This window comes from Metasolibacillus meyeri (assembly GCF_003049505.1).
GTDB lineage: Bacteria > Bacillota > Bacilli > Bacillales_A > Planococcaceae > Metasolibacillus > Metasolibacillus meyeri.
The window spans coordinates 1-57,058 of sequence record NZ_PYWN01000098.1; the positions used below are offsets into that span (position 1 = coordinate 1).

The 57,058-nt window shown below is 37.5% G+C and carries 64 protein-coding genes and 1 pseudogene (1 of these 65 cut by a window edge); 38 read left to right on the forward strand and 27 right to left on the reverse strand.

Annotated features, from left to right (window positions below; all coding sequences use genetic code 11):
- Positions 1-51 precede the first annotated feature (51 nt).
- The 3 genes from C9J34_RS14305 to C9J34_RS14315 are packed head-to-tail and all read right to left on the reverse strand — an operon-like array spanning position 52 to position 2,773.
- Positions 52-1,236 carry an amidohydrolase gene (locus C9J34_RS14305; RefSeq protein WP_107840855.1) on the reverse strand — a complete coding sequence of 395 codons (1,185 nt, stop codon included), beginning with the start codon at positions 1,234-1,236 and terminating at the stop codon, positions 52-54.
- Positions 1,237-1,257: 21 nt separating this feature from the next.
- Positions 1,258-1,734, reverse strand: coding sequence for a DinB family protein (locus C9J34_RS14310; RefSeq protein WP_107840856.1), 477 nt, complete (start codon positions 1,732-1,734; stop codon positions 1,258-1,260).
- Between the two features lie 52 nt (positions 1,735-1,786).
- Complete coding sequence (locus tag C9J34_RS14315) at positions 1,787-2,773, reverse strand: ABC transporter substrate-binding protein (protein WP_107840857.1); 987 nt, start codon at positions 2,771-2,773, stop codon at positions 1,787-1,789.
- A 144-nt stretch (positions 2,774-2,917) separates the two neighbouring features.
- Here C9J34_RS14315 and C9J34_RS14320 point away from each other — a divergent pair, with 144 nt between their 5' ends.
- The 3 genes and pseudogenes from C9J34_RS14320 to C9J34_RS14330 all read left to right on the forward strand — a co-directional run bounded on the left by C9J34_RS14320 (position 2,918) and on the right by C9J34_RS14330 (position 4,518).
- Positions 2,918-3,826: a LysR family transcriptional regulator gene (locus C9J34_RS14320; protein WP_193769019.1), complete on the forward strand. Its 909-nt coding sequence runs from the start codon at positions 2,918-2,920 to the stop codon at positions 3,824-3,826.
- A gap of 15 nt (positions 3,827-3,841) precedes the next feature.
- Positions 3,842-3,979, forward strand: a pseudogene (locus C9J34_RS14325) (class I SAM-dependent methyltransferase); the annotation flags it as partial.
- Between the two features lie 83 nt (positions 3,980-4,062).
- Positions 4,063-4,518 carry a zinc ribbon domain-containing protein gene (locus tag C9J34_RS14330; protein ID WP_107840859.1) on the forward strand — a complete coding sequence of 152 codons (456 nt, stop codon included), beginning with the start codon at positions 4,063-4,065 and terminating at the stop codon, positions 4,516-4,518.
- Positions 4,519-4,629: 111 nt separating this feature from the next.
- Here C9J34_RS14330 and C9J34_RS14335 read toward each other — a convergent pair whose 3' ends face one another.
- The 3 genes from C9J34_RS14335 to C9J34_RS14345 form a co-directional block, all read right to left on the reverse strand.
- The gene (locus tag C9J34_RS14335; RefSeq protein ID WP_107840860.1) at positions 4,630-5,397 is read right to left on the reverse strand and encodes a putative periplasmic lipoprotein; all 768 of its coding nucleotides are present in this window, start codon (positions 5,395-5,397) and stop codon (positions 4,630-4,632) included.
- Between the two features lie 16 nt (positions 5,398-5,413).
- A complete protein-coding gene (locus tag C9J34_RS14340; protein WP_107840861.1) occupies positions 5,414-6,193 on the reverse strand; it encodes a putative periplasmic lipoprotein in 780 nt (259 codons plus the stop codon).
- Between the two features lie 418 nt (positions 6,194-6,611).
- Positions 6,612-7,721, reverse strand: coding sequence for a mandelate racemase/muconate lactonizing enzyme family protein (locus C9J34_RS14345; RefSeq protein ID WP_107840862.1), 1,110 nt, complete (start codon positions 7,719-7,721; stop codon positions 6,612-6,614).
- A 37-nt stretch (positions 7,722-7,758) separates the two neighbouring features.
- On the opposite strand from C9J34_RS14345, the gene C9J34_RS14350 reads away from it, so the two are divergent.
- From C9J34_RS14350 to C9J34_RS14390, 9 genes are all read left to right on the forward strand, one after another.
- Positions 7,759-8,985, forward strand: coding sequence for an HTH domain-containing protein (locus C9J34_RS14350; protein ID WP_193769020.1), 1,227 nt, complete (start codon positions 7,759-7,761; stop codon positions 8,983-8,985).
- Positions 8,986-9,135: 150 nt separating this feature from the next.
- Complete coding sequence (locus C9J34_RS14355) at positions 9,136-10,233, forward strand: amidohydrolase (RefSeq protein ID WP_107840864.1); 1,098 nt, start codon at positions 9,136-9,138, stop codon at positions 10,231-10,233.
- Between the two features lie 198 nt (positions 10,234-10,431).
- Positions 10,432-11,289, forward strand: coding sequence for a DUF72 domain-containing protein (locus C9J34_RS14360; RefSeq protein WP_107840865.1), 858 nt, complete (start codon positions 10,432-10,434; stop codon positions 11,287-11,289).
- Positions 11,289-12,110: a sulfite exporter TauE/SafE family protein gene (locus tag C9J34_RS14365; RefSeq protein ID WP_107840866.1), complete on the forward strand. Its 822-nt coding sequence runs from the start codon at positions 11,289-11,291 to the stop codon at positions 12,108-12,110. Before C9J34_RS14360 ends, C9J34_RS14365 begins: the two co-directional genes overlap by 1 nt.
- A 165-nt stretch (positions 12,111-12,275) precedes the next feature.
- Positions 12,276-13,637 carry a bifunctional metallophosphatase/5'-nucleotidase gene (locus C9J34_RS14370; protein ID WP_107840867.1) on the forward strand — a complete coding sequence of 454 codons (1,362 nt, stop codon included), beginning with the start codon at positions 12,276-12,278 and terminating at the stop codon, positions 13,635-13,637.
- A 127-nt stretch (positions 13,638-13,764) separates the two neighbouring features.
- Positions 13,765-14,865: an HD-GYP domain-containing protein gene (locus C9J34_RS14375; RefSeq protein WP_107840868.1), complete on the forward strand. Its 1,101-nt coding sequence runs from the start codon at positions 13,765-13,767 to the stop codon at positions 14,863-14,865.
- Positions 14,866-14,928: 63 nt separating this feature from the next.
- Entirely contained in the window at positions 14,929-15,675 is a 747-nt protein-coding gene (yunB, locus tag C9J34_RS14380; RefSeq protein ID WP_107840869.1) for a sporulation protein YunB, read from the forward strand.
- Between the two features lie 262 nt (positions 15,676-15,937).
- The gene (gene lipA, locus C9J34_RS14385; RefSeq protein ID WP_107840870.1) at positions 15,938-16,861 is read left to right on the forward strand and encodes a lipoyl synthase; all 924 of its coding nucleotides are present in this window, start codon (positions 15,938-15,940) and stop codon (positions 16,859-16,861) included.
- A 30-nt stretch (positions 16,862-16,891) separates the two neighbouring features.
- On the forward strand, positions 16,892-17,209 hold the full coding sequence (locus tag C9J34_RS14390; protein WP_107840871.1) for a YutD family protein: 318 nt from the start codon (positions 16,892-16,894) through the stop codon (positions 17,207-17,209).
- A gap of 144 nt (positions 17,210-17,353) precedes the next feature.
- On the opposite strand, the gene C9J34_RS14395 is transcribed toward C9J34_RS14390, so the two are convergent.
- Entirely contained in the window at positions 17,354-17,620 is a 267-nt protein-coding gene (locus C9J34_RS14395; RefSeq protein WP_107840872.1) for a DUF3055 domain-containing protein, read from the reverse strand.
- Between the two features lie 89 nt (positions 17,621-17,709).
- On the opposite strand from C9J34_RS14395, the gene C9J34_RS14400 reads away from it, so the two are divergent.
- From C9J34_RS14400 to C9J34_RS14435, 8 genes are all read left to right on the forward strand, one after another.
- Positions 17,710-18,159, forward strand: a complete 450-nt coding sequence (locus C9J34_RS14400; RefSeq protein ID WP_107840873.1) for a DUF86 domain-containing protein — start codon at positions 17,710-17,712, stop codon at positions 18,157-18,159.
- Positions 18,159-18,923, forward strand: coding sequence for a TIGR01457 family HAD-type hydrolase (locus tag C9J34_RS14405; protein ID WP_107840874.1), 765 nt, complete (start codon positions 18,159-18,161; stop codon positions 18,921-18,923). Before C9J34_RS14400 ends, C9J34_RS14405 begins: the two co-directional genes overlap by 1 nt.
- A 473-nt stretch (positions 18,924-19,396) precedes the next feature.
- The gene (locus C9J34_RS14410) at positions 19,397-19,627 is read left to right on the forward strand and encodes a glutaredoxin family protein (RefSeq protein ID WP_107840875.1); all 231 of its coding nucleotides are present in this window, start codon (positions 19,397-19,399) and stop codon (positions 19,625-19,627) included.
- Positions 19,624-19,995: a class Ib ribonucleoside-diphosphate reductase assembly flavoprotein NrdI gene (gene nrdI, locus C9J34_RS14415; RefSeq protein WP_107840876.1), complete on the forward strand. Its 372-nt coding sequence runs from the start codon at positions 19,624-19,626 to the stop codon at positions 19,993-19,995. The genes C9J34_RS14410 and nrdI overlap by 4 nt, the downstream gene beginning before the upstream one ends.
- Positions 19,992-22,085 carry a class 1b ribonucleoside-diphosphate reductase subunit alpha gene (gene nrdE / locus C9J34_RS14420; protein ID WP_107840877.1) on the forward strand — a complete coding sequence of 698 codons (2,094 nt, stop codon included), beginning with the start codon at positions 19,992-19,994 and terminating at the stop codon, positions 22,083-22,085. The genes nrdI and nrdE overlap by 4 nt, the downstream gene beginning before the upstream one ends.
- Positions 22,073-23,053 (forward strand): class 1b ribonucleoside-diphosphate reductase subunit beta, encoded by a 981-nt coding sequence (gene nrdF / locus C9J34_RS14425; RefSeq protein ID WP_107840878.1) that lies wholly within the window; start codon positions 22,073-22,075, stop codon positions 23,051-23,053. The genes nrdE and nrdF overlap by 13 nt, the downstream gene beginning before the upstream one ends.
- A gap of 414 nt (positions 23,054-23,467) precedes the next feature.
- Entirely contained in the window at positions 23,468-24,592 is a 1,125-nt protein-coding gene (locus tag C9J34_RS14430) for a GGDEF domain-containing protein (RefSeq protein ID WP_107840879.1), read from the forward strand.
- Positions 24,593-24,677: 85 nt separating this feature from the next.
- A complete protein-coding gene (locus C9J34_RS14435; protein ID WP_107840880.1) occupies positions 24,678-25,193 on the forward strand; it encodes a pyrophosphohydrolase domain-containing protein in 516 nt (171 codons plus the stop codon).
- Positions 25,194-25,386: 193 nt separating this feature from the next.
- Here the strand turns inward: C9J34_RS14435 and C9J34_RS14440 are convergent, their stop codons facing one another.
- The gene (locus C9J34_RS14440) at positions 25,387-25,623 is read right to left on the reverse strand and encodes a YuzB family protein (RefSeq protein WP_107840881.1); all 237 of its coding nucleotides are present in this window, start codon (positions 25,621-25,623) and stop codon (positions 25,387-25,389) included.
- A 169-nt stretch (positions 25,624-25,792) separates the two neighbouring features.
- On the opposite strand from C9J34_RS14440, the gene C9J34_RS14445 reads away from it, so the two are divergent.
- Complete coding sequence (locus C9J34_RS14445) at positions 25,793-26,860, forward strand: NAD(P)/FAD-dependent oxidoreductase (protein WP_107840882.1); 1,068 nt, start codon at positions 25,793-25,795, stop codon at positions 26,858-26,860.
- A gap of 278 nt (positions 26,861-27,138) precedes the next feature.
- Here C9J34_RS14445 and C9J34_RS14450 read toward each other — a convergent pair whose 3' ends face one another.
- Positions 27,139-27,474: a YuzD family protein gene (locus C9J34_RS14450; protein ID WP_107840883.1), complete on the reverse strand. Its 336-nt coding sequence runs from the start codon at positions 27,472-27,474 to the stop codon at positions 27,139-27,141.
- Positions 27,475-27,558: 84 nt separating this feature from the next.
- On the opposite strand from C9J34_RS14450, the gene C9J34_RS14455 reads away from it, so the two are divergent.
- Positions 27,559-27,795, forward strand: a complete 237-nt coding sequence (locus tag C9J34_RS14455) for a NifU family protein (protein WP_042476084.1) — start codon at positions 27,559-27,561, stop codon at positions 27,793-27,795.
- Between the two features lie 191 nt (positions 27,796-27,986).
- On the forward strand, positions 27,987-29,339 hold the full coding sequence (locus tag C9J34_RS14460; protein WP_107840884.1) for a sodium-dependent transporter: 1,353 nt from the start codon (positions 27,987-27,989) through the stop codon (positions 29,337-29,339).
- 44 nt (positions 29,340-29,383) lie between these two features.
- Here C9J34_RS14460 and C9J34_RS14465 read toward each other — a convergent pair whose 3' ends face one another.
- Positions 29,384-30,067, reverse strand: coding sequence for a DUF2225 domain-containing protein (locus C9J34_RS14465; RefSeq protein ID WP_107840885.1), 684 nt, complete (start codon positions 30,065-30,067; stop codon positions 29,384-29,386).
- A gap of 149 nt (positions 30,068-30,216) precedes the next feature.
- Here C9J34_RS14465 and C9J34_RS14470 point away from each other — a divergent pair, with 149 nt between their 5' ends.
- On the forward strand, positions 30,217-30,588 hold the full coding sequence (locus C9J34_RS14470) for a HesB/IscA family protein (protein ID WP_238600667.1): 372 nt from the start codon (positions 30,217-30,219) through the stop codon (positions 30,586-30,588).
- A gap of 158 nt (positions 30,589-30,746) precedes the next feature.
- Here the strand turns inward: C9J34_RS14470 and C9J34_RS14475 are convergent, their stop codons facing one another.
- The 4 genes from C9J34_RS14475 to C9J34_RS14490 all read right to left on the reverse strand — a co-directional run bounded on the left by C9J34_RS14475 (position 30,747) and on the right by C9J34_RS14490 (position 32,773).
- Complete coding sequence (locus tag C9J34_RS14475) at positions 30,747-31,190, reverse strand: GNAT family N-acetyltransferase (RefSeq protein WP_107840887.1); 444 nt, start codon at positions 31,188-31,190, stop codon at positions 30,747-30,749.
- 10 nt (positions 31,191-31,200) lie between these two features.
- Positions 31,201-31,743 carry a histidine phosphatase family protein gene (locus tag C9J34_RS14480; RefSeq protein ID WP_107840888.1) on the reverse strand — a complete coding sequence of 181 codons (543 nt, stop codon included), beginning with the start codon at positions 31,741-31,743 and terminating at the stop codon, positions 31,201-31,203.
- A 29-nt stretch (positions 31,744-31,772) separates the two neighbouring features.
- Positions 31,773-32,192, reverse strand: coding sequence for an NUDIX domain-containing protein (locus tag C9J34_RS14485; RefSeq protein ID WP_107840889.1), 420 nt, complete (start codon positions 32,190-32,192; stop codon positions 31,773-31,775).
- A 77-nt stretch (positions 32,193-32,269) separates the two neighbouring features.
- Positions 32,270-32,773: a P-loop NTPase family protein gene (locus tag C9J34_RS14490; protein WP_107840890.1), complete on the reverse strand. Its 504-nt coding sequence runs from the start codon at positions 32,771-32,773 to the stop codon at positions 32,270-32,272.
- Positions 32,774-32,942: 169 nt separating this feature from the next.
- Here C9J34_RS14490 and C9J34_RS14495 point away from each other — a divergent pair, with 169 nt between their 5' ends.
- The 4 genes from C9J34_RS14495 to C9J34_RS14510 are packed head-to-tail and all read left to right on the forward strand — an operon-like array spanning position 32,943 to position 36,260.
- Complete coding sequence (locus C9J34_RS14495) at positions 32,943-33,965, forward strand: ABC transporter substrate-binding protein (protein WP_153062636.1); 1,023 nt, start codon at positions 32,943-32,945, stop codon at positions 33,963-33,965.
- A 22-nt stretch (positions 33,966-33,987) separates the two neighbouring features.
- On the forward strand, positions 33,988-34,977 hold the full coding sequence (locus tag C9J34_RS14500; RefSeq protein WP_107840892.1) for a FecCD family ABC transporter permease: 990 nt from the start codon (positions 33,988-33,990) through the stop codon (positions 34,975-34,977).
- Entirely contained in the window at positions 34,977-35,756 is a 780-nt protein-coding gene (locus C9J34_RS14505) for an ABC transporter ATP-binding protein (protein ID WP_107840893.1), read from the forward strand. The genes C9J34_RS14500 and C9J34_RS14505 overlap by 1 nt, the downstream gene beginning before the upstream one ends.
- Positions 35,757-35,768: 12 nt before the next feature.
- Positions 35,769-36,260: a HugZ family pyridoxamine 5'-phosphate oxidase gene (locus C9J34_RS14510; protein ID WP_107840894.1), complete on the forward strand. Its 492-nt coding sequence runs from the start codon at positions 35,769-35,771 to the stop codon at positions 36,258-36,260.
- A 66-nt stretch (positions 36,261-36,326) separates the two neighbouring features.
- Here C9J34_RS14510 and C9J34_RS22410 read toward each other — a convergent pair whose 3' ends face one another.
- Complete coding sequence (locus tag C9J34_RS22410; RefSeq protein WP_238600669.1) at positions 36,327-36,485, reverse strand: GNAT family N-acetyltransferase; 159 nt, start codon at positions 36,483-36,485, stop codon at positions 36,327-36,329.
- Positions 36,416-36,796 carry a GNAT family N-acetyltransferase gene (locus C9J34_RS14515; protein ID WP_238600668.1) on the reverse strand — a complete coding sequence of 127 codons (381 nt, stop codon included), beginning with the start codon at positions 36,794-36,796 and terminating at the stop codon, positions 36,416-36,418. The genes C9J34_RS22410 and C9J34_RS14515 overlap by 70 nt, the downstream gene beginning before the upstream one ends.
- Before the next feature lie 494 nt (positions 36,797-37,290).
- Between C9J34_RS14515 and C9J34_RS14520 the strand changes: the two genes are divergently transcribed.
- Entirely contained in the window at positions 37,291-38,487 is a 1,197-nt protein-coding gene (locus tag C9J34_RS14520) for an EAL-associated domain-containing protein (protein WP_107840895.1), read from the forward strand.
- 196 nt (positions 38,488-38,683) lie between these two features.
- Positions 38,684-39,895: an NAD(P)/FAD-dependent oxidoreductase gene (locus C9J34_RS14525; protein WP_107840896.1), complete on the forward strand. Its 1,212-nt coding sequence runs from the start codon at positions 38,684-38,686 to the stop codon at positions 39,893-39,895.
- A gap of 95 nt (positions 39,896-39,990) precedes the next feature.
- On the opposite strand, the gene C9J34_RS14530 is transcribed toward C9J34_RS14525, so the two are convergent.
- Positions 39,991-40,767 carry an alpha/beta fold hydrolase gene (locus tag C9J34_RS14530; protein WP_107840897.1) on the reverse strand — a complete coding sequence of 259 codons (777 nt, stop codon included), beginning with the start codon at positions 40,765-40,767 and terminating at the stop codon, positions 39,991-39,993.
- Between the two features lie 38 nt (positions 40,768-40,805).
- Entirely contained in the window at positions 40,806-41,243 is a 438-nt protein-coding gene (locus C9J34_RS14535) for a MarR family winged helix-turn-helix transcriptional regulator (protein ID WP_107840898.1), read from the reverse strand.
- A 196-nt stretch (positions 41,244-41,439) separates the two neighbouring features.
- On the opposite strand from C9J34_RS14535, the gene C9J34_RS14540 reads away from it, so the two are divergent.
- From C9J34_RS14540 to C9J34_RS14560, 5 genes are all read left to right on the forward strand, one after another.
- Positions 41,440-41,946 (forward strand): NUDIX domain-containing protein, encoded by a 507-nt coding sequence (locus C9J34_RS14540; protein ID WP_107840899.1) that lies wholly within the window; start codon positions 41,440-41,442, stop codon positions 41,944-41,946.
- Positions 41,943-43,679: a sensor histidine kinase gene (locus tag C9J34_RS14545; RefSeq protein WP_193769021.1), complete on the forward strand. Its 1,737-nt coding sequence runs from the start codon at positions 41,943-41,945 to the stop codon at positions 43,677-43,679. Before C9J34_RS14540 ends, C9J34_RS14545 begins: the two co-directional genes overlap by 4 nt.
- Before the next feature lie 9 nt (positions 43,680-43,688).
- A complete protein-coding gene (locus C9J34_RS14550) occupies positions 43,689-44,420 on the forward strand; it encodes a LytR/AlgR family response regulator transcription factor (RefSeq protein ID WP_107840900.1) in 732 nt (243 codons plus the stop codon).
- 125 nt (positions 44,421-44,545) lie between these two features.
- On the forward strand, positions 44,546-46,348 hold the full coding sequence (locus C9J34_RS14555) for a carbon starvation CstA family protein (RefSeq protein WP_107840901.1): 1,803 nt from the start codon (positions 44,546-44,548) through the stop codon (positions 46,346-46,348).
- Between the two features lie 114 nt (positions 46,349-46,462).
- Positions 46,463-46,786, forward strand: coding sequence for a YuiB family protein (locus C9J34_RS14560; RefSeq protein WP_107840902.1), 324 nt, complete (start codon positions 46,463-46,465; stop codon positions 46,784-46,786).
- Between the two features lie 44 nt (positions 46,787-46,830).
- Here C9J34_RS14560 and C9J34_RS14565 read toward each other — a convergent pair whose 3' ends face one another.
- A complete protein-coding gene (locus C9J34_RS14565; protein ID WP_107840903.1) occupies positions 46,831-47,304 on the reverse strand; it encodes a divergent PAP2 family protein in 474 nt (157 codons plus the stop codon).
- A 293-nt stretch (positions 47,305-47,597) separates the two neighbouring features.
- On the opposite strand from C9J34_RS14565, the gene C9J34_RS14570 reads away from it, so the two are divergent.
- Positions 47,598-49,097 carry a leucyl aminopeptidase gene (locus C9J34_RS14570; RefSeq protein ID WP_107840904.1) on the forward strand — a complete coding sequence of 500 codons (1,500 nt, stop codon included), beginning with the start codon at positions 47,598-47,600 and terminating at the stop codon, positions 49,095-49,097.
- 349 nt (positions 49,098-49,446) lie between these two features.
- Positions 49,447-49,608 (forward strand): hypothetical protein, encoded by a 162-nt coding sequence (locus C9J34_RS22010; RefSeq protein ID WP_193769022.1) that lies wholly within the window; start codon positions 49,447-49,449, stop codon positions 49,606-49,608.
- Between the two features lie 110 nt (positions 49,609-49,718).
- Here C9J34_RS22010 and mnhG read toward each other — a convergent pair whose 3' ends face one another.
- Genes mnhG through C9J34_RS14605 form a run of 7 tightly spaced genes read right to left on the reverse strand, consistent with a single transcriptional unit; the run spans position 49,719 to position 55,514 of the window.
- Positions 49,719-50,090: a monovalent cation/H(+) antiporter subunit G gene (gene mnhG, locus C9J34_RS14575; RefSeq protein WP_107840905.1), complete on the reverse strand. Its 372-nt coding sequence runs from the start codon at positions 50,088-50,090 to the stop codon at positions 49,719-49,721.
- Positions 50,074-50,355, reverse strand: coding sequence for a Na(+)/H(+) antiporter subunit F1 (locus tag C9J34_RS14580; protein ID WP_107840906.1), 282 nt, complete (start codon positions 50,353-50,355; stop codon positions 50,074-50,076). The genes mnhG and C9J34_RS14580 overlap by 17 nt, the downstream gene beginning before the upstream one ends.
- Positions 50,352-50,831 carry a Na+/H+ antiporter subunit E gene (locus C9J34_RS14585; RefSeq protein ID WP_107840907.1) on the reverse strand — a complete coding sequence of 160 codons (480 nt, stop codon included), beginning with the start codon at positions 50,829-50,831 and terminating at the stop codon, positions 50,352-50,354. Before C9J34_RS14585 ends, C9J34_RS14580 begins: the two co-directional genes overlap by 4 nt.
- On the reverse strand, positions 50,831-52,321 hold the full coding sequence (locus tag C9J34_RS14590) for a Na+/H+ antiporter subunit D (RefSeq protein WP_107840908.1): 1,491 nt from the start codon (positions 52,319-52,321) through the stop codon (positions 50,831-50,833). Before C9J34_RS14590 ends, C9J34_RS14585 begins: the two co-directional genes overlap by 1 nt.
- Positions 52,314-52,655 carry a Na(+)/H(+) antiporter subunit C gene (locus C9J34_RS14595; protein ID WP_107840909.1) on the reverse strand — a complete coding sequence of 114 codons (342 nt, stop codon included), beginning with the start codon at positions 52,653-52,655 and terminating at the stop codon, positions 52,314-52,316. The genes C9J34_RS14590 and C9J34_RS14595 overlap by 8 nt, the downstream gene beginning before the upstream one ends.
- On the reverse strand, positions 52,655-53,077 hold the full coding sequence (locus C9J34_RS14600) for a Na(+)/H(+) antiporter subunit B (RefSeq protein ID WP_107840928.1): 423 nt from the start codon (positions 53,075-53,077) through the stop codon (positions 52,655-52,657). The genes C9J34_RS14595 and C9J34_RS14600 overlap by 1 nt, the downstream gene beginning before the upstream one ends.
- Before the next feature lies 1 nt (position 53,078).
- Positions 53,079-55,514 (reverse strand): Na+/H+ antiporter subunit A, encoded by a 2,436-nt coding sequence (locus tag C9J34_RS14605; RefSeq protein WP_107840910.1) that lies wholly within the window; start codon positions 55,512-55,514, stop codon positions 53,079-53,081.
- 171 nt (positions 55,515-55,685) lie between these two features.
- On the opposite strand from C9J34_RS14605, the gene C9J34_RS14610 reads away from it, so the two are divergent.
- Complete coding sequence (locus tag C9J34_RS14610; protein ID WP_107840911.1) at positions 55,686-56,249, forward strand: DUF5366 family protein; 564 nt, start codon at positions 55,686-55,688, stop codon at positions 56,247-56,249.
- Between the two features lie 42 nt (positions 56,250-56,291).
- Here the strand turns inward: C9J34_RS14610 and C9J34_RS14615 are convergent, their stop codons facing one another.
- On the reverse strand, positions 56,292-57,058 hold the 3' end of the coding sequence (locus C9J34_RS14615) for a transglycosylase domain-containing protein (protein ID WP_107840912.1). It continues 1,087 nt past the right edge of the window; the window shows 767 of its 1,854 coding nt (coding positions 1,088-1,854); its start codon lies beyond the right edge, outside the window; it ends in the stop codon at positions 56,292-56,294.

Consider the following 57,058-nt stretch of genomic DNA (forward strand, 5'->3'; position numbering starts at 1 on the left):
CTTTCAAAGATTTTTTCATTTCTTACTTGACTTTATATAGTTAGTCTTTCATTAGTTTGTAGGGTGTAAAAATTTCACTGTAGCGGCAAGGAATACATTCATGCCGATAAGCAATGCCCCTTCATCAATTGTAAATTTTGAGTGGTGATGAGGATAAACAATGCCCTTTGCCTTATTGCCAGCCCCAATATTGAAATAAGTGCCTGGTGCGTACTGTAAGAAAGCAGAAAAATCATCTGCTGCCATATTCGGCTGAATTGTGTAGAGGGCGTCCTCCCCATATAATTCTGTAATCGCTTCTGCTACAAGAGCTGTTATTGCTGCATCATTAACGAGTGGATCATAGCCATAATGATAAGAGAAATCATATGTTGCCCCATGTGCCTCTGTAATACCTTTGACAATTTGCTCCATTTGTTTACGTATATCCTCACGCAATGCAGGCTGTATACAGCGAACCGTCCCTCCAAGTGTCGCATTTTCAGGAATTACATTATGTGTATAACCAGCATTAAACTGTGTTACAGAAAGCACAAGTGGCTCTGTTGGTTTGACATAGCGTGATACTAAATGCTGTAAATTTGTAACGATTTGTGAGCCAATCGCGATACTATCGATAAATGTGTGTGGTTCCGCAGCATGTCCACCTTTACCATGGATTGTAATATTGAAAATATCTGGTGAAGCGAGCATTGGGCCAACGATAACTCCGACTTTACCAACTTCAATAGGGGATTGCAAATGCGCTCCAATAATGGCATCGACATTATCCATCACACCGGCAGCAATCATTTCCTTTGCGCCACCTGGCGGCAATTCCTCAGCATGCTGGAAAATAAAGCGAACTTCTCCCGCCAGCTCTGCCTGATGCGCTGATAACACTTTGGCAACACCAAGGACAGTCGCTGTATGTCCATCATGCCCACAAGCATGCATGGCACCTGCTGTTTGAGAGGTAAATTGTAGATTGGTTTCCTCGTCAATCGGCAATGCGTCAATATCAGCTCGAATTGCTAACGTTTGCCCATGCTTTGCCCCAATTAGACGCGCCATCACACTTGTGGGCGTTGGTCGACTAATTTGTAAATGGTGGAAGGTTTGTAGCACCTTTTCAATATAGTCTGCTGTTTGATGTTCATGAAAAGAAAGCTCAGGGTGTTGATGTAAATACTGGCGCCATGCAATGACTTCCGGTTCAATTACTGAGGCTTCATGAAGTAATTTTGTGACTAACATATATAAAACAGCCCCCTTCAATTATTTGGCATTAAACTGTGAGCGATTACGTTCGATTTGTGTTAAATGCTTTTCTACATGCTTACAAATAAAATTATCAATAATATGTGCGACTGAAATAGGCTCATCTTGCTTTAAGCCATATTTTTGCCATTGCTCCTCCGATAATTTTGCAAGTAACGTAGCGTTATAATTTGTCAGCGTATCATACGTGGCTAACAGATCAGCTATCTCGCTATTGGAAAATTGTTGCACAGTAACCCAATCTTCGTGGGCGAATGTGACAAGCTGTGTGACAGGCTCTGCAATAATTTTGCGAAGGCGATAAGAATTAATAATATTCGAATCAAGCAAATGACCGATAATTTCTTGGATACTCCACGCTTGCTCAGTCGGTTTCCATGTTAATAGTTCTTCTGATACAGATTCTGCAACTTGGCGAATGTTTATTGCTGTTTGCTTATAATTTTCAATTGATTGTTGTCGATTATTACTCATTTTCAACTACTCCTATTTAGAAAAAGAGGGAGTGGATATCCCTCTTTAATCATTATTTTAGTACCTTGTTGATATATGTGTTGTCGTATACTTTACTAATATCTACTTCATCTTTAATTGTGGCTGTATCCAGTAAAATATCGGCAGTTGCCTGCATTGATTTCTCAACTTCATTTGTTACAGGTGTATTGATGTATTGTGTGTAGTCCACTAATGTTTGAACTAAATCGCCATCCATTTGCTTTAACTCTGCTAATAGCGTAGCGGTTTCTTCTTTATTTGCATTTACCCAATCCACTGTTTTTTGATAAACACGTAAGTAAGCCTCTGTTAACTCTGGATGCTCTTGAATAAATTGATCGCGACCAATCATCACTGCTGGTGCAACGATCCCCATTGTTTCTACACTTTCTAAAATGCGTGCACGATCTGCTTGAATTTCTGTTGTGACATAAGGGTCCCAAATGCCCCAAGCATCTACTTTGTCTGTTGTAAAGGCAGAGTAGCCTTCATCTGGCTGAAGCTCTACAAGCTTGACGTCTGCTAGTGTTAAATTATTTGCTTCTAATGCTTTAATTAAGAAAATATGTGCTGATGAGCCTTTTGCAATGGCGATTGTTTTTCCTTTTAAGTCAGCGATTGATTGAATTGGGCTATCTTTTTTGACGATAACACTGTTTTGATTTCCTTGTAAGCCAATTGTTGAAATCACTGTAAAAGGCATATTCGCTGCTTTACCTGTTACCACCGTGCCATCTCCAATAAATGAAAAATCTACGCGATTTGAAACAAGACCTTCTAGCAACGGTACACTGCTTTGGAAATCGTGCCACTCTACCTTCGCATTTAATTTTTCGAATTCTTCCTCAAACCAGCCTTTTTCTTTAGCAACAGCTAATAAAGTCAGCCCTCCATTTAAGGCGATATTCACGGTTACTTCCTCTTCTTTGTTGGCATCCTTGCCACATGCGGCTAATAGCAATGCAACAGTTACAAGTAATAAAAAGCTAGATTTAAATTTTTTGATTACTTTGTTCATAGTAAATCTCCATCCCCTTTAATAATGTTGTTTTGTGTAAAATATATGTGAAGCTATATTGGTAGTTTATTATTTCATAGTAAATTAGTAAAGATACTATGTTTTATGTTAATATAACTATAGGTTATGGTTGGAGGGTTTTATATGAATATTGAACAGTTTGAATATATTAATGCTATTGCCAAAACAGGCTCTATTTCAGCTGCTGCTGAGCAGTTACATGTTAGCCAAGCAGCAATTAGTAAATCTGTAGCGCGCCTTGAAGAGGAACTTGGGTTCAAGCTCTTTAAGCGCTCACGTACAGGAACAGCAGTAACACCAAGGGGTGCGATTGTCATTGAAAAGGCTTATCGTATTTTAATGACTATTGAAGAAATTAAAGAAGAGGCACAAATTGAAAAGCAAATGCTTGATGGGGAGGTACGTTTTTCCATTGGACCGAATTTTATGGCTGTTTTGACGAAATCGATTATTACTTTTAAGCAGGCACATCCAAATGTCGAGTTGACGATTATGAGTAAAAGTACAGAGGACGTGCTAGAGGATTTAAATGAGGATCGTGCTGATTTAGGACTTATTTATTTATATGAGCAAAATGAGGAACTAATGAAGGAGCTAGTCATCCATAAAATTATGGATTCAAGAATGGTTGTATGCACGGGAAAGGGGACACCTTTAGCTTCTAAAAAAAGTGTGACACCACAGGAGCTATTATCCTATCCATTTGTCAATATTGATGGAAAGTTTTCTAATTGGTATTTAGAGGATTTTAACAATAAATACGGTCCAGTTCAGCTAATTTTCAAATCAAATAATATCGAGCTGTTAAAGCGAACGATTGCGCAGGATATGGCGATTGGTATTTTTATTGAATATAGCATGTTGAATGACCCATTTGTACAAAATGGTGATATTGCGATTGTGCCATTAATCGATCATGAACCGAAGCATATTACGTTAGGTTGGGCCATCTCAGTGCACAAGCATTTCTCCATCGCTCAAAAGGAGTTTATTAAACATTTATTGCATGAATACCATAATTTAAATGTTTGAGTGCTATGCTGTTTGGATGAAGAAGGTATGTTTCATGAAACAGAATGGGATGGAAACAAAGGTGTTATTTTCCGTTCGAAAAAATATGACCCCCGTAATCAAGGAGGGCAACTTGTTTTTCCATCACTTATAGTGGATGCGGTGAAATATTAGATTAGAGATTTATTCATTAGCAACAAACGGTTGCTTTCTGTGTCGAAACGTTTCAGATAAAATAGAGGTGAGGTGAGGATAATATGGAGACGGCAGAAATTATTAAAGAAATAAGGAATAAAAATCAGTTATCACAAGGGGATTTTTCAGAAATTCTTTGTGTAACACGTCAAGCAGTTTCCAGATGGGAAACAGGAAAAACGACACCGAATTATGAAACATTAAAGACGATTTCCGAGAAATTTAACGTTACAATCAATACTTTGCTTGGTTCACCGAAAAGCTTGATATGTCAATGCTGTGGTATGTATCTTCAGAGCGATGATGTTGTAAGTAAGGAATTGGATAAGCATTTTAATGAAGATTATTGTAAGTGGTGTTATGTGGATGGTGAGCATCAATATAAAACGCTGGAAGAGATGTTAGACTTTCTAGTTCCTCTTTTAGTAGAAGAGCGTCAACAAGCGCCAGAAGTGGTTCGTCAGCAGTTAGAGAGTTTTCTGCCCACGCTTAAGCAATGGAAAAATAAAGAAGCATAAGAAAAGCCCTTGTCATCCAAATGTGATTGATGATAAGGGCTTTGTATTTTATCCCGTTTTCACAGGATGTGCTGAGCTGGTGTTCCTTTATTACCAAATTGAAGGTTCACTTTATTTTTTCTCACTAAATGTATGAAGCCAGTTTAAAGTATCTTCATTAAAATCATTTAATGTAAAGACGATTTCCTGTTGTGCCCACTTCACAAATGTTCTTGTTTCATCATCTGCATAAAAATGCATTTGTCCTATGATTTGTGGGCGAGGGTAGTAGCCACTTCCCGTACCATTTGTGATTTCACTAACTAAATCTTTTTCTTTAATCCAATCGACAAGCTCTTGCTCAGATTTTTCCATAGAATAAGCAAAAACGTACCATCCATGGCTGTCTGCCCAGTTGACGACACTTTCATCACCAGCAATGAATGGATAAATTAATTCAGGACCTGCATCTGCTACATAATCATCATGTAATGTAAGCTGCACCTTGATGTCATCATCTGCTTTGAATTCATCCTCATAGCGCGTAACGGTTAATTGACCGATATAGTAGCCATCTGTTATGTTCTGTGCATCGAGCATTACTTCTTCATCAAATTCATAAAACTCGAAAGTCATTTCACTTTCTTTAGCTGTTGTTTTAGCCGTTAAAAACTTACCTTCTGTTACAGGTAGATTTGTCGGTAGCTGTACTTGCCAATCAGTTGGGATAGCAGATTGAAAATCAGCATATTGATTTTTTTCTTCATCAACTTGATGATTTGTTTCGTTCCTATGGTTGTTTGTTTTATCAACGGGTTCTTTATTTGGCTCCCCATTCGAGTTATTGCTACAAGCTGCAAGTAATAAGGCACATGTCAAAATTAGTACAAGCTTTTTCATCATGATTTCCTCCTATTTATTTAGGGCTTGGAATGTTCACAGGCTCTCCCCATTGTATAAATGTATTGCTCGTCGTATCAGATATGCCACTAATTGTTGCTGTTGCAATGTAATAGGCACCTAAATAATTATTTGTAACCCAAAGTTGCACATCTGTGAGTACAGCACCACCAAGGTGAATTGGCCCTTCTGGTGCAAGATGCCATGCTGTATCGACGAAGGCGTCTGCATCGGGCACAGGGCCTTGCTCGATAACATGCCATGTAGGGGATTGTGCAAAGTTTTCAGCAATGACTAAGGGATGACCTAAAATGCGTGTTAATTTTACGACATTTGATGCAATGACTTCTTCCCCGTCACTTGGCTCATCTGTTTCCTCAATCCATCCTCTGTCAGGGATATTCATCCATCCTGTATCGCCATCAATGATGACTGAGCTATCTTCACTTTCAACGTACATTGAAAAATCAGGATTCCACTCGAAATCTACCTTTGAAGTACCAGTTGATGAGATGACTTTGTGTGAGCCACTACCTGCTGCGAGCATGGCATCTCCCATACAGGCTGCTAGCTTTTTCCCTTCAATCACTGCTTCTTTTGCAAATAATAGACCTTCACAAGAAGCAGGAAAAGTCGGCGTAGCAATGGTTTCCTCTTCCTCGATATCCTCTTCATAAGTGGCTGTTTCTTGTTCATTTTCTGTTTCGGTAGGGTTTGGCGCACTTTCTTCCTGTGGTGCACTACCGCAGGCTGCTAGTAACATCATGCAAAAGAGTAGTCCGAAAAGTCTTTTCACTGTAAAATGCCCTCCTATATTGAAAATTTTGAAAACTAATCCGTACAAAATAATAGTAATCCATTGTATAATGCGTTACAAGAACGACAAAATAAGGCTTATCATAATTCAGCAATGATTTTGTACCGAAAGTGTAGCGTCAGGCACAGAAAACTCCTACCTTCACAGATGAATGCTTCATTTGCCTTTTATTCAGAGGGTGTCTAAACGCCCGCTGAATCATGATAAAGCCTCCGGCGGATGTCACAGATTTTGAAGGGGAAATTTTCGAGCAAGCTCGAAAAAATCTGGACGCAATTACGCCGAGGCGTAATTGATTTAAGCATAAAATGGGATTTTATAGCGAAATCTACCTATATAAAGTATAATGCAAAAAGCCATCGGAAAAGCCTTGTACAAGCACTTTTCCAATGACTTCTTAGCATATAATACTTTGTTTCACAGTTAGCTTAGTAAGCGTGTTTTCATCAACATCAACGCCTAATCCTGCTTGACCATTTAAGCGAATAAATGGAATCTCAAATTGCAAATTACCAATGTCCTCGCTATATTTTAATGGGCCTGTTAGCTCCACACTCGTCATCGACTTTTTAGAAAAGGCAACATGATAGCCTGCTGCGGAGCCGACAGATGATTCCACCATCGAGCCAACTTGACATTCGATATTTGCCATTTCTGCCATAATTGCCAGTTTATTAGCTTTGTAAATGCCGCCACACTTCATAAGCTTAATATTTACTTTATGTGCCGCTTGCTTTTGAATAATTGTACGCATTTCTGCAATGCCAACAAGCCCTTCATCAATCATGACAGGCGTTGTTGTTTTTTGTTTAATTTCAACCATACCGTCAATATCATGTGCTACAATTGGTTGCTCAATCCAATCGAGGTGACAATTTTCAAGAAGTGCAAGCGCCTGCAATGCAGTGGCGCTATTTTTCCAGCCTTGGTTGACATCGACACGAATCGCGATTTCAGGACCGACAGCTTCTCTTACTGCTTGAATGCGTTTGACATCTTCCAGCATTTTTGCGCCAACTTTTAGTTTGAATGAACGATAGCCTTCTTCTACTTTATTGAGAGCCTCTTGTGCCATGACAGCAGGCTCTTGAATGCTTAACACATGCGTAATTGGAAATTCTTCATGGAAACGTCCACCGAGCAAATCATAAACAGGCATATTTAAGGATTTGGCAGCAGCATCATAGCAAGCGATATCGAGCGCTGCTTTGGCAGTTGGTGCAGCTAGAATAGCACGATCCATAACGTCATGAATTGCTTCCATATGAAGTGGGTTCATACCGATTAAACGTGGTGCTAAAATTTTCTCGATAATTTCAAATGCGCCATACATGCTTTCACCAGTCACATGCTCATCTGCTATACCTTCACCGTAGCCGATAACACCATTATCTAAAGTCAATTTGACGATTAAGGAAGGCATCGTATAATAAGTAGCATAGCTAATAATAAATGGCTCCTTTAGTGGAAGCTCAATAGCAAATAGTTCAATTTTTTCAATTTTCATGTCATACATCCTTTCTTTAATAGGGGGTTTTCTTTTTATGATAACAATTGCTTTAATCGGTTCAACAAGCTTTTGCCAGAAGGTGCAAGCGCTTGCTGCATTAGATTCTTCATATCATCTTGAGTGCTACGAATACAAAGATCCAGCTGAAGCACCTCAGCTAGTAAAAATGATTGAGCGCTGTGATGTATTAATGTTTTCAGGCTCGCTACCGTATGATTTTTCGAAGCAGCAACTAGAACAACTACAAATACCTGTTGTTTATTTACGTCAAGATGTACAAGCGTTAGCCATTACATTGTTAAAGGCTGTCCAATTAGGTTATTCTTTAATGCGCGTTTCACTTGATTACCGTCATGAAGAAGAGTGGCAAAGTTTATGTAATGACTTGCACCACCCACCTACTATGCAGACATTCTGCTTGCAAAGTGCGCAGCCATCGCAACCTGTATTGGCCTTTCATCGCAAGGCGTTAGATAGCGGTCAAATAGATTTAGCGATTACAAGTATTCATGCCGTATACGACCAACTTTGTGAGGAAGGCTATCCAGTTATCCGTATTATCGATACAGATAACGATATACTACATACGTTAGCTAAAGCAAAAGAGCAGGCATTATTAGTAAAAGCTGAGGCAGCTCAAATTGCTGTCGGCCTTATACGAGGCCAGCATTGCTCACAAGAGGAGTTAGCTGAATTTGCACAATTAATGGGTGCGGCATTGACTAAAAGAGAGCATGGCATTGCCGTATATTCGACAGTTGGCAAAGTAAAATCTGTCATTGCACATCCTTTATTTAAAAAATGGCATAATGCCTTACATGAGGATGTGCGAATCGCCTTTGGCAGCGGGCGTTCAATGGAAACAGCATACAATAATGCGCTTGTCGCAAGCTCCTTTCCACAAACAAAGAAATTTTACTTTATGGATGCTAAGCAAACATTGCATGGACCATATCCGATTGTAGAACAGCAATTAACACATTCTATAGAGCATCCGCAATTAGTGACAATCGCACAACGCGTCCATTTAAGTACGCAAAACATGTCACGTATTTTTGCCTATGCAGCATTGCAGCATAACGAGCCTTTTACAGCCGCACAGTTAGCGCAGTTTTTACAAGTAACGAGAAGGACGGCAGAGCGCATGCTAAAAAAATTGCATGATGCTAACTACATAACGATTATTGGCGAACAATCGGCTCATCGAAAAGGTCGCCCATCTGCACTTTATCGTTTTAAGCTTCCTGCTTTAACGAAATAGAAAATTACTTGCATATGTTATGCGTCTTTTTTTACAATAAAGAGAATGTCGCTAGATAGTCGCTAATTGTATCCTACAAAGCACAAGCGATGAAGTCAAGAACAAACGAAAGAATTAATAATATTGTGATTATGTGAGGGGGTTCTGCAAATGAAAGAGAAGATAATAAAAGTTTTTGAGCATTTACATGCAAATGGTGAGGTGAGCTGGAAAGAGATTGAAACAACGAACTACCTTGTTGCACTATTTGAGGAAGCGGGTTTTCAACCAAAGCGTTTCAAACATATTCCGGGCTTTTCGGTGGAAATTGGCGCTGGCTCACCGAAAATAGGATTGCGCGCAGATATGGACGCATTATGGCAGGAAGTCAATGGGGAAATGAAGGCGAATCATTCATGTGGACATGATGCGCATATGACAATCGTAACAGGTGTTATGCAGCAGCTAAAGGAAATGGGCGATATCGGTGGTACGGTGCGCGCTATTTTTCAACCAGCAGAGGAGCTTGGAAACGGCTCATTAAGCGTCATTAAAGAGGGTGTTGTGGATGATTTAGATTATTTTTACGGTGTTCATTTACGCCCGTTTGATGAAATCAGTTTTCCGAATTGTACGCAAGGGATTCAACATGGCTCATGTGTTTTTGTAAAAGGTGAGATTGGTGGATTAGATCATCATGGAGCAAGGCCGCATAAAGGAGTAAATGCGATTGAAGTGGCAGCTTCAATTGTGCACCATTTAGGGTTAACGTATACAGATCCGCATATTGCGGCAACAGTGAAAATGACAAATTTACATGCAGGTACAGAGAACTTTAATATCATTCCTGGTAAAGCAACGTTTGGTTTAGATTTACGTGCCCAAACGAATGCCGTAATGGATGAATTGCAGCACAAAGTAAAAACGATTTGTGCGCAATTAAGTGCGATGCATGATGTGCCAATTCAACTTGAGTTTTTTGACTATGTTCCTGCTGCGGCAGTGAATGAAGAAGCAGCTACACTCATGGCGCAATCTATTGAGCATGTGCTAGGAGTACCTGCCTTGTCAACGATTGTGACACCTGGAGCGGATGATTTCCATTTTTATACGATTGAGCGACCATATTTAAAGGCAACGATGCTTGGCTTAGGGGCAGATGTGACACCTGGTCTACATGATCCGTATATGGAATTTAATCATGAAGCGATTTTCAATGCTATTGAGATTTTAACAGATGTCTGTTTACGTACATTACAACAGAAATAGAGAAGGGAGCGGCTGTCTAAAATTTAGACAGCCATTTCAGGTTCAATGAGCGAATTCAGGCGTTGGTTGGGTGAAAACCTATGTTCAATGGGCGAAAATCCAGCTTCATTGGGCGAATCGGGACTTTTGAATGAATATATTCAACATGTCAAAATGTGTTATGATAAAGGACATGATAATAGTAAGGGGGGAGCGGAAATGATTTCGATTGGGCTAACTGGCTGGGGAGATCATCCTGCCCTATATTCGACGGTGACCACTGCTCGCGATAAATTATTTGACTATAGTGGACACTTTCCGATAGTTGAAGTGGATACATCTTTTTATGCCATTCCAAATAATCAAAATGTTGAGAAGTGGTGTCAGGATACACCTGATAATTTTCAGTTTATATTAAAGGCCTATCAAGGCATTACGGGGCATTTGCGTGAGGATTTACCATATGAGACGCGCAACGATATGTTTCAAGCTTTTTTAGAATGTGCGAATATGTTTCAGCGTTTTGGAAAACTGGCGATGGTACTCGTCCAGTTTCCACCATGGTTTGATTGTACAGCTAAAAATGTCAATTATATTCGCTATGTCAAACAGCAGTTACCTCATTTGCCACTCGCAGTTGAGTTCCGCAATCAAACTTGGTATGCGGCAGAGGTGCGTGAGAAAACATTGCAATTTTTACAGGAGCATGGTTTCATTCATACAGTTTGTGATGAACCACAGGCTGGTATTGGTTCTGTTCCATTAGTGCCGATTGCTACAGCAAATAAAGCGCTTCTTCGTATTCATGGGCGCAATATACATGGCTGGCGTAATAGTGGTAATGCGCATAATTGGCGGAAAGTTCGCTTTTTATATGATTATAATGAGGACGAGTTGCAATCGTTAGCTGCTCATATTCGGCAGTTGCAAGAGCAAACGAAGGATGTATATGTGCTATTTAATAATAATTCAGATTACCATGCAGCACCGAATGCACAGCGTTTAAAGGAAATCTTAGGCTTACATTTTGACAATTTATCACCGAAACAATTAAATATTTTTGAAGGAGAATTGTAATGGAATTCGTTTTGCTATTTATTATTGCGGTAGCTTCAGGTATTGTAGGGGCACTCGTAGGATTAGGTGGAGGCGTTATTTTAGTGCCTGCAACACTGTTTATAGGCATTAATTTAGGCCTTATATCAGATATTACACCGCAAACAGTAGTTGGTTTATCTGTTGTGATGATGATTTTTACAGGGCTCGCTTCAACGTTATCACAAATGAAATCAAATACGGTTGACTATAAAACAGGTCTTATTTTCTTTATAGGTAGTGTCCCAGGTACGATGTTAGGCGCATGGATTAATAAAGGGCTAGATTTACCATCATTTAATTTATATTTTGGTATTTTATTAATTGTTTTATCAATTATTTTATTAGTGCGTGATAAATTAAAGCCTGTTCGTTGGTTTGTAGAGCATGGAACGAAGCATACATATATAGATAGTGAAGGCAAAGAATATGTGTATGGCTATCCTATTTGGTTTGCCTTTTTATTAACATTTGTTATTGGCATCATGTCAGGTCTTTTTGGTATCGGTGGTGGATCGATGATTGTGCCTGCAATGTTAATTTTATTTTTATTCCCACCGCATGTGGCAATTGCAACATCGATGTTTTTAGTATTTTTAACGTCAATTGTAAACTCTGCTTCGCATATTTATTTAGGGCATGTGCCTTGGCTATATACTTTGCCAGTCATTCCAGGCGCCTATATCGGTGCGAAATTTGGTGCACAATTAAATAAAAAGTTAAAATCTGAAACATTAGTGCTGGTACTACGAATTATTTTATTGTTGCTAGGTATTCGTTCTATTATCGATGGATTATTTTAATGTAGCAATGTTTCTCTATATCGAAAGTAGAGCGTCAGTAATAACAAGATGTTTCCGCTATTAGATGGAGAGATGACTGTTTAGTTAGCGATGAATGGTTAACTTCCATTCGCTCGAAAAAATCTGGGTGTAATTAATTTTATTAAAAAAGGGTAGGTGTGCATTGTGCGAGAGAAAATTCATTTTTTTCATACGAACGATTTACATAGTCATTTTGAATTTTGGATGCGTACGCAAAATTATATTCATGCACAGCGTACGCTATTAGCTGCGCAAGGTGAGCCTAGCTTTTTAATAGATATTGGCGATCATATTGACCGTTCCCATATTTATACAGAGGCAATGAAGGGCAAGGGCAATGTGCGCATGCTGAATGAAGCCAAATATGATGTTGTGACAATCGGTAATAATGAAGGAATTACTTTTGCACATGAAGATTTAATGGCGCTTTATGAGCACGCCACATTTGAAGTTGTTGTTGCGAATTTGCAATCGATGGAGGGGCAGCAACCCGCATGGTTAAAACCCTATACGATTTTAACGACGAAATATGGTACGAAAATTGGTGTTGTCGGTGCTACTGCACAGTTTGAAGTATTTTATCGCTCATTAAAATGGCAGGTGACAGAGCCGAGAATTGCCATTATCCAGATTGTAGAGCAGTTAAAGGAGCAAGTTGATATCATTATTTGCTTATCGCATTTAGGCAAGACAGAGGATGAATTACTTGCTGAAGAGTGTACGGATATTGATGTGATTTTTGGCTCACATACACATCATTTATTTGAGACGGGAAAATATATTGGTGATGTGTTACTAACGGGTTGCGGGAAGTTTGGTCAATATGTAGGGCATTTAACAATGGACTTTGACCATCAAACGAAAAAGTTGGTAAAACAGGAAAAAGTCGTTGAATGTGCATTGCTACCTAGCCCAAAAGAGGAGCCTAATTTTTTGCAAGACTTGATGAATGAGGCACAACAAAAGTTAGATCAGCCTGCTTTTACAGCACCGAAAACGTACAATAAAGAGTGGTTCCATTATTCGCAGCTTTCCGATTTATTTGCAGAGGCAATTCTGCAGTATACAGGTGCAGACTGTGCCATGTTTAATGCGGGTATTTTTTTAGAGAATTTGGAGAAGGGCTATGTATCCGCATATGACTTGCACAGAATTTTACCGCATCCAATTAATTTATGTACGATAGAGCTTACTGGCACAGAGCTTAAGGAAATATATGTGCAATCAATGAACGAAGAATGGCCACAGTTACAATTTAAAGGACTGGGCTTTAGAGGGATTGTATTCGGCAAGCTGTTAACCTATCATTTCGAGTTGAATGCACAGCGTGAGCTTGTAATTAATGGAGAGGTTGCAGACTTACAGCACACGTATAAATTAGTGACACTTGATTTATTTACATTCGGCTATTTTTTCCCAAGTTTTAAATATGCTAAAAAGCATTATTATCTCCCTCTATTTTTGCGAGATATTCTAAAGTTGCATGGGCAAAATAAATTTAATTAAATAGAAGACCACATGTTATTTATCAAGTGAACAACAAGTATTTTTTTACTATACATCTATCTTATTTCGCTTATTACTTATATAATACAAGTAATGTATATAGTAGAATTGGGGTTAAATGATAAGTATGCGACTAATATCATTAAATGTTGTGAAGGAAGGCATGGTCGTTGGCAAGACGATATGGAATGAAGCAGGTCATCCACTCTTACACCAAGGCGTTGTTATAAATCAACGAATAATTGAAAGATTGCGACAATTGAATATTCGATATATTTATATAGATGATCTAATATCTGATGGCATTCAAATTGAGGAAACAGTCGACCCAATTGTTCGCCATCGAGTAGTAAAAGAAATGACTAAAACATTTGAGGTTGTTAGAAACCTTAAAGGTGCACAAGCATCGTATATTATTGAACAACAATCAAAGGCGATAAGCGGTATTGTTGAAGGGCTTTTAGATACGATTTTAAATAGCCATGAATTTTTGACTATTTTATCAGATGCCTATTTATATGATGAATATTTATACCATCACTCTTTCCAAGTAACATTATATTCAATTGCTATTGCGAAGGAATTAGGGCATTCCTACGAGGAGTTACGTTTAATTGGCATTGGTGCAATCTTGCATGATATCGGCAAATTATTAATACCAGCCGATATTTTAAAGAAACCAGGTGCTTTGACAGAAGAAGAATATAATGTAATGAAATTACATACTCGCTATGGCTTCGATTTACTGCGTAATCTACATTCGATTTCACTCTTGGTAGCACACTGTGCATTCCAACATCACGAACGCTTAGATGGCAGTGGCTACCCTAGAGGATTAGTGGAGTTTGAAATTCATCCATTTGCTAAAATTATTGGTGTAGCTGATGTATTTGATGCGGTTACATCAAATCGTATTTATCGAGAAAAATCGTTACCTACAGAAGGTATGGCAATTCTTGAAAAGGATGCAGGAAAATTGTATGATGTGAAGGTTGTTGAAGCGTTGAAAAAATGCATTGTTCATTATCCTAATGGAACGGTAATTACTTTATCTGGTAATCGCCGTGGCATCGTTTCACGACAAAATGAGTTATATCCGGCAAGGCCATACGTAAGGATTTTTGAAGAGAACGGTGAGATGCTCGTCGCTACATATGAAATTAATTTAGCAACTGCACCAAATGAAACAATTGAAAAAATCGACACAGAATTTATTCCTTCTGAATAGTTATCCCTTCTTGCTCATACGAATAGAGCAAGGGGGATTTTTCTGTTTCTACAACGAAGGAAAATGCGATTTAAAAAGTATAAAAAAAGAGGAAATACGGCTGTTTTTGTCATTTTGACACTGATACTTGTTATTATTTTATTTTTATATTGGATAAATGCTCGTTTAATGCCGACCTATTTGCAATATGCCGAGGTACAAACGAATAAAATAGCCTCTTTTGTTGTCAATAAAGCAATTAATGCGCGTACTTCTGGTGTAATGGATGTAAATGATATTATTGAAAATTTGCCATCAGGCTCAAGCGACATGATTACGACCAAATTTAATACAGAAATTATTAATCGCGTTCGGGCCGAGACACAATCGCTTGTAAAGGAATATTTACAGCAAGCAGAAAATGGCGATTTAACTCATTTACCTAATTTGGAAAATGTCGAATATGATGTCGGGAAAATGGATACAGGTGATGGTATTGTTTTTTTTGTACCACTTGGGCAAGCTGCTAATCTGCCTTTGTTAGGGAATTTAGGACCAAAAATACCGATTCGCTTTCACATTATTGGAAATGTGCATAGCGATGTGGAATCAACAATTCGAGAATTTGGGATTAACAATGCCTATGTCGAAATTAGTATTCATTTGGAAGTAAATGTTCAAATTATTGTACCATTTGCTAGCAAATCATCAACGGTAGAGCAATATATTCCAGTAGCTATTGGCCTAGTGCAAGGCTCCGTTCCACATATTTATACAAAGGGAGGAGAAGGCGTACAGCCATCTTTGGAAGTACCAGTACCTTATGACTAGTGAATCCATTATCTTTGTCCAGTTATGAGTAAGTGGAAGTTCACCTGAAATCGTTACGATATGAGACAATGGCTTAAACTATGTTATGAAGGCTTCTTTTTAACCGCTGTAGGCTACACAGTTATTGCGCTCTGAGATGTTCAGCAAGCCATACTTATAAAGATGTGAATATTGTGCTGAATTAAGATAAAAAGTTGTTGTAGCGCATGGAATATGGTACATTGACTAAAAGTACTATAGTTTTTGATAGGGGCGAAACTGAATGACATCTTGTAAACCTACAGCAAAAGAAGAACATTTACGTAAACCAGAATGGTTAAAAATAAAATTAAATACAAACGATCAATACAAAGGCTTAAAAAAATTAATGCGCGAAAATAACTTGCATACAGTTTGTGAGGAAGCGCGTTGTCCAAATATTCATGAATGTTGGGGAGAGCGTCGTACAGCAACGATGATGATTTTAGGTTCAGTATGTACGCGTGCATGTCGTTTTTGCGCGGTGAAAACAGGCTTGCCAACAGAGCTAGATTTAGCAGAGCCAGAGCGCGTAGCAGATTCTGTAAAAATTATGGATTTAAAGCATGTCGTTATTACGATGGTGGCACGTGATGATTTGAAAGATGGTGGCGCAGAAGTATTAGCAGAAACAATTCGTGCGATTCGTCGTAAAAGCCCAGCAACATCTGTTGAAGTATTGCCATCTGATTTAGGTGGTACCGAGGAAAATTTACAAATGGTGATGGATGCAAAACCCGATATTTTAAATCATAATATCGAAACTGTACGCCGTTTAACACCAAGAGTGCGTGCACGTGCCAAATACGATCGCTCCTTGGAATTTTTACGTCGTTCAAAGGAAATGCAGCCAGAAATCCCAACGAAATCCTCTTTAATGATAGGTCTTGGCGAAACTTGGGATGAAATTTTAGAGGTAATGGATGATTTACGCGCAAATAATGTTGATATTATGACAATTGGTCAATATTTACAGCCGACAAAAAAACATTTATCTGTTAAAAAATATTACTCACCGCTTGAATTTGGAAAGCTTCGTAAAATTGCGATGGAAAAAGGCTTTAGCCATTGTGAAGCAGGTCCATTAGTGCGCAGTAGCTACCATGCGGATGAGCAAGTAAATGCAGCAACAAAAGAACGTCAAGAACAGGCAAACGTAAACGCCTAAGGAATGTGTGAATAGATAGGTGGGTTTTCAATGATTGTTGCGGAAGGTTATATGTATGAAGTGATTGAAGATGTGCGAGAAGGTTTTAATGAAGAAGCCTTTTTAGAGCGCTTTTCCGACATTTTGACAAAATACGATTATATCGTAGGCGATTGGGGCTACGGTCAACTTCGTCTAAAAGGATTTTTTGATGATAAAAATCATAAATCAACATTTGACACAAAAATTAGCACATTTGAAGATTATTTATTTGAGTATTGTAACTTTGGCTGTGCCTATTTTATTGTCCAAAAATCAGGGCGTGCACCACAGCAGGAAGTTGCGGAAGAGATTGTAGAAGAACTATAAAAAAGAGGTTGTAGGACTTTTCCTACAGCCTCTTTTCATATGTGTAGCATCACGTGCGAGAGTGTTAAACTAATGTGCGAATTTATACTGCTTGCGTGCGAAACGTCTCTGTTAACGTGCGAATCATTACTTTCGAACTAAAGCTTAGCTCAACAATTCCGTTAAATAAGCGCGTAAATCAGTCGTTTCCTCTTCGCTGCGATTGTAAACATGCTCTAAGTATCCTGGTTCCTCTACATCATCAGGGCCAATAATAGCAAAGCGCCCAAATTGAATATCTAAAACGAGCACTTTCCCAAAAAACCGACCGCTTTGTAATATAGCTAAATCATAGCGCTGCGTTTTACCTGCAAAGCTAACGAAGCGTGTTTTTGTATCTTCGACATCATCATATAAGAAAAATCTTTCCATTTATATTTCTATCTCCTTCCGTATCTCTAGAATATGTTACTATAGATAAGAAAACACTATCAACTTTTTAGGTACTAGGAGGCGTTTGAATGTATTTTGTAGATCGAAATAAGGTTGCATTAAACTTACAACATTTAGATACATTGCTAGCCATTTTTGAAGGACAGGACAATTGGCTAGAAAATGATGTGACAAAGCTAGCGCTTGAGCGTATAGGTCATAACGTAATGGAGTCGATGATGGATGTCGGCAATTTAATGATTGATGGCTTTATTATGCGCGACCCAGGTAGCTATGAGGACATTATTGATATATTAGTAGATGAGAAAGTCATTTCAGCAGATATGGAAGCCTCTTTAAAAGCTGTTGTCGGCTTACGTAAAATGCTTGTACGCGAATTTATTCAAGTAGATGATGAAGAAGTCGTAAAAGTGCTAACAGGCTCTCTAGACGCTTTAAAACAGTTTTCAAGTAAAGTGCAAAATTATTTAACAAATGAGCTTGGTCCTGTATCCGCATTTTTACCAGAGGATAAATAATGAGACACTATAAAGCTTATTGTTTTGATTTAGATGGGACCGTTTACCGTGGTGATCAAGGAATTGAAAGTGCTGTTGCCTTTATTCAAAAATTACAGAGAGAAGGTATTGAGCCTTTTTATGTAACGAATAATGCGGCGAAAACACCACAACAAATACAGCAAAAATTAGCGACTTTAGGTATTGAAGCGCCTTTACACCACATTTATTCGAGTGCGCTTGTGACAGCTACATATATCGAACAGCATTTTCCACAAGTGAAAGTACAGGTGATTGGTTCAGACGGTATTCGTGTTGCTTTAAAGGAAAAAGGAATACATATAACGAATGATGTAGATGTAAGTGTTGTCATTATGGGGCTGGATCAGCAAGTAGATTATACGAAGCTGGCTACTGCTTGCATAGCCATTCAAAATGGAGCAAAGTTAATCGGCACAAATGGGGATATTAAATTTCCAACAGAGCAAGGCTTCGTTCCTGCAAATGGCTCCTTCGTCCAGCTTGTGGCAAACGTTGCAGATGTGGAGCCTATATTTATAGGGAAGCCGTCCCCAATTATGCTGGAAGCTATCGCGACAGAGCATCATTATTGTAAAAATGATATGGTCATGATTGGCGATAATTATCAAACGGATATTTTATGCGGTATTCGTTTTGGTTGCGATACGGTTCATGTGAATACAGGTGTTACTTCTACAGCACAAGTGCAATTGCAAGAAAAACAACCAACTTATTGCTTGAATTCATTAAGTGATTGGGAATAGAATGATGTTATAAAAACTATATCAAAATTATTTTGATATAGTTTTTTGCTGGCTGTTAAAATTTGAGGACAAACAAATTAAATACAATAGGTATTTATGATGATTTTCAAAATGGAATATATGTTTTCATGAAAATTAAAAAATTGCAAGAGTTGTTTTTTTAAAATCGAGTATGTTACAATAAATGCAGTTCAAAATAAACACTATATATAGTGTAGTGTTATGAAAGAATGCACTACATATAGAAAATATAATGAGAATAGCCATATAAAGGCTTTTCCTCGTGTTTTAGCAAGTATCCATGTCTAGTTTTTGTTCAGATTATAAGCATATATAGCGATGAGATTAATGAAAAAATGAAATTTAGTTTTCAAAATATAAGAATTGTTCGCAATAATTATGTTAATAAATGAAGAATGATGCATTTCATAGGTACATGCTTTGCAAAAAATCAATAGGAAGAGGTTGTCGTAATGATCTTGTACACAAAAACAGTTTGTCCAAAATGTATGTTTGTTAAATCGGAGTTAAATGAAGCTGGTTTAGAGGGGCGCTATGAAACGGTTAATATCGACTTAGATACTGAAGCAAAAGAAAAAATCGTCAATGCAGGTTTTTTAACAGTGCCTATTTTAGAAATCGATGGTCAGCTAATCCATGATTTTTCACAAATTAACGAAGAGATTAGCAAGCTAGTTGGATGATTGTCTTTGCAAGCAGGACAGGGAATGTGCGCTTTATTATCAATCAGCTCCAATTACCTAACATCGAAATGACAAAGGGGCTCAAACTTACTGAGCCCTATTTATTATTTACTTATACGGATGGACTTGGTACTGTGCCACAAATAGTAGAGGAATTTTTACAAGACAATGCCGAATATTGCAAAGGCGTTATTGCAAGTGGTAACTCCAATTTTGGACATCATGTTTTTTGTGGCTCTGCTGACAAAATAAACGCTGCTTATCAAATACCCATTGTTCGCAAAATAGAGCTTCGAGGCTTTACACACGATTATGAAGCGATTCGGGAATATTATCAAACAGTAATTAAAGGTGGGAAAACGACTTGAAAGAGTATTTAAAGCTCAATAATGATTTACTGAATAGTTATAGCTCTACAGGCATTTTAGATTTAGACAAAGATAAAGAGGCAACACGTAAATATTTTTTAGAAAATGTAAATGTGAAAATGCGCTATTATATCGATTTGGAAGAAAAGCTGAAATATTTAGTCGATGAAGGGTACTATGAAAGAGACTTTTTGGAAATGTATCCGATGGCGTTTATTAAAAAGCTATTCAAAATAGCTTATTCTTATAAGTTCCGCTTTCCATCTTTTATGAGCGCCAGCAAATTTTATGAAAGTTATGCGATGAAGAGTCGTGACAGTCAGGAAATTTTAGAGAAATATGAAGACCGCATTGCGATTATCTCTTTATATTTAGCGCAGGGAGATCAAGACCTTGCAGAGCGTGCTGTACGCAGCATTATGGAGGCATATCAGCCAGCGACACCAACTGCCTTAAACAGCGGTAAAAAGGCGCGTGGTGAGCTTGTAAGTTGCTTTAAATTGTCAGTTGACGATACGATGAATTCCATCGCAGAAAATATCGGCTATTGTTTAGAGCTATCTCGCTTAGGTGGAGGCGTAGGAACATTGCTAACCGATTTGCGCCCATTAGGTGATCCGATTAAAGGAATTTTAAATCGTGCGAGCGGTGTAATGCCTGTTGCTAAGCTATTAGAAAACTCTTTCTCTTATTCCAACCAACTAGGTCAACGAAATGGCTCAGGGGTGGTTTATTTAAATATTTTCCACGGTGATATTGAGGAATTCATTTCATCAAAAAAGCCAAATGCTGACGAAAAGATTCGCTTAGCAACATTATCTACAGGGGTAATTATCCCATCGATTTTCTTTGAGCTGATGAAGCGTGATAAAGATATTATTTTATTTAGCCCATATGACATTTACCGTGAGTACGGCAAGCGCATGTCAGAAATTAGCATGTCAGAAATGTACTATGAATTGCTTGATAATCCAAACATTCGCAAGCTAAAACGTATTAACGCACGCAAGCTTTATACAGAAATTAAGAAAACACAATTTGAATCAGGTTACCCATTTGAGGTATTTGATGATAATGTGAATAATAATCATGCCTTAAAAGGCTTAGGTCGCGTGAAAATGTCGAATTTGTGCACAGAAATTTTACAAGTACAATCCACGAGCGAAATTACAGATATGGATCAGCCAAACGACTATGGCTTAGATGTATCGTGTAACTTAGGCTCAATCGACATTCACCGTGCAACGAAAAGCGAGCACTTTGATGAGTTAGTAACGACAGGTATGCAGCTATTAACAAATGTATCGTTAATGACAAATATTAAAAATGTACCATCTGTAGCGAAGGCCAATAAACTAATGCACTCAGTTGGTCTTGGTGTCATGAACTTACACGGACACTTAGTACAATCGAATATTTTATATGGCTCACCACAATCAATCGAATTTGTTGATTACTTTATGGAGGCATTAAACTTCTATTCGCTACAAGCATCGATGCAAATTGCAAAAGACAAAGGCGAGACGTTCTATCGCTATGAGGATAGCGAATATGCAAATGGTCGCTATTTTGATGCGTATATAACAAAAGAGGATAAGGAGCCATCTGCTATCGTCAAAGAAGCACTAGGCAATGTACCTGTGATTACAGCAGCAATGTGGCAAGAATTGAAGGAGCAAGTGGCGGAGCATGGCGTATTTAATGCTTATCGTTTAGCTGTTGCTCCAACTGGTAGTATTTCTTATATTCGCAGCAGTACAGCTTCACTTGCACCATGTACAGAACGTGTGGAAATTCGTGACTATGCGGATAGCCGTACAATTTATCCGATGCCGTTTTTAAACAATGATAACAGACATTTATATGTGGAAGCATATGAAGTAGATCCATATAAGTTAATCGACCTATATGTAGCTGCACAAAAACATGTCGATCAAGGGATTTCAATGACATTGTATGTAACGGATCGTTGGACAACAGAGCAATTAGCGAAAATCTATATTTATGCTTGGATGAAGGGCATTAAAACCGTGTACTATGTACGTCAACGATTACAAACGTTAGAGGAGTGTGTATCATGCTCGATTTAAAACAATATGAGGCGGTTAACTGGAACAAGCCGACAAGCGATTTAGCAAAAGTATTTTGGGATCAGCAATGGAAGCAAATGTGGCAGCCAGAGGAAATTGCGGTCTCCAAGGATATTAAGCAGTGGAAAGACTTCGAGCATCAAGATACGTACAAAAAAGTGTTCGGTGGCTTAACATTACTAGATACAGTGCAAACGAATATCGGAATGAACGAAATTGCGAAATATAATAATGATTTGCAGGAAAAAGCGGTACTAACTGTTTTTGGCTCTTTTGAAGCAATTCATGCGAAATCATATTCCTATATTTTTACAACACTTTGTAATAATGATGAAATTGATGCCGTTTTTGAATGGGTCAAGAAAAATGAATTTTTACAATATAAAGCAAATCGTATAAGCGATGTTTATTTAGCAATTAAAGAAGATGATGATGAATCCTTATGGAAAGCGATGTTTGCTTCTGTTATGCTCGAAAGCTTTTTATTCTATTCAGGCTTCTTCTATCCGCTTTATTTAGGTGGACAAGGTACTTTACGCAACAGTGCCGAGGTTATTTCACTTATTTTACGTGATGAATCCATTCATGGTGTAGCAATTGGCTTCTTTGCGCAAAATCTGTTCAGAAAGTTCTCGCCAGAAAAGCAAGATGAGTTAAAAGTATGGGGCTACGAGCTACTGTTAGACTTATACCAAAACGAAATGAAGTATACGGAAGATATTTATGCGGAAACAGGTCTTTCACCAGAAGTGAAGGCATATGTTCGTTATAATGCTAATAAAGCGTTAATGAACTTAGGTTTAGACACAATGTTCCCAGAAGAGGAAGTGAACCCAATCGTTATGAACGGTATTCGCAACGAAGGCTCAACATACGATTTCTTCTCTCAAAAAGGCTCAACTTATGCACTGGCAAAAGTACAGCCGATTACAGATGATACATTTAATTTTAATTTTTTAGAAAAATAATGCTTGATGGCAGGCTGTCTAAAAAGGGAATACCTTGTTAGACAGCCTTATCTTATACATTAAATACTTGCTAAATAATTTGACTGTTGTATCTGAAAATTATTCAACAAAGAAATTTTCTACATCTTTAGGCTTTGAAACTTATGGTTCGGAATAAAATGCATTAAAATTCAATGCGCAGTATTTTGATGAAGATTTGCTGCTTGTCAATCTAGTAGAAAGATACTCTATAGTTATTTGAAGAGAAATGCTATTAATGATAAAACAGCCACTATTCATAATAAATTTTTGACTATTTTTCTGTGATAAGCGAAACGTTTATTGCAATTATTTGTGCTATCTCTATACTTTTAATTAAAGATTTTTTAGTTCAAAAAATCTTTTAAAACTAGAGGGATATTATGGGGGGCATAAATGGGGAATTTTGATAAGCATTTTTTTCATTATTTAACGGAAAATAATATTACGCGTGTCAAGTATGCGGCAAGAATTGCCATTATATTAGAGCTCAGCTTACTTGCTCGCAATATTTATTATTATGGTTTCTCGCTCCATTACTATGTACAGCTTTATTTGTCACTGTTAATTGTCTCGGTCATCACTTTGCTTGGGATACATGGTGTACAGCGGATAAAGCTAGCAGAGAAACGCTATAATTTAGCGCAGGGCATTATGTTTGCTTATTATTTATTTACGCTTTTATGGGGAGTAACAATTACATTAATTGACCAAAAATCCTATGGGCATGTAACAGTGTATTTAACAAACTTAGTAATTGTAGCGACGTTATTCATTTGTAATAAAAGAACTTTTTTTGCTATACATATTATTCCTGTTTTAGTTCTCATAATGGGCTTTCTTTATATTGTACCAACTGGAAAAGCATTAAGTGGACATATGATTAATATTTCATTCTTTTGGATTTTTATTATTATTGCGGCATATTCTATGTTTAAGCAAACAGAAAATAATTATAAACAAAGGTTGCTATTAAATGAGCAAAATGAAGAGTTAATTGCTTTGAATCAAAATTTGGAATTTTATGCAAATAGGGATCCGCTTACACAATTAGCAAATCGTTATTATTTAGAGCGCTATGTGAATAACCTCATGACAGCAAAACAAAATATGGCGATTTTTATATTTGACATCGATTCTTTTAAAACATATAACGATTTTTATGGTCATCCAAAAGGCGATAAAGTGTTGCAAGCTGTTGGGAGAACGCTCGCACATTTTACGGAAGAACAAGGCTTATTGGCGTGTCGATTTGGTGGGGAGGAGTTTTTAGTTGTCGGTCTAGATATATCAACTGAGGATGCGGCAATCATTGCTGAAAATATTCGTACAACGATTGAAGAACTACAAATACCACATGAAAAATCGGAAGTATCTGCTTATATAACTGTGAGTCTTGGATATGTTGTGCAAGAAGTAGAAAATAACGAACAGTTTGACGAGTGCTTAGATTTAGCAGATCAAGCGCTATATATGGCGAAGAAAGCAGGGCGCAATCAAACAGCCTTTTTAAGCAAATAAACTTTTGAATAGGCGAATATAGTTTCTCTTTTTGATATAGTTCGTGTATGATTAAAGCTATATTGAAAGAGGAGTAGAAGTTTTTATGAAACAGTTTGCAAACAAATTACAAAATCATGTTCGCGATTTTCATATCGCATTTAATCATCCAGCACCAGAGCAGCTTGTGCCGATGGAGCGCGAGCGAGCAATTAACCGCAGTGTCTGGACAGCGGAGGAAGCAATTGAGTTCATTGCAGCCTCTTGTTCAACGAAGGAAGAGTTTATGGAAAGCTATGAGCGCTTTTTAACTGGTATGCAAAAGGCCTATGAAAAATCATTAAATGGTGAATTTCCACAAACAGCTGAAGAAAAAGTGATTGCACAGGCAGATGCTTTGGCAGACCAATTATATTTCTCATTCGGTTCAGCAGTCGAAATTGGCGTTGATATTGAACCTGTCTTTGATATTGTGCAAGGCGCAAATATGTCGAAACTTTTTACAGACGAAAACGGCAATAAATATGCGAAATGTCGCGAAGACGGCAAAATTATTAAATCACCAGATTTTTATAGTCCAGAGCCATTTATTAAAGAAGAGGTATTAAAACAGATGAAATAGAAAAAATAGCTGTAGGGAAGGATACATACCTTTCTCTACAGCTATTTTTTAGGCCGTAAAGATTCCTATTTCATAGGGAATCAAACAGCCTATAAAAAACCGATTGGGGTCAACACGATGATGTTAGTCACACAAGCGTTTTCACAGGGTGTGAAGCTCTTAGTTTGTGTTCCTTTTGAAGGTTCACTTTATTTTACCAAAGTGGATTTTCCTCAATGTAATCATATATTTTTTTCGTTAGCTCACTCGGCGAGTCAGCTTCCACGATATCTCCATTGACAAGCGCATAAAAGCATTCTGAGCATTTTGTGCAAAAGCTTAAGCAGCCGTATTCAAGTACATCGATATTCGGATCTTTTTCAAGTGCTTCATATGTTTCCTGTGCACCGTTTGCCAAATTGCTAATACAAAATTCAACCATTGGATTCACTACAAGTCACCTCACAATTGTATGCTACTTTTTTTTAGTGATTACGTCAAACAACATATTTTGTGAAATATTTCACAAAAAGCTTCGGAACATATTGTGAAATATATCACAATGAGCTATACTCGTATTGAATAAGTAAAGCGGATAAGCAAAAAAGGAGATTTTTTATATGAAAAAATTAGTGCTATTAGGTGGCGGTTATGGAAATATGCGCATATTGCTGCGCCTACTACCAAATAATTTACCACAAGACACAGAAATTATTTTAATTGACCGCACATCATTTCACAGCTTAAAAACAGAATTTTATGCACTTGCTGCTGGCACTTCGACGGATAAAGAAATTCGTGTAGCCTTTCCAGAGCATCCACGTTTAAAAACAGTTTTTGGTGAAGTAATTCGTATTGACCGTGAAGATAAAACAGTCTATTTAGAGGGCGGTCAAGAGGTACAGTATGATGATTTAGTTGTAGGTCTGGGCTGTGAAGATAAATATCATGGTGTACCAGGTGCCAAGGAGCATACATTTAGTATTCAAACAATCGCCAAATCGCGTATTACATTTGAAAAACTTTGTAGCCTACCACCAGGCTCAACTGTCGCTGTCGTTGGCGCAGGCTTATCCGGTATCGAAATGGCAAGTGAGCTACGTGAAAGCCGTGCAGATTTAAAGATTAAATTATTTGACCGCTCAACACGTATTTTACGTGACTTCCCTGAGAAGCTAAGCAATTATGTGAAATCATGGTTTATTAAACATGATGTTGAAGTGATTGCGGAATCGAATATTACAAAGGTTGAGGAAAACAAAATTTATAATCATGACCAAGTCATTGATGTAGATGCTGTTGTTTGGACTGCTGGTGTGCAACCTGTGAAAATTGTACGCGATATGGAAGTTGAAAAGGATAAATTTGGTCGTCCTATTGTCACAAAATATTTTACATTATCAAATGATGAGCATGTTTTTGTCGTAGGAGATTGTGCATCATCCGATTTACCACCAACAGCGCAGCTTGCAGAGGAGCAAGGTGAGCGCATCGTCAAGGTGTTGCGCCATCGTTGGAATAACGAGCCACTACCAGAAACAATGCCAGAAATTAAGCTAAAAGGTTTTATGGGGGCATTAGGAAAGAAGCAAGGCTTCGTGCATTTAGCTGATACGACTGTAACAGGGCGTATTGCGCGTTTAATGAAATCGGGATTATTGTGGATGTATAAGCGTCAAAACAATTAGGGCTGTGGGGAAAGCGGTCTAACGTACCGCTTTTCTTACAGATGACGACTGCTGTTAGTTTGGCGTGTTTACTTTGTTTGAGAAGTTTCGGATTAGCGGTGTCTAGTTGAAATTTAAAGCTGTATTTATAGTTCAAAAGTAACGATTCGCCCGTAAGATGGATAAATTCGCCCGCAAGATGGCGATATTCGCCCGTAAAACCGTGAAATTCGCCCGTAACATTCTCGAATTCGCTCAATAAAATAGGAGCGTGTCTGAAAAGGACATGCTCCTTGGAATTAGGCTTTTTCTTCAGGCGTGTAGCCTAGTTTTTCAAGCGCGGCATAGACAGGTTTGATTTGGATGTAGCCTTCGCCGATGACTTCTTCGTTAATTAAAACAAGTGGGTAGAAAAATTCGTCTTCTTGAATGCGATTTGCATAATCAGCATCTCGATCATCGCTTAGTTCACCTTCAATATCAATATAGCGAATGGCAAATGGTTGGTTTGGGTATTTTCGGTCGATAGCTGCCTGGAGCCATTCATATGTGTCTTTAGAGGACGGTGCATTGACACAGCTTGCACAAATAATGTCTGCTCCGTATATTTCGATTACTGCTTTAGATGTTGTCATATAAAATCCAACCTTTCGTAATACAATATTGGCTTTTTTCCTTAGTTCACATTATAATGATTTTAATGAAAGGAGTCGAGAAAAATGACAGAATTAGAACAACGCGAACAAGTACAGGAAGTTTTAGATAAATTACGTCCGTTTTTATTACGTGACGGTGGAGATTGTGAATTAGTGGATGTTGAAGAAGGTATTGTTAAATTACGTTTACTAGGTGCATGCGGTAGCTGCCCAAGCTCTACAATTACATTAAAAGCTGGTATTGAACGTGCATTATTAGAGGAAGTACCAGGCATTATTGAAGTAGAGCAAGTATTCTAATATAGCTTATATGAAAAGTGGAATTGGAAGCAAATTGTTTCCGAATTCCGCTTTTTTTATTGTGATTTTGTGTATAATAGGTAGGTGTGTTTTTAACTCGCATTGAGTAAATTACAATTTATGAAAAATAAAAAGGGTAGGCAGGCGATAAAAGCTTGATTCCTTCAGTTAACAATTAAAGGAGTTTATTTATGAGTCAACAGCAAGAACAATGGACATCAAGATTAGGATTTATTTTAGCGACAGCTGGTTCTGCCATTGGGCTAGGTGCAATTTGGAAATTTCCTTATATAGCAGGAGTTTCTGGTGGGGGAGCATTCTTTCTCATCTTTTTAATTTTTACACTGTTTATGGGATTGCCAATTTTACTTGCTGAGTTTGTCATTGGACGTGGTTCGCAAAAAGATGCAATTTCAGCATATTTAACATTTGCCCCTAATTCTAAATGGCATTTTGTTGGAATACTCGGTATGGTTACATGCTTTATTTTACTATCATTTTATAGTGTTGTTGGTGGTTGGATTATTCTTTATATGGTTCAAGCGGTTATCGGAAATCTATCTGGGCTTTCAGAAAGTGCATATGCACCATTATTCAATGATTTTATTGCAAATCCGATGTATGCGATTTTATTCCAATTTATTTTTATGGCAATCACGATTTATGTTGTCGCAAAAGGGGTTCAGCAAGGGATTGAACGTGCGGGTAAAATTATGATGCCAGCCTTATTTATTTCCTTTCTTATTTTAATTATCCGTTCTTTAACATTAGATGGTGTTGGAGAAGGGCTGCATTTCTTCTTATATCCTGATTTTTCAAATATGAGCTCTAAGACCATTTTATTTGCATTAGGACAGTCGTTTTTTGCAATTAGTGTCGGGGTGTCTGTGATGGTGACATACAGCTCTTATTTATCGAAAAATGAAGATTTGCCAAAAGCAGCACTGATGATTGTGATGATGAATTTATTTATTTCGCTTTTAGCGGGATTAGCAATTTTTCCAGCGGTATTCTCATTTGGCTTTGAGCCGACTGAAGGTCCTGGCTTATTATTTGTTGTACTACCGGCCGTGTTCAATCAAATGCCATTCGGGACATTTTTCTTAATTCTATTTTTAATTCTATTTTTATTTGCTACACTAACATCTGCCTTTTCAATGTTAGAAATTATCGTAGCAGCCGTAACGAAGCAGGATCGTACAAAGCGTAAGAGAACAACATGGCTTACAGGTATTGTTATTTTTATCGTCGGTATACCTTCCGCTTTATCCTATGGCGTGTTAAGCGATTTTACGATTTTTGATAAAACGATTTTTGATGCAGCAGATTATCTTGTATCGAATATTTTAATGCCATTAGGTGCGCTGTTAATCGCCATTTTTGCTGGCTTTAAAATACCACGCAAAGTATTATTAGATGAAATTAGCGATGGGGCAAGCTATGCGAAAAAAATATTTGCGGTATGGCTCATTGCCATCAAATATGTAGCGCCGATTGCCATTATTATTGTATTTTTAGATGCGATTGGGCTATTGAAGTTTTAGTGGAAAAAGGCTGTAGGGCGAATATGCTCCTACAGCTTTTGTTATTACTTTGCTCGCTCCTCACGAATAATTTCCCATTGCTCCTTCGCCATATCCACAAGCCTTGCTTCACCACCTACACGTTGGCTTTCAATCACTTTAGAAAAGAAGCGTGTTGCCATTTCAATATCACCAATTCGGCGTGATAGCTCTGCAATCATATACATAATTCGTACGCTTGACATTTGTGTATTTGCGTAATCTTCAGTAGAATAGGATTCCGTATATTGGTCGCGCGCTATATGTAAAAAGCGCTCTTCCTGTTCTTTATTGTTCAAAGAGCGATACAGCCACGCAAGGCGAAGTGTCAGTCCAGCAACTGTTACAAAGCGCTCCTTTTTAATTGTTGCGCAAAGCCAAGCGAGCTTATATGCCTGAATGGCTTGGAATACAGTGCGTTCGCTTTGGAATGAGTGATGCACCCATTTGCGTGAAATTTGCTCATTTATTTGCTCGCTCACGCCAGGTGCAAAATACTTTGAGAAATCCTCGGTAAATGAAAAACCGCAATGCTCACAAACAAAAACGTTGTAGTAAAGTGCATTGACATTACCGTCTTCATAAATAGGCTGAAAGTCAGATTCAGTTGAGCTTACTTTAATAAACTTTGTTCGGATTTTAAAAGTTGGAAAGCTTTTTTTGCAGTGCAAACAATCTATTTTTTTTTCGTAAAAAGGTGAAATTTCCATCAAATATTCACGCCCCTCATTTATATATATAGTATTATTATAACACTTTTAATTAAGAAAAAAGTACGGAATACGACGAAATAAAGGCAGTTTTGTTGGCACATTGAGGCGCTCTTGATATGATAAGAGTAAGAAAGAAGGTGACTGTAATGAGTACAAAGCAAGTGATTGAATTAACAGAGGCAGCAGCGTTTCAAGTGAAGGAAATGATGGCGCATAATGAGGAAGAAGGCTCTTATTTACGCGTTGCGGTTAAAGGTGGAGGTTGCAGCGGTCTTTCATACGGAATGGCCTTTGATACAGAAAGACAGGAAGATGACTTTTTAGATGAGCAATATGGCTTACAAATCATTGTCTCTAAAGAAGATGCAGGCATTTTACAAGGAACGAAAATCGATTTCAAGCAATCGCTAATGGGCGGCGGCTTCACCATCGATAATCCAAACGCCCTTGCATCATGTGGCTGTGGCACATCTTTCAAAGCGGCAGGACGCGAGAGTACGCCTGAGGTTTGTGAGTGATGAATGTTAACTGGGGTTGTAAATTATAATGAAAATACGAGTGTACACAATCCCGATTATATGTAAGCACAACCCTAAAACAGTACATTTAGGGTTGTGAATACCAAGCCTTTTTGATTTGTATCTTGCAAATCAAAAAGGCTTTTTTAGAGGAATCGTTAAACAAGTATTTTTACCATTGTGTAATAGCTACTGCCAGGCGGATAATCTTTAATTTCACCTACAACTTGAAAGCCTTTCGTTTCATAAAAAGTACGGGCTTGAAATTCAAAAGTAGTTAAAAGTGCTTTTGTTGCTCCCATCTCTTTTGCTATTTTTTCGGATTGAGATAGAATGTCTGCGCCTAAACCTTTGCCTCGATAATCTTCATGAAACCAAAAATCGTTAATTTCTAACCAGTTCCAGTAGACCTCTGCATTTAAACCACCAACCCAGTTGCCATCATTATCTGACACGATGATATTGATTGGCTGTATAGCGCCTTTTTTTCTTGCTTCTCTATGATGTATGGAATGCTCATTATTAAATTCTCTAATTTTCCCCTTTAAAAAGGTTGAAAATGGCTCGTTGTGCTTCAACGAAATTTCTATTGTATAGCTCATCTTTTTCTCCTTACGATTCCCATATCCGCTTATAAGTGATTGTATTATTTATATTTTCTAAGAGGAAAATATCAGGGTTACTTAGCCTTTGCCAATCATCGAATCCAAAGTTTTCATGACAATGCTTCAAAAGTAAAGACAATAGATTTCCATGTGTGACAATGACAATATGATTATTTTCTCCCTGAAAAGCTTCCTCTACCACTTGTAAAATTCGTGTCATTGCTTCACGGCTCGATTTGCCACCTTCGAATTTTAATTCCATGTCTTGAAATGTTAATTGTAATTTTTCAAACCAATCTTCCAAATTTTGATTACTTAATACACGCTCACTTAAACGGTTGTCATGCGTTATCTCAAGCTGTGAATCATGTGCAAATGGTTGGATAGAGTCTATCGCACGTTTATATGGGCTTGTAATGATACGCTCTATTTTTAAGTTGGCAAAAAAATCGCTTAGCTCTAATGCTTGCTTGTGACCTTTTTCTGTTAAAGGTGCATCAATCTGTTGACCTTCTGCTTCACAATGTCTAACCACATATATTTTCTTCAAACAATCTCGCCTCTTTCGAATTTTGTCAATCACAGTAATGCTTCAGCGTATGTAATATATTCTTTTAAGAAAATGGGTGCTTGCGGATTGTTGAGTATTTCGGCTGTTGATAACAAAAAGATATTTTCTACTTCTTCGGGTTGCTTACTTAAACATGTACCTGAGTCATATTCACAAAGGAAAATAACATTGACAACTTTTTCGCCTTGATCCGTTACAAATGAAGTGCTATGTACATATCTCAAATGCTCTTTAATTGTCACACCAATTTCTTCAAAAATTTCTCTTTTCAACGTTTCCTCTAATATGTTGGAAGGGTTTCCTTCTAACTCGACTTTTCCTCCAATAAGCGAAAGTAAGCCACCAGCATGCTCTTCTTGTTTGCTTCTTTCAGCAATAATCCATTTCCCCTCTTTTCTAATAGCTCCTTCAACATTGACAATGAACATATCTACTTCCTCCCTTATTTAGAATTTATAGAAAGTTCTTACTAATAGAATTATATCATAAGAGGCACTACAAGTTATTATTGTAGCAATTTTCTTATCTCCTTTTCTGATTTTACAATCACCATTTTGTTATGAAAGGGCTGTAACTTTTCTTTAATTTTCCATTGCCCTGTTTTTTCATATGATTTATTCCATTTGTACATACTACGAAGCATCTGGATTGTTGGCTTATAATTGGATTTTTCTAGCTTTAAAACTTGCTTGAAAAATCGCTTATGAATGCGCCATAGCCTTGTAAAATAAGAGGGCTGTAAGTGGACAATATAGTCTGCTTGTTCGAAAAGTGGCGTTACCCAATGCTGATAATGCGCCCCTTCTGTAATCCATTTATTTTGTAGTGTCAGTTGGTGGATAAGTTGAGAAATCGCTTCATCAGATCGACGTATATCACCAGTAGGATGCCGCTCCCACACAATGTTATCCAGCTCGGTATAGTCTATTTCATATTGACTTGCCAGCTGTCTTGCTAAAGTTGATTTTCCGCTCCCAACACTTCCGATAATGTGAATTTTCTGCTTCAACCTAAATCATTCCTTTACTGGTTTACGTAAGGTCATTGTAGCATGAGCAATGGTTGGCAAAATAGGATTCTTGTAAATTTCATGTTGACAATACTTATTTTTAAAATATAATTGAAAGTGATTTTCATTATCATTGATTTTCATTATCAGTTAAGTGGAGGGTTTTCAGTTGAAGAAATTATTAACTATATTTATGTGTGCGATGCTTTTATTAGTTGCATGTGCGGAAAAAGAGGCCGAACAGCCAGTGGAGAAAGAGGATGCTACAGTAAATGAGCAGGAGCAAGCATCCAATGAGACAGAACAAGAGGCACAAGAAGAGCAAGTGGAAGATGAAGGACTGACGCTAGAAAATGATGGTGTGGATGAGGCGAAATTCCAAGAGTTATTAGCGTCTTTACCAGCAGAGCAGCCAGAGCGTATTGTTATCACATCTGTTCCATTAACAGAAATGCTGTATTTATTAGATGTGGAGCCAGTTGGAGTGCCTACTTCAACAAATCCAATTCCTGAAGCATTTCAACATATAGCACAAGTTGGTTCACCAATGACACCAGATTTAGAAGTGATTACAAATTTAGAAACAGATTTATTAATTGGCGCGAAATCATTGCAGTCTTCGCTTGATAAAAGCTTAGAAGGCCTTAATTTAACAACAGCTTATTTGCCAACAGATTCATTTGAAGATTTAAAATTAAGCTTCAAAGTGCTAGGTACATACTTAGGGAAAGAAGAAAAAATGAATGAAGTACTAAGCTCCATTCTTGATAAAGAAAATGAATTAATGAAGCTAGCAGAAGGAAAAGAGTTGCCACGTGTTTTATTAATGATTGGTACATCGGATTCATTTATGGTCATGAGTGAAAATTCGTATTTAGGTAGCTTAGTGAAACGTTTAGGTGCAGAAAATATTGCGACAACAGATCTAAAAGTAGATTCAACATATTCGGCTGTAAACCTAGAGGATATTATCATATCGGACCCAGATATTATTTTAGTGTTGGCTTCTGGCGACCACGGAGCTAGCGAAGAAAAATTCAAGGAAGAAGTAGCGAAAAATGACGCTTGGACAAAGTTAACAGCTTATAAAAACGAGCAAATTCATATTTTAGATTACAGTACATTTGGTGTAACTTCGATTATGAACGTAGAAAATGCATTAACAAGAGTAGCAGATTATTTTGTGAAATAATGAAAAGGGGTTTGAGGCAATTATGGTAAGTACAGCCAAAAGTCGTGCGATTATCATCATTACATTTTGCTGCTTACTACTTATTGCCGTAATCGCAATCGGTTTAGGTAGTGTACGTATAGCAGTACCTGATATATTAACAACATTATTTACATCATCAGGTGAAACAAAATATTATACGATTATTTTTGATATTCGTTTACCACGTGTATTGCTGGCTTTAATCATCGGTGCAAATATCGCCATTTCAGGGGCCTTATTGCAAGCAGTCATGGGCAACCCATTAGCAGATCCTGGCTTAACAGGTGTAACAGCAGGTGCAGCAGCCTGTGTCTTGGTTATTATGCTTGCATATCCAGAGTACACATATTTAGTGCCGATTGCTGCTTTTGTTGGTGGTATTATTGCAGCATTTATTGTTTATGCACTAGCATGGCGTCGCACAGGTATCACACCGATTACTATTATTTTGTCAGGTGTAGCGGTGAATGCATTATGTGGAGGCGTTGTTGGTTTTCTTTCTATTATATATAGCGATCGATTGCCATCCGCAGTGCAATGGTTAAATGGTAGCTTAGCAGCAAAAGGTAACGGTGCTTTGCTGATGATTTATCCGTATGCTTTAGTCGGCTGGATTTTATCTATCTTTGCTATTCGTAAAGCAAATATTATTCGCTTAGGTGACCAAGTTGCAACGAATTTAGGTGAAAATGTCACACGTATCCGTATTGTATTATCATTGCTTGCTGTTTTTTTAGCTGCGATTTCAGTAGCGGCAATTGGTATGATTGGCTTTATTGGACTCATCGTGCCGCATATGGCTCGTTTACTTGTGGGCTCAGATTATAAATACATGTTGCCGATGAGTATGATTTTAGGTGCGCTTGTGCTATTACTAGCGGATACAGGTGGGCGAACGTTATTCGCACCTTTAGATATCCCAGCAGGTATTTTAATGGCGGTAATTGGCGGTCCATATTTCTTATATTTAATGCGTAGGAGGGCGTTCTAATGCTAGCTGTTGATCGAGTATGTATTCGTTATGAACAAAAGCAAGTCATCAAGGATTTTTCCTTTCAAGTAGCAGATGGAGAGATTGTATCTATTATCGGACCAAATGGCTCTGGGAAATCGACATTGTTAAAATCGATTGCGCGCATGCATCCTTATGATAAAGGACAAATCACATTAAATAATACCAATATGAAGGCGATGAGTTCGAAGGAAATTGCAAAAAAGCTTTGCATGCTAAGTCAGCGTAATCAAGCGCCAAATGATATTACTGTAGAAAATTTAGTAAGCTATGGTCGTTATCCACATAAAAAATGGTTTGAGCGTTTAAATGATGATGATATGCAAATTGTGCATTGGGCTTTAGAAAAAACACATTTGTCGCATTATAAAGACCGTCCTATTTCTGCGTTATCGGGCGGTGAGTCGCAACGTGCTTGGATTGCGATGGCTTTAGCCCAAAGACCTCAAATCTTATTGCTTGATGAACCAACGACTTATTTGGATATTTCGCATCAACATGAAGTGTTGCAGCTTGTGCGTGAATTGAATCAAGAAATGGATATGACAGTTGTGATGGTATTGCATGATTTAAATCAAGCGGCTGCCTATAGCGATAAAATTGTTGTGATACAAGAAGGCTACTGCAAATGTATCGGCAATCCGAAAGAAGTTATGACAACTTGTATGATACGTGATGTATACAAAATGGAATCAGAAGTAGAGTATGTCGCTTGGGACCAAGCACCGCGTATTCATTTAGTAAGTGCTGTCAAATAAGGGGGAATAAAAATGAAACCAATTAATATCGAAAAAGAGAAGGACAATTTTTTAACGTTTATTGAGAGTAAAAAAACTTGTATTATCAGTATGTTGAATGCAGAAGGGGAGCCTTTTATTAGCAATTCACCAGTCGTGAAAATCGGTGATACATTCTATATTTATATTAGCCGTATTGCAGATCACTATCGCTTTATTGAAAATAGCAAATTTGTTGATGTAATGCTGATTGCCGATGAAGCAAGCACACATAATCATTTTGCAACAGAGCGATTGCGCTTCAAGTGTAAGCCAGAAAATTTAGGAAATGAGGGGCATGAGGAAATTTTCGAAGCCTTTTCAAACACGCATGGCAATCAAATTATGTCGTTATTAAAAACATTAGATTTCTCATTGTTCTCTTTAACGCCAGTAGAAGGACGCTACGTTGTTGGATTCGGCAAGGCATTTGACGTAAACCCTTCAGGCACGAAATTTGAGCATGTTGTAGTGGATAAGAAATAAATAGGAGAAGTGGTGTCTAGAACAATTTTGTTAGACACCACTTTTTTATGTAGCAGTATAGAGTGTTTAAATTGTCATGCTCATTTTCCTACTCATGTTCTCCAAACCTAAATGCTTATAAAAATCAATGGCGTTTGTATTGAATTCCCAAACATTTAATTCGACAGATGTAGCATGCATCGCTTGGGCCCAGTCAACACAAGCTGTAAATAATAATTTGCCAATACCTTGTTTTTGCGTATTTTTTTGACACCGAAATCATGGATATACGCATAACGACGTTGAACTAATGAATCAAAGGATGGGGCAGATTCAATACTCACGACAGCAAAGCCAATCACTTCTTCTTGATTTTTAGCGATAAAAATTGTGCTGTTTGAGCTTTCGAGTAACTCTCTATAATAATCTTCAGGCATAACAGAGGACACACTTTTAAAAACCGCTGGCATCTCTCTTACATGTTCTTCGTGTCCCTCTTTTACAAGATTGTTTACAGCAAGATAATCTTTTAGCGTAGCAGTGCAAATTGTAAGCATAGATATCCTCCTAATTATTTATAAACTTTGGTGGAAGAGCCTTGAATTTCAAGGCTCTTTTTTGAATGCGCTCATCAAACACTGAAATTCGCTCAATGAAACGCAATTTTCGCTCATCAACTATCAAAATTCGCTCAACGAAGTGTGTTTTTCGCTCATCTATACTGCAAGCTGATTTTGGGAGATAGAAAAAGCGCTTAAAGAGTTAATAATAAGAAGGTCGATACCAATCGATAGAGAAATTGCAGAACCTTCTATAATCCTCTGAAATGGAATACGTAAACGGCAATTGTTACATAATGCTTTGATTCAATAAAGAAACAAAGATTGCTGCTAGTTCCCTATTAATAATAACAAATGCCATAGTGAACAATAATGGATTTATGCTAAAATATTTTCATTTATAAACTTCTGTATTATTGCATAGCAGAACTTTGAACAAAAATCTGAGATGAATTATGATAAGAATAGAGATGAAATAGGGAGGCTTAGCAATGGATGTATTAAATGTTTTAGATAAACTCGACCAAATTGAAATATTGTATGAGCCTATTTATAGTGCAGATGAGCATAGTGTAGCTGCATATGAGGTGATAGGTCAGCTAGATGATAATATTAATTTAAAGATGTTTTCAAGCAGCGAAGAAATTCCTGAGGAAATTCGTGCGGAAATTGAGCAACTGGTCATTCGTGAGTCGCTACAAATGGTAGGGGACAAAATCAATGATGTTGAGTTATATATACCATGTAACCCCAATTTATTAATGCTTGATTTTGGCGAAAGCTACTTTACTTTATTAAAAGAAGTGCTACCAGAGCATTTATTATCGAATATTGTACTCGTAATGAATGAACATCAATATAAAGGAAATATTCAACAATTGCATCATGTTGTGAAATATATGAAAACATATGGTATTAAAATTGCGCTTGATCATATTGGGCCACATAGCAATTTGAATCACATATTATTGTTAGAGCCATACGTCTTAAAAATGAAAGTGGAGCAATTAGATTACAATCATTGGAGTGCACAAAACCATGTGTTTTCAACGTTACGTGCATTGGCTCTCAAAATTGGTGCATCATTATTAGTGAGCGATGTAGATGCTGTCTACCAATTGCAACATGGATGGAAAAGTGGCGCACGTTATTATAAAGGAGCCTATTTAGAGCGACCTTTAAAAGAATTTATTGCACGTGATACGTTAAAATCTCGCTTCCGCGAAGAATGTCAGCAATTTATTATGACAGAAAAGAAACTGTTGGAGCAAAAATATGACGCGATGAAAGTATTGGAAAGGAAAATTAATACGGCAGTAGAGCAAGTCGAGCCGACAAGTACAAATATTGATAGTTTGTTACAGTTGGCTGAAAAGCTACGCCCGTATATTTTTCGACTATATATTTGTGATGGAGACGGCTTCCAAACAACACCGAATATTATGTTAATAGAAGGTAATTGGCATATTCAACAAGGAGCGATTCATAAAAATTGGAGCTGGCGCCCATACTTTTTACAAAATTTAATTAAGATGCGACAAGATGGTCAAAGTAAGCTTTCTGAGATATATAGCGATATTGAAACAGCAGAATTAACGAGGACTTATTCAATGGCATTGCCTAAAAACGAATATTTATTCGTTGACGTTTCATACGACTATTTATATGAAAATAATATTGTGAGTTAGTAGAAAATAAACAATTTTTTAAATAAAGGCACTTTCCTTTTAAGGTGTTGAAATTGTAGCATAAAAGGGCTAATATAGTAGGGAGAGATTTTTGTCGAAAATATGTCGACCTAGCGTAAGTATTAGTGAAGTATATTGTACTTCTTTTTTATTTGCCTTGCGCTAGTATAATACAATTAAAGGGGTTTTGATTTCAGTGAAGAGACCGACAATTTTAGTATTAGGCGCGGGCTATGGAGGATTAACAACAGCTGTTAACCTTCAAAAAATGGTTAGTGGTGAGGAAGCGGAAATTATTTTAGTAAATAAAAATGATTACCACTATGAAACAACTTGGTTACACGAAGTAGGCGCTGGTACAATTGCACCAGATGCTGCACGTTACCCAATTGCTAAAGTAATTAATAACAATGTTCGCTTTGTACAAGCTTCTGTTGAAGGTATTGATGTAAACGAACGTAAAGTGCAAACAACTGCTGGCGAAATGACGTATGATTATTTAGTATTAGGTTTAGGTTTCGAAGGGGAAACTTTCGGTATCCCGGGCTTAGACAAATATGCATTATCATTAGCAAACTTAAATGCAGCACGTCAAATTCGTGAGCATATCGAATATCAGTTTGCTTCATGGTCATTAGATGAAGTGAAGGATGATAGCAAGCTAACAATTATCGTTGGTGGTGCAGGATTTACAGGTATCGAGCTTTTAGGTGAGCTTGGTAACCGTGTACCAGAGCTTTGCAAAGAGTTCGATATTCCACAAGAAAAAGTGCGTGTATTATGTGTTGAAGCGGCACCAATGGTATTGCCAGGCTTCGATCCAACCTTAGTAGAATATGCAAAAACACAATTGTCGAAAAAAGGTATCGAGTTTTCTATCGGTACACCTGTTGTTGAAGCAACAGAAGAAGGCGTTAAAATTAAAAAAGGTGAAGATGAATTTGAATTTGTTAAAGCGGGCACAGTGATTTGGGCTGCTGGTGTACGCGGTAACAAACTTGTTGAAACATCTGGTATCGAATCAAACCGTGCTCGTATCGCAGTGCGTAAAGATATGCGTGCACCAGGCTTCGATGATGTATTCGTTGTAGGGGACTGTGCATTCTTATTAAATGAAGAAGCAGGTCGTCCATACCCACCAACAGCACAAATTGCTATGCAGCAAGCTGTAACAATTGCGAAAAACATCAAGCATTTGATGAATGATGAAGATACAGAAGAATTTGTTTATGATGATAAAGGTGCTGTATGTTCTTTAGGTCATGATGATGCGATTGCGGATGCAGTCGGACGCAAAATGGCAGGGAAAAAAGCATCTGCATTGAAAAAAATCGTAGATAACCGCGCATTATACTTAGTAGGTGGCGTAGGTTTAACAGTGAAAAAAGGTAAATTTAAATTTATTTAATCAAAAAGCTATCCGAAAAGCAGATTAACAAACCGCTTTTCGGATAGCTTTTATTATGTTTGGAGGATAAGAAAAACCTCCAACGGATTGAAGTTTCACTTTATTATTTTCCCATCTGGTAACTGCCCCGTAGTAATCCATTGTTCAACCATTTGATTAAAGAAATCAGGATTCATTAAAGATATTCCATGACCAACATTAGGTAGCATGATGCCTGAGCAATTCGAATTATTTGCAATTATATCTTTTGCTGATTTTTTCATTATTGATCTTTCTCTTTCGCCAACGGTAACCAGTATCTTGCCTTTTGCTTTATGAAAATCTTTAGGTAATTCAAATGACATATTTTCCTCTAGTATGCGTACAAGTGTATCTGATTTCATAAAAGAGCTTTCTTTATAATATGTCTCAAAGTACTCCTTATCAACATATAGCGTCTTTGCTTGAAGCTTTGAAAATGCTTTGTTTTTAATCAATGGAGATGTTAATTTAACTGTAGGTTTAACGAATTTTTTTGCCAATGAGTTGGGTCTAACTAGCGCACTATTAATAATTGCATAATGAATTAAATTCGGTTTGCTACTCAGCATTTGAATAGCCACTTGTGCCCCTAACGAGAATCCAATAACGATTATTGTTTTATTATTTGCTATTTTTTCTATTACCTCAATAGCTCTTTCTGCACTATATTTAATTGAAAATAGAGCTGTATGATTGCTTTTCCCTTGTTCTGGTAAATCGATTGCCACACAATGATACTGACTAAAGTATTGCATTTGTTTTTCCCACATCCAGCTACTTACGCCGCCACCATGTATAAAAAGCATCAATGGCCCGTCCTTTGTACCAGCTTCTTGATAAAATAAAGTCAAATCATTCACTCCAATAACGATTATTTTTTCTTCATGTATTAGTTTGATAAATCACTGTCGGCAGCAATAGTTAGTAATTTTTCTAATATATTTTTTAATTGCTTCAAATCCTCTGAAGATAAATTTTCATAAATATCCTTATTGATTTGATATTTCAAAGCAGTTAAATCCTTGAAATATTGATGGGCTTTATCAGCTAGGTTCAAGATAATTTCACGGCGGTTTTGTGGATTAAAATTTCGTTCAATATATTCTCTGTCTTCCAATTTATTGAGTATTTGACTTACCGCACTTGTAGAAACATTTAATTTATTTGCTATATCTTTCGTTGAAGTAACACCTTCTTTTATTAATTCCAATAATAAAACTTGTTTAGCTGTTAACTCATTATCTAGCTGATTCTCAAATTTTTTTGCTACTAAGATATTAAAGTTACTTTGTAAAATATTGATTTGCTTGATATATTCATCTTTCATTATTATATACTCCTTATAATTAAGTTAAATTAATTATAAAGGTTACTTAGTTATTTTGTAAATAAAATTTGCAATTTTCTAATTCCTACACCCTTTTTTTATTTTGCTTATTGGATAGAAGCTACCTTGCCCAATATTCCCTTTTCTTAATGAAAGAAGCAGGCTTATAATAGTACATAGAAAAGGGGGATACATAGTGAAGAAAGAGAGAGGAAAAGTGTGGTTAGGTGTTGCGGCAGTGATTGAAAATGCTGCTGGCGAATGGCTTGTCGTAGAAAAGTCCTATGGTGGATTGAAAGGTTGTTGGTCTTTACCAGCAGGTTTTGTGCAGCAAGCTGAAACAGCAGATATGGCCGCACAGCGTGAAGTAAAGGAAGAGACGGGCATTGATTGCATCATACAGGGGCTTATTGGCTTTCGAACAGGGGTTATTCGAGAGGACATAAGCGACAATATGGCGATTTTTTATGGGAGAGCAACAACTGAGCATATTCAAATACAAGAGGATGAGATTGTTGCCGCACATTGGATAGCGCCAAATCAACTAGCACAGGATACAAAATCGTCTGTAATGCTTGCTGAAATGTCCGCATACCATGTAAAGCAATATCAGTTAGGTTTATGGACAGATATTGATCCAGGAAAAGTATTCGGTTATACAACATATCATTTATTTTTTAATCAATATGAGGATAATAAATGATTGAACTATCTATTTACATGTTGGAGCGTATTGGCATAATCGTTATTTTTGCATTTTTAATTTCTAAATGGCGGCCTTTTCAAAGCAGACTTTATCGAGAGCAGAATACTTCGTCGAAATTAATCCTTATTTTTGTATTTGGGCTTTTAGGTGTTATTAGCAACTATTTAGGGATTCGCATTGATAATGGAGATATAAGTGCAAAGATTATGAGTGTACAAGTTGAAGAAAGTGCTGCAATTGCCAATACAAGGCTTGTAGGTGTCGCAATTGCAGGCATTTTTGGTGGACCAGCAGTAGGGATTGGCGCAGGTTTAATTGCAGGTATTCATCGCATTTTTCTTGGCGGCTATACAGCAATCGCTTGCGGTATTTCTACCATTTTAGCTGGGGTTATTACAGGGCTGTTAGGGCGGAAGCTACATGTTGAAAAAACCTTTTCCTATCGACACGCGATGGGCATTGGTATATTTGCCGAGTGCTTGCAAATGCTCGTCATTTTATTGATTGCTCGCCCCTTTGATATGGCATTAAACTTAGTGCAAATTATTGCCGTGCCAATGATTTTTATGAATGCGTTCGGTATTTTTTTATTTTGTCTTATTATTAAAACATCCATTGCTGAGGAGCAGCGCACGAAAGCCACACAAACACATGAAGCATTTCAAATTGCACAAAAGACGGTTATTCATTTTAGACAAGGATTGAATGAGGAATCTTGCTATCAAGCTGCATCAATTATTAAAGAGGCGACAGGTGTAGTAGCGGTTGCCATTACCGATCAGCATGGTATTTTAGCACATGTTGGCGAAGGGGCAGATCATCATTTAACAAATCAAAAAATTATGACAAAGCTAACCTATGATGTACTAAAACATGGAAAAATTATCAAAGCAACGAAAAAGGGTGAAATTAATTGTCCTCATAAAGATTGTAAGCTACAGGCTGCCCTCGTTTTACCACTACAAGTCCATCAACAAACGGTAGGGACGTTAAAAATGTATTTTACAGATGGTGCACATATTACAGCTGTAGAGGAGGAATTAGCTGAAGGATTAAGTAAATTATTTTCCACACAGCTTGAATATGCGGAAGTCGAGAAGCAGAGAAAATTATTAAAAGATGCTGAAATCAAAGCTTTACAGGCACAAATTCACCCTCATTTTTTCTTTAATAGCATTAATGCCATATCAAGCTTAATTCGTACTGACCAAGAGAAGGCACGTCATTTATTGTTGCAGCTTGCCTCTTTTTTCAGAAGCAATATGCAAGGTGCACGTCAAATGCGCATTCCGTTAGAAAAGGAAATTGGGCATATTGAAGCATACTTAACAATTGAACAAGCACGTTTTCCGAATAAATATACTGTGATGTTCGATATTGATGAGCGTTTATTGGAAGTGCTCGTACCACCTTTTACATTACAGCCACTTGTTGAAAATGCGATACAACATGGTTTTAAGAATGCAAAAAAGGGTCAAATAACTATTACAGCGCGAAAAAATGCAGAAATGCTTGAAATTATTGTAGCTGATAATGGCTGTGGTATTGAAAAATCAAAGCTCATTTTATTAGGTGACCAAGTGATAGATTCACCTAATGGTACAGGCACAGCGTTATGGAATATATCTGAGCGCTTAAAAGAAATTTATAATTACCGTGGGAAAATAGAGTTTAAAAGCAAAGAAAATAAAGGAACAACGGTAAAGGTGATTGTTCCGATAGATGATTAGGTGATAACAATGTATAAAGTATTCATTATTGATGACGAACCTTTAGCACGTGATGAATTGAAATATTTATTATCGCAATTTTCTGAAATAGAAATATTAGGAGAGTCAGAGGATTTACAGCAAATACTAGTAGATAATTTAATAGATGAAATTGATTGCTTATTTTTAGATATTGAGCTTTCTAATCAAAATGGAATCGAGTTAGCTAAAGAGTTGCTACAGCGCGAAGAAAAACCGTTAATCGTCTTTGCTACCGCATATGATGATTATGCAATCGATGCTTTTAATATGAACGCATTTGATTATATTTTAAAGCCTTTTGAAAAGCAGCGAATTGAACAAACCATTGTTAAATTAATGACGATGACGAAAAAAAGCGAGCGCAAGGAACCAGCCGTAAAAGAAAAAATAAAGCAGATGGGCAAAATTGCTGTTTCCAATGAAGATCGAGTGGCCTTGATTAAATTACAGGACGTCTTGTATTTCACATCAGAGGAAAGCAAAACGAAAGCGATTACAGAAAATAAAAGCTATAGTAGTGCGGAATCATTAATCACGTTGGAAAAAAAGCTAGGTCCTAATTTTATACGTGTCCATCGTGCATTTTTAATAAATTTAGAGCATTTGCAGGAACTTGAATCATGGGGAACTTCCAAATACAATGTGATTTTACAAGGAGGACATGTTGTGCCTGTAAGCCGCATGTATGTGAAGGAAATTCGAAAAATATTTGAGATGTAGTATGCATTTTAACAGCGGATTTTGACACTTTAACAGATTATTCAGACATTTTAATGTGATTTTATCCCAAATGCTTATCTTTTTGCTACGCTTGTAAAAAGAATAAAAGGGGGATGAAGTTCAGTATGAATGCGATTTCAATCGTTATAGGGGCAATCTGTATTTTAGTTATAGCGTATCGTCTTTATGGCTATTTCTTTACAAAGAAAGTGTTGAAAATTAATGAGGATGAGCCTACACCAGCACATAAATTAAATGATGGGCAAGACTATGTACCCACCAACAAATGGGTGGCATTTGGGCACCATTTTGCGGCGATTGCTGCGGCGGGGCCGTTAGTAGGCCCCATTTTAGCAGCACAATTTGGTTATTTGCCGGGGCTTTTATGGTTATTAATCGGGGCAGTAATAGGGGGTGCTGTACACGATGCTGTCGTGTTATTTGCCTCAATGCGTCGTGGCGGTAAGTCATTATCAGAGGTAATGAAAGAGGAGCTTGGGCCTGTTGCAGGCTTTTGTACAGGGCTTGCAATGCTCTTCATTATTACCATTACGATGGCAGGCTTATCAATGGTTGTGCTTGGGGCACTTGAGCGCAATCCTTGGGGTACATTTGCGGTAGCGATTACAGTACCGATTGCAATGCTTGTCGGAATTGCCTATAAAAAAACAGGCAATTTGCTTTTGACATCAACAATAGGCTTTCTTTTGCTAATGATTGGCGTATTTATAGGGCCGAGCTTACAGGGCACATGGCTTGGTGATTTATTGACATTAGAGCGTCAAACATTAGCACTGATTTTACCGATTTATGCGTTCTTTGCAGCAGCATTGCCTGTATGGCTATTGCTTGCACCGCGTGATTATTTAAGTAGCTTTATGAAAATTGGTGTATTTATTGCGTTAATTATCGGTGTATTTATCGTGAATCCAGCCATTCAATTCCCAGCAATTATACCTGATTTCTTAGGAGGCGGAGGGCCTGTTGTCGCAGGTCCAGTATGGCCGTTTGTTTCCATTACAATTGCCTGTGGTGCAATTTCAGGCTTCCATGCATTTGTTGGTTCTGGCACGACACCGAAAATGATTGATAAGTGGGAAGATATTCGCGTTGTCGGCTTTGGTGCTATGCTCGTTGAGTGTTTAGTCGGCATTATGGCATTAATTGCTGCAACAGCTTTACATCCAGGAGATTATTTCGCAATCAATTCATCGCCAGCTGTATTTGCAACGCTTGGTATGGATACAGTGAATTTAGCAATGCTAGCAGAGCAAATTGGCATGGATCTAGAAGGACGTACAGGTGGTGCTGTAACATTAGCCGTTGGTATGACATATATTTTCACAGGTGTGCAATGGTTCTCCCATCTATCGTCTTATTTTTACCAATTCGTTATTATGTTTGAAGCGGTCTTTATTTTAACGGCAATTGATGCGGGTACACGTGTTGCACGTTACTTAATTCAAGATTTCGTAGGCGAAGCTTATAAGCCATTAAAGAAAACCGATTGGCTACCAGGCAATATTTTTGCCTCGGCACTAGCCTGTTTTATGTGGGGCTACCTTCTATACTCTGGAGACATTAGCTCTATTTGGGCATTATTCGGTGTATCGAATCAGCTAATGGCATCGATCGGTTTAGTATGTGGAGCAACAATTATTTTGAAAATGGCTGATAAGCGCATTTACGTTTTAACCTGTATGATACCGCTAGTATATTTATATGTTACGGTAAACGTCGCCGCTTATTGGATGGTTAAAAATGTCTATTGGAATTCGGCAGCAGGTGGCTATAGTGTATTAAATGGTATTCTGTCCATTGTTATGGTGATTTTAGGATTCATCATTGTTGTGACAGCAGTACGTAAATGGAAGGATTTATGGAATAGCCCGCGCTTCGTTAAAGGGAAAGCAATTGATGCCATGTAATCGTGAACAAGCTGTGTCAAAATGGACACGGCTTTTTGCTGTAAAAGTACTTAACATTGAAAGCTTTTCTTGAATCATGTAAACTTGATGGAGAGAATATCGGAGGTTTACATAATGACAGTTTCAATTCCAGAAGTAATTATTTCGACACTATTGTTTTTAGTGATGTTTTTCGGCATCGGCTTTTTATTAAATATGCTGCTACGTATGACATGGTTAATGGCAGTAGTGTATCCAATTGTTGTTATCTTTATTGTGGATGAGGTCAGCTTTTTAGACTATATTTTTAAACCAGGCACAGCATTTCCTGCATTAGTAGATAGGTTTTTATCATTGCAGCTAGCGGATATTATCATTTTATCAGGTGGTTTTGCTGGGGCAATTATTGCAGGGATTGTGATGATTTTATTACGTAAAAATGGCTATCGGATGTTTTAATGAAAAAGCTGGCGAGAAATCTTTCGCCAGCTTTTAAAATTGGTTTAAAGAAACTGATAAACAACAATGCTCAAAATAATACCAGATAAGGCACCGATGGCTACCTCGCTTTTTTTATGACCAAGCAATGTTTTTAAATCCTCGATTTTTTGTTCTTCATTCAATTCAGGCCAACGCTTGATTTCACGAAAAAAATGCTGTAAATCATGGCGAATTTCATTTAACGCGGCTGCGTGTCGCCCAGCTTGAAAGCGGACGTGGCTCGCATCATACATCACAATGCCTGCTAGCATAGCTGCTACGGCAAAAATAGGTGAAGCAAAGCCTGTTTCGAAGCCGACAGCGGTTGCGATACTTGCTACGGCAGCCGAGTGTGAGCTTGGCATTCCACCAGTTGATGTGAGCAAGCTCCAATCGACTTTTTTCGTCGCCAAAAAATAAATCGGGACTTTTAAAAATTGTGCCAGTAAAATAGCAAAAATGCCGATTATAAGAGGGGTGTTTTGTAAAAGCTCCATCGTTCACCGTACCTTTCCATTTGTTGAATAGCTATAAGTAAAGTATAGCATTTCTCCTACATGAATGGACAGTAATCCTAAAGCGAAGCGACAATGTTTACTGTACGGAAAGCATTATGATATTGCTAAATTTTTGAAGACAGCCCGTATAGTATATGTTGTGGTAATTTTAAATTAATTTCTGCTAATTAGCCAAGTTATCATGGATAAATATTAAAAAAGCAAATATTTCGTTATTCGAATAATTATGATATTGTATAATAGAGTAATTAAATAATTGGAGGGTGTATACAATGAATATCGCAAAACAATCGACAACATTAGAGCAAGTGGCAACAGACGTATTAATCGTAGGTGTGCAAAAACATCGTGAGCAAATGAGTAATTGGTCTGCCTTGCCGACAGCTTTTGGTGAGCAGATTAATGAATGGGTAAATAATGGAGAAATTTCTTCTGAAGCGAAAGCGATTACAAAGCTACCAATCGCAGGGAAATCGGTAAAGCATATTTTATTTGTTGGGTTAGGTGAAGGAAAAAGCTTAACGGCAGAAGTATTGCGTAATGCATTCGGTTTAGTTGGAAAACAATTGAAAGCGTCAAAAAAGACTGCTTATACAATTTGGCTTGAGTCATTCGTAACTGAAAATCTAACAGAAGAAGAAGTGGCATTTTTGGCAGGTGAAGGGATTGGCTTAGGTTTCTATAAAGTAAATCACTACAAAACAACATCAAATGAAGCGGATACATATTTAGAGGATGTTCATTTTGTAGGAGCTAGCTCAGCTGAGGAAGTAGCTGCAAATTATGAAGTAGGGCATATTTATGCAGAGGCAACAAACGAAGCACGTACATTGGTGAATACCCCACCAAACTTATTAACAGCGACTGATTTAGCAGACTATGCAGAGGCGCTTGGTAAACAATATGGTTTCGAAGTAGAAATTTTAAATAAAGCACAAATGGAAGAGCTAGGTATGGGCGCAATTTTAAGCGTTAATAAAGGCTCTGTGCAAGAGCCACGCATGATTACATTGAAGTACAAGGCGACAGAAAATTGGGAAGATGTTGTGAGCTTTGTCGGAAAAGGTGTAACATACGATACGGGAGGCTATTCACTAAAGCCGCGCGATAGCATGATCGGTATGAAAGGTGATATGGGTGGTGCAGCAGCCGTTTTAGGTGCTATGAAAATTATTGGTGAAACACGCCCAAATAAAAATGTTATGGCTGTCATTGGTTCGACAGATAATATGGTTTCAGGCGAAGCGTTAAAGCCGGATGATGTCATTACAACATTAAGTGGTAAAACAGTAGAAGTATTTAATACAGATGCAGAAGGACGCCTTGTTTTAGCGGATGCAGTAACATATGCGAAGCAACAAGGAGCGAATTACTTAATTGATGTTGCTACTTTAACAGGTGGTGTCATTGTCGCATTAGGTACGGATAAAACAGGTGCATTAACGAACAACGAAGCATTTTTCGAACAATTTATGGAAGCTACAGTGGATACAAATGAATTTGTATGGCGCTTCCCGCTTACAGAAAATGATAAAAAACGCATTCGTAACTCTGAATTCGCAGATTTAAACAACTCGCCTGGTCGCGATGGCCATATGATTTTCGGTGGTGGCTTTATCGGAGAATTTGCTGAAGATACACCTTGGATTCATTTAGATATCGCAGGAACATCTGATGCAAGCGCAGTGCACGACCTTGGACCAAAAGGCGGTACAGGCGTAATGGTACGTACTTTAGCAAGCTTTATTGAGCAATTAGCTGAGGAAGAGTAAGTTGTATTAGAAAGATAAAAATCGATTTACATCAAGCATCTTGGTGTAAATCGATTTTTTTATGAGTTTATCTTTTTTTATGAAAATGAAGCGACAGCGATGAGATGTCAGTAATCTTGTCGCAAATAAGGTGTTGAAAATAACTTTTTAAAACGATGTGCTTCTGCGGTGGTCGCGCAAAGCGCCACCATCCTCGGCGCAAAGGAGCGAGCTCAAAATAAATTTTCAGAACCTTTGCTCCTGCGATTACTCGTCGCAGAATGAAGTATTTGAAAATAGCTTTTCAAATATTTCATTTGTCACCATTTTCTAAGCTTTTGTCATATAGTAGAGCAAAGGAGGGGTTTTTATGTTTCCGTGGTTTACATTTGGTGCGCCTTTTTTAGGTGGTTTTCTTGGGGGATTTTTAGGTAATCAATTTTATCCCCCACGTTATCCATACTATCCACCATACCGACCGTATCCACCATACCCACCACATCGACGTGGTGGGTATGGACCGTATCGTTAGGTCAAAAGTAATGATTCGCTCATTAAAGGGATGAATTCGCACGCAAGAAGCTCGAATTCGCACGCAAAGCGAAGGAGCATGAAATCAACTGTCGATTTCATGCTCTTTTTTCAATCTTGTACGTTTTGTTCTTTTTTCATGCGCTCAATTTCTGGCTTTAAATCATCGCGCACAGTGCCTGACCATGGTTTGACACCAGCAATATAGGAAGAGCGGCTCATAATATGTCCGCCAACAGGGCCTGTCATAAAAATGAACAAAATTCCTAATAGTATGCGCGGATTGAAGTGGTCTTCAATGAGCCAAAAATGAAGAAATACTCCGATTAAAACGCTCATGACACCTAATGTTGCACTTTTGGAAGCGGCATGTGCCCGCGTGTATAAATCAGGTAATCGGAACAAGCCAATTGCAGCGACTGCAATAAAAATAACACCAACTGAGATAAAGAGAACAACTAAAATATTAGCGAGAACTGTCACGTTCAATAATGTCTCCTTTCTCAATAAATTTAGAAAAGGCTACAGTACCAATAAATGACAAAATAGCAAGTAATAAAATAATTTCTAAATAAAAGCTTGTTTCCACCATAATCGAAAACATCCCGATTAAAGCAATAAGGGAAACACCTATTGAGTCTAGCGCAACAACACGATCAGAAGGGTTTGGTCCTTTAATTAGACGATAAATAACTAAAATCATCGATAGCATGACAATCACGATCGAACCCCAAATAAAATAGGTCATGTACGGCTCACCTCCAAAATCGCTTTTTCAAAGGAATTGCGAATTGAGTCAATCGTTTCATCGACATCCTTTGCATCAATTGCGTGAATATATAAGCTTTTCGCATCATCTGATACGTGGACAACAACAGTGCCTGGCGTTAATGTAATTAAGCTAGATAACAGTGTAATTTCCCATTCCTCTGTTAAAGTCGTATCGTATTTGAAAAATGCAGGATGCATATCAAGCTTAGGTTTTAATACAACGCGTAATACAGCAACATTAGCTAATAAGAGTTCCTTGAAAAATAGAAGTGTCAATTTAACAAAGGCCCAAATCCGTCCAATATATAGGCGGCCATTGAAAAAACGACGCATTAAAAGAATAGCTGCTAGTCCGAGTAAATAGCCAATAATAAAGCCGCTAGCTGTAAAATTATCACCGAGGAACATCCATAATAGGGCAAGTGAAAAATTCAATAATATTTGAAATGCCATTAAGGTTGCGCTCCTTTCATGACCGCATCAACATAAATAGAAGGATCTGTTAGTACACGTGCAGCACCGTCCATAAATGGTGTTATCCATTCTGCTCCAACACCGTAAGCGATTGAAAGAATGACTAAAATCACGGTAGGGTAGTACAGTTGCTTATACGTTTTCTGGTGAATTTGCACGGTCTGCCCTTCCTCTCCCCAAAAGGCGTAAAGGAAAATGCGAATAACAGATAATAAAACGATTAAGCTAGATGCTAAAATGAAAATGCTGCTCCACGTATTCCCAGCAGCAAAGCCACCTTGTACAATTAATAATTTCCCGACAAAGCCGCTTAGAGGCGGGATGCCAGCTAACCCAAAAGCCGCAATTAAATAAAACCAGCCAAGTGAAGGGTACTTCTTCATTAAGCCGCCCATTTTGCGTAAATCGCTTGTACCAGTAATATAAATAATGATGCCGACAAGCATAAAGAGCGCTGCCTTAATAAGCATATCGTGTATTAAATAAAACATTGCGCCTTCTAAAGCAGCAAAATTCATTTGTGCTACGCCGAATAAAATAACACCAACGGCAATAACGATATTATAAATAATAATTTGCTTCACATCAAAATGCGCTAAAGCACCGATACAGCCTGCAACGATTGTTAATACAGCAAAGACTAATAACAATTGATGTGTAAAGGCGATATCGTGTACGAAAAATAGCGTATATGTACGCATAATGGCGTAGACTCCAACCTTTGTTAATAGTGCACCAAACAGGGCTAAGACTGGGATTGGTGGCGCTGAATAAGAGCTAGGTAGCCAGAAGTACAGCGGGAAAATAGCCGCCTTCAAGCCAAACACCATTAAAAATAGCACAGCAATTGTTGTAATAATACCTGGTTGATTAATTTCTGCAATTTTTACAGAAATATCTGCCATGCTCAATGTACCAATAACGGAATACAAATAAGCAACTGTGATAACGAACAGTGCAGAAGAAATAATATTGACTAAAAGATATTGGATGGATTCACGGAGCTGCTTTTTCTCTCCACCAAGTACAATAAGCAAATAGGAGGACATTAATAATACTTCGAAAAATACGAACATATTAAAAATATCACCTGTTGTGAAGGCACCGTTGATACCTGTTAAGATAAACATAATGCCAGGGTAATAAAAGAAATGCTCACGTGCTTTACCAATAGAGCCGAAGCTATACCAAGTAATAAAAAATGTTAACAATAACGATGTGAAGACAAGCAATGTTGAAACACCGTCAGCTACCATTGTAATTCCATATGGCACAGGCCAATTGCCAAATGTAACGGATTGAATGCCTTCAAGCTGAACTTTTAGCATGACGAAAAAGGCACAAATTGTTGCAGCCCCTAATGAAATAAGTGAAACTGTCCGTTGAACATAAATATTTTTCTGGAAAAAGATAAGTAGCATTCCAGTGACAAACGTAATTAATATCGGAAATAGAAGGAAATTAATCATCTGTAGCACTTCCTTTCATCGCCGTTGTATCATCTGTTTGCAGCTCTTGATATGCCCGGTAGGCAAGCACTAAAATAAATGCTGTTACCCCAAAGGCAATAACAATCGCTGTTAAAATAAGCGCCTGTGGTATTGGGTCAGCAAAATCTGTGACACCTTCCGCTAAAACAGGTGGGGCGCTACCGCCAAGACCACCCATCGTTAAAATCAGTAAATGTGCACCGTGACTGAGTAAACCTGTACCAATAATAATGCGCAGTAAGCTACGCGACAAAATTAAATAAATCGCAGCCATAAATAAAAAGCCGCATACAAAAGCCATAATAATTTCCATTATTCATCCTCCCCAATCGTTTGAATAATGGTCATCGTGACACCAACAACAACCAAAAATACGCCTAAATCAAATAATGCAGCTGTATGCAAAGATGTTTTACCGAACAGTGGCAAATCAAAGTAATCAAAATAATGCGTGAAAAAAGGTTTGCCATCGAAAATTGGGTAGGCGGCAGTAGCTACAGCTATAATGAGCCCTGTTGCTGTCATATACATATAATTGATTGGCAAAATTTTGCGCACTGTTTTTAAATCAAACGCAATCACAAGTAGGACGATGGCACTGGATGTTAATAAGCCACCAACGAACCCCCCACCTGGTGTATAATGCCCTGCAAAGAAAATATGGATGGAGAAGAAGAAAATAATGAAAAAGACGATTTTTGCTGTAAATTGCAAAATAAGATCATTCGTTTTCAATTTATTCGTTTTCATTCGACTTCTCCTTTCTGCTTAATCTGAGTTTAATCATTGCATAAATCCCCATACCTGCAAGACCGAGCACTGTTATTTCAAATAATGTATCGAAGCCACGGTAGTCTACTAAAATCACGTTGACGATATTTCCACCACCAGCTAATGAATAGACCGTATCCTTATAATATTGATTAATCGATTCTACTAGCTTTTGTGAATGAGCAGACAAAGCAAGCAATGTGACCATTGCACCGATACCGATTGAAACAACTAATCGTCTAAAGCGGAAAGGTGTATACTCCTGTACTTTACCTAGACGAGGTAGATGGTAAAAAACAAGTAAAAATAATGCAACCGAAATTGTTTCAATAACAAGCTGTGTTAAGGCTAAGTCAGGCGCATTAAACATAACGAAAAACAATGCGACTGTATAGCCAACTGCACCTAAGCCAACAATGGCGGTAATACGTGATCTTGCAACTAAGGTCGTTAATGTACCTAAGACGAGTACGATAATTAAAATTAATTGATATAATTCGATTGGCGCAGCACCATCAAACGATATTTTAAAGGCATCTTTGTAAAATAATGTGCCAATAACAATGAAACAAATGGCTGCAAACATATACATAAAGTAATGACGCATAGAGCCATGCATCATGCGCTTTGATAAACTTGTCATGCCACGATTCAATATGCCATCCATTATAAAATCATACAATGCATTTAAAGAAAACTTCGCTGGCTGTAAACGATACAGCTTTTGCCATTTTTCGAATGTTTTAAAAAGAATCAAACCAATAACGACAATACAAACCGTTAACCACAGTTCAGGTGCTGTCCAGCCATGCCATAGCTTTACTGTAATATCAACACTTGCTGGCGTAGAAGCTAAAAATGGGTCTTGATATAAAAACGGCTGAATCGCGAAAACAGCAGGTTTAATAAATAGCCATCCAACTACATTTGGAATGCAGAAAATAACGACAACAAGCGCCGCTAAAATCATCGGTGCAATCAACATGCCAATAGGTGCTTCGTGCGGCTTTTGCGGCAACTCACTTGCTTGTAGCTTTCCAGTAAATGTTTTAAAAACAAAATAAAAGCTATAAACAAATGTGAAGATGCTTGCAATCACTGCAACAATAAGAAGTAAAATACCCCATGTACTAAATTCAAATAATTCGAAATCTTTGAGTGTTAGCATCGCTGTTAAAAACATTTCCTTACTTAAAAAGCCATTAAATGGTGGTAAGCCAGCCATTGATAAACTACTGATTAAGGCAACCGAAAAGCTAAGAGGCATAATGCTCATTAATCCGCCAAGTTTTCTTATATCGCGTGTTCCCGTTTCATGATCAACAATACCAGCAATCATAAATAAACTGCCTTTAAATGTTGCATGGTTAATTAAGTGGAAAATGGCCGCGAATGCTGCATATTTAAATACTGTATTTGCTGCATCCTCTACATGAAAGGCAATTGCACTGGCACCTAATAACGCCATAATTAAGCCTAATTGACTGACGGTTGAAAAGGCTAAAATTCCCTTTAAATCACTTTGCTTCACTGCAAAAAATGAGCCCCAGAAAAGTGTCAACAGTCCAATGCCTGTTACAAGCCATATCCAAACTTCCGATACTGCAAAAATTGGCGTAAAGCGTGCCACTAAATAAATACCAGCCTTTACCATTGTTGCAGAGTGTAAATACGCGCTGACAGGTGTAGGTGCTTCCATCGCATCTGGTAGCCAAATATAAAATGGAAATTGCGCTGATTTTGTAAAGGCACCAAGCAAAATAAGAACAAGTGCTAGTACAAAGTATTCGTTATCCCAAAAATAGGGTGCTTGTGCAATTAACTCACGAATGGAATAAGTGCCTCCCATTTGCGCTAACAGCACAAAGCCTCCAAGCATAAACAAACCACCTGCTACTGTAATCATCATCGATTTTAAAGCACCAAAACGTGATTTATCTCGCTGGAACCAATAACCTATTAGTAAAAATGAAGAAATCGATGTTAGCTCCCAAAATAAATACAATGTAATCATGTGATCAGATTGGACAACACCAAGCATAGCTGTCATAAACATTAATAAGTAAATATAAAAATTATGTAGCTGCTCTTTCGTTTTATCTAAATAGAAAATGGAATAGAGTACAACAAGTGTGCCAATCCCTGTAATTAATAAAGAAAATAATAAGCTAAGTCCATCTAAATAAGAGATGAATGAAATATTTAAAGATGGAATCCAATTAAAAGAAGCAAGGGCTTCCTCTCCATCCATTACCCGGGAAATAAATGTTGCATAATAGCTAACAAGTAGAAGAGGTACAATCAGTACAAACCAACCTGTATGTATAGTGCGAGCACGACGGAATAATAATGGAATAAAGATAGCTGCCAATAAAGGAATAAAAATCGCTAAAACTTGCATCTATTAAAATCCTCCTTTCATAAACGTTGTAAAAATGCTAACAAAATTCATTATAACTGATTTTTTATGCAATTGCATGCGCTCTCAGGCATTTCTACTCTTGCAAGTGGACCTATTTGTTCGTTATTATAAATAGGAAAGAATGACGAAATTTGAGGGTAAAAAATTTTTATGAAAAATCCATATTTGTACGGTTATTTACCGTTGTTCACCATTTTATTATTTAGTTTGACATTCGGTATTTTTACCGTGACACAATCCATTGAATTTTTTAAATTGATTGGTGTTTATACAGGAATGCGTGAATTTTTATCCGATTTACAGCTACGAGTATTTTTATTAATTGTTTTTGCACTTATCTTTTTCATGATGTTTTCCGCATTTAAACTGATTGGTGAGACGATCCATGAGCTAGGTATGCTGTTTTTCTCAAGTGATAAAGTAGGGGAGACGATGAATGCGGCGCGCGGAGGCTATGTGATTTTCTTTTTCGGTGCATTGCTGTCTGCATTTGGCATCCAATCTTTTATGATATTGCTGGTTGTTTTTGTATTAACAGTCTTCATCTATTTTATTTATACGGTGTACAAGATGAGCAATTTTATGTCAATCGGTGGTATGGTAGGGTTAATCTTTTTTGAAATATTAGTTTGGGCATTATTTATCGTTTTAATCTTTTATGTTGTGATGAAGCTTTATAATGGTGTGCTAGCAAGTTTACCATTTGCAAACTAAAAAAGGGAGGGGGGCTGATATATTTCAGCACCTCTCCCTTTATCAATTCGTAATTTTATTAAAAATGGCAAAATGAATTTGGTAGCGTTCGATTGCTTCCATAGAGCGTGGTATATCATAGCCAATCCAAACAGCGGCTGTTTCCGTGTCTGTTAAGCCTGCTAGCCAAAAGTCTTTAAAATCATTTGTTGTGCCTGTTTTTGCCCCAATATAATTGGTTGTTGTATAAAGTCCAACACCTGTCCCACTTGTGACAACGTCTGTCAGTAACTGGCGCATGTAACGTACAGTCTTCGGTGACCAAATTAGAGTGCGTTCATTTGCCCATTTATAAAGAACATTTCCTTGTAAGTCTGTTACTTTGCGAATCGCATGTGCTTGAGCATATGAGCCATCGATAAAGCTTGTATACGCATCAGCCATTTCAAGTGTAGTCACACCATAGGTTAATCCACCAAGAGCCGTAGCATATATTCGATCTCTTTGATCTAGCGAACGGAAATTAAATTTTTCTAAATAAGAGAACGCTGTATCGATACCGACTGTATTATAAAGTCTTAAAGCACTCGTATTATAGCTGTAACGAAAAGCTGTCGATAAAGATACTTGACCGTAGATTCCGCCTCCATAGTTTTGAGGGCAGAAGTCTCCAATACAATAAGCACCACCACTTACAGTAGAGCTAGGTGATGTATCTGTTATTTCAAAATAGGGTGCATAAGCAATTAATGGTTTAAAAGCAGAGCCAGGCTGACGCGGTGCTTGATAAGCACGATGTAAATCGAATTTTTTGTAATTTTTCCCACCAT

Bases quoted from the DNA above. Each gene is read 5' to 3' on its own strand.
- C9J34_RS14305 (WP_107840855.1), bottom strand. From the start codon at position 1,236: ATGTTAGTCACAAAATTACTTCATGAAGCCTCAGTAATTGAACCGGAA.
- C9J34_RS14310 (WP_107840856.1), bottom strand. From the start codon at position 1,734: ATGAGTAATAATCGACAACAATCAATTGAAAATTATAAGCAAACAGCA.
- C9J34_RS14315 (WP_107840857.1), bottom strand. From the start codon at position 2,773: ATGAACAAAGTAATCAAAAAATTTAAATCTAGCTTTTTATTACTTGTA.
- C9J34_RS14320 (WP_193769019.1), top strand. From the start codon at position 2,918: ATGAATATTGAACAGTTTGAATATATTAATGCTATTGCCAAAACAGGC.
- C9J34_RS14330 (WP_107840859.1), top strand. From the start codon at position 4,063: ATGGAGACGGCAGAAATTATTAAAGAAATAAGGAATAAAAATCAGTTA.
- C9J34_RS14335 (WP_107840860.1), bottom strand. From the start codon at position 5,397: ATGAAAAAGCTTGTACTAATTTTGACATGTGCCTTATTACTTGCAGCT.
- C9J34_RS14345 (WP_107840862.1), bottom strand. From the start codon at position 7,721: ATGAAAATTGAAAAAATTGAACTATTTGCTATTGAGCTTCCACTAAAG.
- C9J34_RS14350 (WP_193769020.1), top strand. From the start codon at position 7,759: ATGATAACAATTGCTTTAATCGGTTCAACAAGCTTTTGCCAGAAGGTG.
- C9J34_RS14355 (WP_107840864.1), top strand. From the start codon at position 9,136: ATGAAAGAGAAGATAATAAAAGTTTTTGAGCATTTACATGCAAATGGT.
- C9J34_RS14360 (WP_107840865.1), top strand. From the start codon at position 10,432: ATGATTTCGATTGGGCTAACTGGCTGGGGAGATCATCCTGCCCTATAT.
- C9J34_RS14365 (WP_107840866.1), top strand. From the start codon at position 11,289: ATGGAATTCGTTTTGCTATTTATTATTGCGGTAGCTTCAGGTATTGTA.
- C9J34_RS14375 (WP_107840868.1), top strand. From the start codon at position 13,765: ATGCGACTAATATCATTAAATGTTGTGAAGGAAGGCATGGTCGTTGGC.
- yunB (WP_107840869.1), top strand. From the start codon at position 14,929: ATGCGATTTAAAAAGTATAAAAAAAGAGGAAATACGGCTGTTTTTGTC.
- lipA (WP_107840870.1), top strand. From the start codon at position 15,938: ATGACATCTTGTAAACCTACAGCAAAAGAAGAACATTTACGTAAACCA.
- C9J34_RS14390 (WP_107840871.1), top strand. From the start codon at position 16,892: ATGATTGTTGCGGAAGGTTATATGTATGAAGTGATTGAAGATGTGCGA.
- C9J34_RS14395 (WP_107840872.1), bottom strand. From the start codon at position 17,620: ATGGAAAGATTTTTCTTATATGATGATGTCGAAGATACAAAAACACGC.
- C9J34_RS14400 (WP_107840873.1), top strand. From the start codon at position 17,710: ATGTATTTTGTAGATCGAAATAAGGTTGCATTAAACTTACAACATTTA.
- C9J34_RS14405 (WP_107840874.1), top strand. From the start codon at position 18,159: ATGAGACACTATAAAGCTTATTGTTTTGATTTAGATGGGACCGTTTAC.
- C9J34_RS14410 (WP_107840875.1), top strand. From the start codon at position 19,397: ATGATCTTGTACACAAAAACAGTTTGTCCAAAATGTATGTTTGTTAAA.
- nrdI (WP_107840876.1), top strand. From the start codon at position 19,624: ATGATTGTCTTTGCAAGCAGGACAGGGAATGTGCGCTTTATTATCAAT.
- nrdF (WP_107840878.1), top strand. From the start codon at position 22,073: ATGCTCGATTTAAAACAATATGAGGCGGTTAACTGGAACAAGCCGACA.
- C9J34_RS14430 (WP_107840879.1), top strand. From the start codon at position 23,468: ATGGGGAATTTTGATAAGCATTTTTTTCATTATTTAACGGAAAATAAT.
- C9J34_RS14435 (WP_107840880.1), top strand. From the start codon at position 24,678: ATGAAACAGTTTGCAAACAAATTACAAAATCATGTTCGCGATTTTCAT.
- C9J34_RS14445 (WP_107840882.1), top strand. From the start codon at position 25,793: ATGAAAAAATTAGTGCTATTAGGTGGCGGTTATGGAAATATGCGCATA.
- C9J34_RS14450 (WP_107840883.1), bottom strand. From the start codon at position 27,474: ATGACAACATCTAAAGCAGTAATCGAAATATACGGAGCAGACATTATT.
- C9J34_RS14455 (WP_042476084.1), top strand. From the start codon at position 27,559: ATGACAGAATTAGAACAACGCGAACAAGTACAGGAAGTTTTAGATAAA.
- C9J34_RS14460 (WP_107840884.1), top strand. From the start codon at position 27,987: ATGAGTCAACAGCAAGAACAATGGACATCAAGATTAGGATTTATTTTA.
- C9J34_RS14465 (WP_107840885.1), bottom strand. From the start codon at position 30,067: ATGGAAATTTCACCTTTTTACGAAAAAAAAATAGATTGTTTGCACTGC.
- C9J34_RS14470 (WP_238600667.1), top strand. From the start codon at position 30,217: ATGAGTACAAAGCAAGTGATTGAATTAACAGAGGCAGCAGCGTTTCAA.
- C9J34_RS14475 (WP_107840887.1), bottom strand. From the start codon at position 31,190: ATGAGCTATACAATAGAAATTTCGTTGAAGCACAACGAGCCATTTTCA.
- C9J34_RS14485 (WP_107840889.1), bottom strand. From the start codon at position 32,192: ATGTTCATTGTCAATGTTGAAGGAGCTATTAGAAAAGAGGGGAAATGG.
- C9J34_RS14500 (WP_107840892.1), top strand. From the start codon at position 33,988: ATGGTAAGTACAGCCAAAAGTCGTGCGATTATCATCATTACATTTTGC.
- C9J34_RS14505 (WP_107840893.1), top strand. From the start codon at position 34,977: ATGCTAGCTGTTGATCGAGTATGTATTCGTTATGAACAAAAGCAAGTC.
- C9J34_RS14510 (WP_107840894.1), top strand. From the start codon at position 35,769: ATGAAACCAATTAATATCGAAAAAGAGAAGGACAATTTTTTAACGTTT.
- C9J34_RS14515 (WP_238600668.1), bottom strand. From the start codon at position 36,796: ATGCTTACAATTTGCACTGCTACGCTAAAAGATTATCTTGCTGTAAAC.
- C9J34_RS14520 (WP_107840895.1), top strand. From the start codon at position 37,291: ATGGATGTATTAAATGTTTTAGATAAACTCGACCAAATTGAAATATTG.
- C9J34_RS14535 (WP_107840898.1), bottom strand. From the start codon at position 41,243: ATGAAAGATGAATATATCAAGCAAATCAATATTTTACAAAGTAACTTT.
- C9J34_RS14545 (WP_193769021.1), top strand. From the start codon at position 41,943: ATGATTGAACTATCTATTTACATGTTGGAGCGTATTGGCATAATCGTT.
- C9J34_RS14550 (WP_107840900.1), top strand. From the start codon at position 43,689: ATGTATAAAGTATTCATTATTGATGACGAACCTTTAGCACGTGATGAA.
- C9J34_RS14555 (WP_107840901.1), top strand. From the start codon at position 44,546: ATGAATGCGATTTCAATCGTTATAGGGGCAATCTGTATTTTAGTTATA.
- C9J34_RS14560 (WP_107840902.1), top strand. From the start codon at position 46,463: ATGACAGTTTCAATTCCAGAAGTAATTATTTCGACACTATTGTTTTTA.
- C9J34_RS14565 (WP_107840903.1), bottom strand. From the start codon at position 47,304: ATGGAGCTTTTACAAAACACCCCTCTTATAATCGGCATTTTTGCTATT.
- C9J34_RS14570 (WP_107840904.1), top strand. From the start codon at position 47,598: ATGAATATCGCAAAACAATCGACAACATTAGAGCAAGTGGCAACAGAC.
- C9J34_RS22010 (WP_193769022.1), top strand. From the start codon at position 49,447: ATGTTTCCGTGGTTTACATTTGGTGCGCCTTTTTTAGGTGGTTTTCTT.
- C9J34_RS14580 (WP_107840906.1), bottom strand. From the start codon at position 50,355: ATGACCTATTTTATTTGGGGTTCGATCGTGATTGTCATGCTATCGATG.
- C9J34_RS14585 (WP_107840907.1), bottom strand. From the start codon at position 50,831: ATGGCATTTCAAATATTATTGAATTTTTCACTTGCCCTATTATGGATG.
- C9J34_RS14590 (WP_107840908.1), bottom strand. From the start codon at position 52,321: ATGATTAATTTCCTTCTATTTCCGATATTAATTACGTTTGTCACTGGA.
- C9J34_RS14595 (WP_107840909.1), bottom strand. From the start codon at position 52,655: ATGGAAATTATTATGGCTTTTGTATGCGGCTTTTTATTTATGGCTGCG.
- C9J34_RS14605 (WP_107840910.1), bottom strand. From the start codon at position 55,514: ATGCAAGTTTTAGCGATTTTTATTCCTTTATTGGCAGCTATCTTTATT.
- C9J34_RS14610 (WP_107840911.1), top strand. From the start codon at position 55,686: ATGAAAAATCCATATTTGTACGGTTATTTACCGTTGTTCACCATTTTA.